53 protein-coding genes and 1 tRNA gene (2 of these 54 only partly in view) are annotated in these 56,827 nt (G+C 69.7%); 25 read left to right on the top strand and 29 right to left on the bottom strand.

All coding sequences use genetic code 11. The annotated features are described in order from the left end of the window. Positions 1 to 503, bottom strand: partial view of a DUF475 domain-containing protein gene (locus F8O03_RS14370; protein WP_151424475.1) — the 5' end (the start) only. The gene continues 595 nt to the left of window position 1, outside the view; 503 of the gene's 1,098 nt are visible here — the first part of the coding sequence; the start codon lies at positions 501 to 503; its stop codon lies beyond the left edge, outside the window. Between the two features lie 184 nt (positions 504 to 687). Between F8O03_RS14370 and F8O03_RS14365 the strand changes: the two genes are divergently transcribed. After that, positions 688 to 1,890 carry an alpha/beta fold hydrolase gene (locus F8O03_RS14365; protein ID WP_244296298.1) on the top strand — a complete coding sequence of 401 codons (1,203 nt, stop codon included), beginning with the start codon at positions 688 to 690 and terminating at the stop codon, positions 1,888 to 1,890. A 70-nt stretch (positions 1,891 to 1,960) separates the two neighbouring features. Here F8O03_RS14365 and F8O03_RS14360 read toward each other — a convergent pair whose 3' ends face one another. Together F8O03_RS14360 and F8O03_RS14355 are read right to left on the bottom strand one after the other, a co-directional pair. Next, a complete protein-coding gene (locus F8O03_RS14360) occupies positions 1,961 to 2,332 on the bottom strand; it encodes a RidA family protein (RefSeq protein WP_151424474.1) in 372 nt (123 codons plus the stop codon). A 105-nt stretch (positions 2,333 to 2,437) separates the two neighbouring features. Continuing rightward, positions 2,438 to 4,357, bottom strand: a complete 1,920-nt coding sequence (locus F8O03_RS14355) for a BCCT family transporter (protein ID WP_244296297.1) — start codon at positions 4,355 to 4,357, stop codon at positions 2,438 to 2,440. 270 nt (positions 4,358 to 4,627) lie between these two features. Here F8O03_RS14355 and F8O03_RS14350 point away from each other — a divergent pair, with 270 nt between their 5' ends. Continuing rightward, positions 4,628 to 5,083, top strand: coding sequence for a YbhB/YbcL family Raf kinase inhibitor-like protein (locus tag F8O03_RS14350; RefSeq protein WP_104311127.1), 456 nt, complete (start codon positions 4,628 to 4,630; stop codon positions 5,081 to 5,083). Between the two features lie 49 nt (positions 5,084 to 5,132). Here F8O03_RS14350 and F8O03_RS14345 read toward each other — a convergent pair whose 3' ends face one another. The 3 genes from F8O03_RS14345 to F8O03_RS14335 all read right to left on the bottom strand — a co-directional run bounded on the left by F8O03_RS14345 (position 5,133) and on the right by F8O03_RS14335 (position 7,829). Beyond that, positions 5,133 to 5,708 (bottom strand): hypothetical protein, encoded by a 576-nt coding sequence (locus F8O03_RS14345; RefSeq protein ID WP_104252401.1) that lies wholly within the window; start codon positions 5,706 to 5,708, stop codon positions 5,133 to 5,135. A 19-nt stretch (positions 5,709 to 5,727) separates the two neighbouring features. Continuing rightward, positions 5,728 to 6,876, bottom strand: a complete 1,149-nt coding sequence (locus F8O03_RS14340) for a zinc-dependent alcohol dehydrogenase (protein WP_151424472.1) — start codon at positions 6,874 to 6,876, stop codon at positions 5,728 to 5,730. A 140-nt stretch (positions 6,877 to 7,016) separates the two neighbouring features. Further along, entirely contained in the window at positions 7,017 to 7,829 is an 813-nt protein-coding gene (locus F8O03_RS14335) for an MBL fold metallo-hydrolase (RefSeq protein WP_151424471.1), read from the bottom strand. Positions 7,830 to 7,941: 112 nt separating this feature from the next. Between F8O03_RS14335 and F8O03_RS14330 the strand changes: the two genes are divergently transcribed. From F8O03_RS14330 to F8O03_RS14325, 3 genes are all read left to right on the top strand, one after another. Next, positions 7,942 to 8,709 carry an alpha/beta fold hydrolase gene (locus F8O03_RS14330; protein ID WP_151424470.1) on the top strand — a complete coding sequence of 256 codons (768 nt, stop codon included), beginning with the start codon at positions 7,942 to 7,944 and terminating at the stop codon, positions 8,707 to 8,709. A gap of 149 nt (positions 8,710 to 8,858) precedes the next feature. After that, positions 8,859 to 9,029 (top strand): hypothetical protein, encoded by a 171-nt coding sequence (locus tag F8O03_RS18125; RefSeq protein ID WP_167516589.1) that lies wholly within the window; start codon positions 8,859 to 8,861, stop codon positions 9,027 to 9,029. Between the two features lie 52 nt (positions 9,030 to 9,081). Then, complete coding sequence (locus F8O03_RS14325; RefSeq protein WP_151424469.1) at positions 9,082 to 9,930, top strand: phosphatase PAP2 family protein; 849 nt, start codon at positions 9,082 to 9,084, stop codon at positions 9,928 to 9,930. A 171-nt stretch (positions 9,931 to 10,101) separates the two neighbouring features. Here F8O03_RS14325 and F8O03_RS14320 read toward each other — a convergent pair whose 3' ends face one another. Next, positions 10,102 to 11,313, bottom strand: a complete 1,212-nt coding sequence (locus F8O03_RS14320; RefSeq protein ID WP_151424468.1) for an ATP-grasp domain-containing protein — start codon at positions 11,311 to 11,313, stop codon at positions 10,102 to 10,104. A gap of 183 nt (positions 11,314 to 11,496) precedes the next feature. Between F8O03_RS14320 and F8O03_RS14315 the strand changes: the two genes are divergently transcribed. Next, the gene (locus F8O03_RS14315) at positions 11,497 to 12,582 is read left to right on the top strand and encodes an NERD domain-containing protein (protein ID WP_151424467.1); all 1,086 of its coding nucleotides are present in this window, start codon (positions 11,497 to 11,499) and stop codon (positions 12,580 to 12,582) included. 77 nt (positions 12,583 to 12,659) lie between these two features. On the opposite strand, the gene F8O03_RS14310 is transcribed toward F8O03_RS14315, so the two are convergent. The 3 genes from F8O03_RS14310 to gltX form a co-directional block, all read right to left on the bottom strand. Further along, positions 12,660 to 12,734 (bottom strand) — tRNA-Gln (locus F8O03_RS14310). 98 nt (positions 12,735 to 12,832) lie between these two features. Then, a complete protein-coding gene (locus F8O03_RS14305) occupies positions 12,833 to 13,918 on the bottom strand; it encodes an NAD(P)/FAD-dependent oxidoreductase (RefSeq protein ID WP_151424466.1) in 1,086 nt (361 codons plus the stop codon). Between the two features lie 461 nt (positions 13,919 to 14,379). Then, positions 14,380 to 15,903, bottom strand: a complete 1,524-nt coding sequence (gene gltX, locus F8O03_RS14300; RefSeq protein WP_151424465.1) for a glutamate--tRNA ligase — start codon at positions 15,901 to 15,903, stop codon at positions 14,380 to 14,382. A gap of 141 nt (positions 15,904 to 16,044) precedes the next feature. Between gltX and F8O03_RS14295 the strand changes: the two genes are divergently transcribed. Further along, positions 16,045 to 17,427: an AAA family ATPase gene (locus F8O03_RS14295; RefSeq protein WP_208851875.1), complete on the top strand. Its 1,383-nt coding sequence runs from the start codon at positions 16,045 to 16,047 to the stop codon at positions 17,425 to 17,427. Beyond that, complete coding sequence (locus tag F8O03_RS14290) at positions 17,411 to 18,241, top strand: DUF4435 domain-containing protein (RefSeq protein WP_151424464.1); 831 nt, start codon at positions 17,411 to 17,413, stop codon at positions 18,239 to 18,241. Before F8O03_RS14295 ends, F8O03_RS14290 begins: the two co-directional genes overlap by 17 nt. Positions 18,242 to 18,411: 170 nt before the next feature. On the opposite strand, the gene F8O03_RS14285 is transcribed toward F8O03_RS14290, so the two are convergent. After that, complete coding sequence (locus F8O03_RS14285) at positions 18,412 to 19,530, bottom strand: GNAT family N-acetyltransferase (RefSeq protein ID WP_151424463.1); 1,119 nt, start codon at positions 19,528 to 19,530, stop codon at positions 18,412 to 18,414. 193 nt (positions 19,531 to 19,723) lie between these two features. Between F8O03_RS14285 and F8O03_RS14280 the strand changes: the two genes are divergently transcribed. From F8O03_RS14280 to F8O03_RS14260, 5 genes are all read left to right on the top strand, one after another. Continuing rightward, positions 19,724 to 20,668: a siderophore-interacting protein gene (locus tag F8O03_RS14280; protein ID WP_151424462.1), complete on the top strand. Its 945-nt coding sequence runs from the start codon at positions 19,724 to 19,726 to the stop codon at positions 20,666 to 20,668. Continuing rightward, entirely contained in the window at positions 20,665 to 21,678 is a 1,014-nt protein-coding gene (locus F8O03_RS14275; RefSeq protein WP_151424461.1) for a FecCD family ABC transporter permease, read from the top strand. The genes F8O03_RS14280 and F8O03_RS14275 overlap by 4 nt, the downstream gene beginning before the upstream one ends. Then, positions 21,675 to 22,745 carry a FecCD family ABC transporter permease gene (locus tag F8O03_RS14270; protein WP_244296296.1) on the top strand — a complete coding sequence of 357 codons (1,071 nt, stop codon included), beginning with the start codon at positions 21,675 to 21,677 and terminating at the stop codon, positions 22,743 to 22,745. The genes F8O03_RS14275 and F8O03_RS14270 overlap by 4 nt, the downstream gene beginning before the upstream one ends. An 80-nt stretch (positions 22,746 to 22,825) precedes the next feature. Next, positions 22,826 to 23,608, top strand: coding sequence for an ABC transporter ATP-binding protein (locus tag F8O03_RS14265; protein ID WP_244296318.1), 783 nt, complete (start codon positions 22,826 to 22,828; stop codon positions 23,606 to 23,608). Between the two features lie 54 nt (positions 23,609 to 23,662). Further along, a complete protein-coding gene (locus F8O03_RS14260; RefSeq protein ID WP_151424459.1) occupies positions 23,663 to 24,691 on the top strand; it encodes an ABC transporter substrate-binding protein in 1,029 nt (342 codons plus the stop codon). A gap of 121 nt (positions 24,692 to 24,812) precedes the next feature. Here the strand turns inward: F8O03_RS14260 and F8O03_RS14255 are convergent, their stop codons facing one another. The 13 genes from F8O03_RS14255 to F8O03_RS14195 form a co-directional block, all read right to left on the bottom strand. Then, entirely contained in the window at positions 24,813 to 25,355 is a 543-nt protein-coding gene (locus tag F8O03_RS14255; protein ID WP_151424458.1) for a heme-degrading domain-containing protein, read from the bottom strand. After that, positions 25,348 to 26,400 (bottom strand): L-glyceraldehyde 3-phosphate reductase, encoded by a 1,053-nt coding sequence (gene mgrA, locus F8O03_RS14250; RefSeq protein ID WP_151424457.1) that lies wholly within the window; start codon positions 26,398 to 26,400, stop codon positions 25,348 to 25,350. Before mgrA ends, F8O03_RS14255 begins: the two co-directional genes overlap by 8 nt. Positions 26,401 to 26,434: 34 nt before the next feature. After that, complete coding sequence (locus F8O03_RS14245; RefSeq protein ID WP_151424456.1) at positions 26,435 to 27,046, bottom strand: bifunctional 4-hydroxy-2-oxoglutarate aldolase/2-dehydro-3-deoxy-phosphogluconate aldolase; 612 nt, start codon at positions 27,044 to 27,046, stop codon at positions 26,435 to 26,437. Next, entirely contained in the window at positions 27,039 to 27,788 is a 750-nt protein-coding gene (locus tag F8O03_RS14240) for an IclR family transcriptional regulator (RefSeq protein ID WP_104252383.1), read from the bottom strand. The genes F8O03_RS14245 and F8O03_RS14240 overlap by 8 nt, the downstream gene beginning before the upstream one ends. A 13-nt stretch (positions 27,789 to 27,801) precedes the next feature. Further along, on the bottom strand, positions 27,802 to 28,758 hold the full coding sequence (locus tag F8O03_RS14235) for a sugar kinase (protein ID WP_244296295.1): 957 nt from the start codon (positions 28,756 to 28,758) through the stop codon (positions 27,802 to 27,804). Continuing rightward, on the bottom strand, positions 28,727 to 30,235 hold the full coding sequence (locus F8O03_RS14230) for a tripartite tricarboxylate transporter permease (protein WP_151424455.1): 1,509 nt from the start codon (positions 30,233 to 30,235) through the stop codon (positions 28,727 to 28,729). Before F8O03_RS14230 ends, F8O03_RS14235 begins: the two co-directional genes overlap by 32 nt. Beyond that, positions 30,232 to 30,744 carry a tripartite tricarboxylate transporter TctB family protein gene (locus F8O03_RS14225; RefSeq protein ID WP_151424454.1) on the bottom strand — a complete coding sequence of 171 codons (513 nt, stop codon included), beginning with the start codon at positions 30,742 to 30,744 and terminating at the stop codon, positions 30,232 to 30,234. Before F8O03_RS14225 ends, F8O03_RS14230 begins: the two co-directional genes overlap by 4 nt. Before the next feature lie 13 nt (positions 30,745 to 30,757). Continuing rightward, positions 30,758 to 31,735 carry a tripartite tricarboxylate transporter substrate binding protein gene (locus tag F8O03_RS14220; protein ID WP_151424453.1) on the bottom strand — a complete coding sequence of 326 codons (978 nt, stop codon included), beginning with the start codon at positions 31,733 to 31,735 and terminating at the stop codon, positions 30,758 to 30,760. Between the two features lie 344 nt (positions 31,736 to 32,079). After that, entirely contained in the window at positions 32,080 to 32,850 is a 771-nt protein-coding gene (locus F8O03_RS14215) for a fumarylacetoacetate hydrolase family protein (RefSeq protein ID WP_151424452.1), read from the bottom strand. Positions 32,851 to 32,941: 91 nt separating this feature from the next. After that, entirely contained in the window at positions 32,942 to 34,543 is a 1,602-nt protein-coding gene (locus F8O03_RS14210; protein ID WP_151424451.1) for an APC family permease, read from the bottom strand. Between the two features lie 182 nt (positions 34,544 to 34,725). Further along, complete coding sequence (locus tag F8O03_RS14205; RefSeq protein ID WP_151424450.1) at positions 34,726 to 36,306, bottom strand: APC family permease; 1,581 nt, start codon at positions 36,304 to 36,306, stop codon at positions 34,726 to 34,728. Next, positions 36,303 to 37,229 (bottom strand): universal stress protein, encoded by a 927-nt coding sequence (locus F8O03_RS14200; RefSeq protein ID WP_151424449.1) that lies wholly within the window; start codon positions 37,227 to 37,229, stop codon positions 36,303 to 36,305. The genes F8O03_RS14205 and F8O03_RS14200 overlap by 4 nt, the downstream gene beginning before the upstream one ends. 51 nt (positions 37,230 to 37,280) lie before the next feature. Continuing rightward, positions 37,281 to 38,651 (bottom strand): flavin monoamine oxidase family protein, encoded by a 1,371-nt coding sequence (locus tag F8O03_RS14195; RefSeq protein WP_151424448.1) that lies wholly within the window; start codon positions 38,649 to 38,651, stop codon positions 37,281 to 37,283. Between the two features lie 181 nt (positions 38,652 to 38,832). Between F8O03_RS14195 and F8O03_RS14190 the strand changes: the two genes are divergently transcribed. The 9 genes from F8O03_RS14190 to F8O03_RS14150 all read left to right on the top strand — a co-directional run bounded on the left by F8O03_RS14190 (position 38,833) and on the right by F8O03_RS14150 (position 49,643). Further along, complete coding sequence (locus F8O03_RS14190) at positions 38,833 to 39,495, top strand: TetR/AcrR family transcriptional regulator (RefSeq protein WP_244296294.1); 663 nt, start codon at positions 38,833 to 38,835, stop codon at positions 39,493 to 39,495. A gap of 121 nt (positions 39,496 to 39,616) precedes the next feature. Beyond that, positions 39,617 to 41,239, top strand: coding sequence for an NCS1 family nucleobase:cation symporter-1 (locus F8O03_RS14185; RefSeq protein ID WP_151424447.1), 1,623 nt, complete (start codon positions 39,617 to 39,619; stop codon positions 41,237 to 41,239). A 4-nt stretch (positions 41,240 to 41,243) separates the two neighbouring features. After that, a complete protein-coding gene (locus F8O03_RS18285; RefSeq protein WP_151424446.1) occupies positions 41,244 to 41,975 on the top strand; it encodes an aspartate/glutamate racemase family protein in 732 nt (243 codons plus the stop codon). Then, positions 41,972 to 43,318, top strand: coding sequence for an allantoinase AllB (allB, locus tag F8O03_RS14175; RefSeq protein WP_208851874.1), 1,347 nt, complete (start codon positions 41,972 to 41,974; stop codon positions 43,316 to 43,318). Before F8O03_RS18285 ends, allB begins: the two co-directional genes overlap by 4 nt. Then, positions 43,315 to 44,508 (top strand): acetamidase/formamidase family protein, encoded by a 1,194-nt coding sequence (locus F8O03_RS14170; RefSeq protein WP_151424444.1) that lies wholly within the window; start codon positions 43,315 to 43,317, stop codon positions 44,506 to 44,508. The genes allB and F8O03_RS14170 overlap by 4 nt, the downstream gene beginning before the upstream one ends. Next, on the top strand, positions 44,505 to 46,202 hold the full coding sequence (locus F8O03_RS14165) for an AtzH-like domain-containing protein (protein WP_151424443.1): 1,698 nt from the start codon (positions 44,505 to 44,507) through the stop codon (positions 46,200 to 46,202). The genes F8O03_RS14170 and F8O03_RS14165 overlap by 4 nt, the downstream gene beginning before the upstream one ends. A gap of 5 nt (positions 46,203 to 46,207) precedes the next feature. Then, complete coding sequence (locus tag F8O03_RS14160; RefSeq protein WP_151424442.1) at positions 46,208 to 47,455, top strand: pyridoxal-phosphate-dependent aminotransferase family protein; 1,248 nt, start codon at positions 46,208 to 46,210, stop codon at positions 47,453 to 47,455. Further along, on the top strand, positions 47,452 to 48,834 hold the full coding sequence (locus F8O03_RS14155) for a Zn-dependent hydrolase (RefSeq protein ID WP_244296293.1): 1,383 nt from the start codon (positions 47,452 to 47,454) through the stop codon (positions 48,832 to 48,834). The genes F8O03_RS14160 and F8O03_RS14155 overlap by 4 nt, the downstream gene beginning before the upstream one ends. Further along, positions 48,831 to 49,643 (top strand): sulfite exporter TauE/SafE family protein, encoded by an 813-nt coding sequence (locus F8O03_RS14150; RefSeq protein ID WP_151424441.1) that lies wholly within the window; start codon positions 48,831 to 48,833, stop codon positions 49,641 to 49,643. The genes F8O03_RS14155 and F8O03_RS14150 overlap by 4 nt, the downstream gene beginning before the upstream one ends. Positions 49,644 to 49,911: 268 nt before the next feature. Here F8O03_RS14150 and gabT read toward each other — a convergent pair whose 3' ends face one another. Beyond that, positions 49,912 to 51,261 carry a 4-aminobutyrate--2-oxoglutarate transaminase gene (gene gabT / locus F8O03_RS14145; protein ID WP_235812733.1) on the bottom strand — a complete coding sequence of 450 codons (1,350 nt, stop codon included), beginning with the start codon at positions 51,259 to 51,261 and terminating at the stop codon, positions 49,912 to 49,914. Positions 51,262 to 51,399: 138 nt separating this feature from the next. On the opposite strand from gabT, the gene F8O03_RS14140 reads away from it, so the two are divergent. Further along, positions 51,400 to 52,854, top strand: coding sequence for a PucR family transcriptional regulator (locus F8O03_RS14140; protein ID WP_167516588.1), 1,455 nt, complete (start codon positions 51,400 to 51,402; stop codon positions 52,852 to 52,854). A 48-nt stretch (positions 52,855 to 52,902) separates the two neighbouring features. Next, positions 52,903 to 53,415, top strand: coding sequence for a hypothetical protein (locus F8O03_RS14135; protein WP_151424438.1), 513 nt, complete (start codon positions 52,903 to 52,905; stop codon positions 53,413 to 53,415). Here F8O03_RS14135 and F8O03_RS14130 read toward each other — a convergent pair. The 3 genes from F8O03_RS14130 to F8O03_RS14120 all read right to left on the bottom strand — a co-directional run bounded on the left by F8O03_RS14130 (position 53,412) and on the right by F8O03_RS14120 (position 56,060). After that, positions 53,412 to 53,771: a hypothetical protein gene (locus F8O03_RS14130; RefSeq protein ID WP_151424437.1), complete on the bottom strand. Its 360-nt coding sequence runs from the start codon at positions 53,769 to 53,771 to the stop codon at positions 53,412 to 53,414. The two genes, F8O03_RS14135 and F8O03_RS14130, sit on opposite strands and share 4 nt — an antisense overlap. Positions 53,772 to 53,835: 64 nt before the next feature. Beyond that, positions 53,836 to 54,981 (bottom strand): branched-chain amino acid aminotransferase, encoded by a 1,146-nt coding sequence (locus F8O03_RS14125; protein WP_104252363.1) that lies wholly within the window; start codon positions 54,979 to 54,981, stop codon positions 53,836 to 53,838. After that, positions 54,978 to 56,060 (bottom strand): 3-isopropylmalate dehydrogenase, encoded by a 1,083-nt coding sequence (locus F8O03_RS14120; protein WP_151424436.1) that lies wholly within the window; start codon positions 56,058 to 56,060, stop codon positions 54,978 to 54,980. Before F8O03_RS14120 ends, F8O03_RS14125 begins: the two co-directional genes overlap by 4 nt. Positions 56,061 to 56,133: 73 nt before the next feature. Between F8O03_RS14120 and F8O03_RS14115 the strand changes: the two genes are divergently transcribed. Then, the gene (locus tag F8O03_RS14115; RefSeq protein WP_151424435.1) at positions 56,134 to 56,667 is read left to right on the top strand and encodes a hypothetical protein; all 534 of its coding nucleotides are present in this window, start codon (positions 56,134 to 56,136) and stop codon (positions 56,665 to 56,667) included. 112 nt (positions 56,668 to 56,779) lie between these two features. Here the strand turns inward: F8O03_RS14115 and F8O03_RS14110 are convergent, their stop codons facing one another. Then, positions 56,780 to 56,827, bottom strand: partial view of a hypothetical protein gene (locus F8O03_RS14110; protein ID WP_151424434.1) — the final stretch only. It continues 723 nt past the right edge of the window; the window shows 48 of its 771 coding nt (coding positions 724-771); its start codon lies off the right edge, out of view; its stop codon occupies positions 56,780 to 56,782.

Here is a 56,827-nt window from a genome sequence, read left to right as displayed (position 1 = left end):
GTCGCCCACGACCAGGCCCACGGATGCTGCACTCGCGCGAGCGCCGCCTCCGGAGCCCCCATCCACGGTCGCCTCGTGAGCCGATCCGTGTTGAAGAGGTACTCGGCGAACACGAGCCACACGAACACCGCCCCGAACGCGGCGATCGCGGGGCGCACCTCGAGGAGGTCGGCCGCGAACTCGCTCGGCTCGACCACCGCCTCCACCATCGCCCCGCCCGCGTCGCCCTCATCGGTCGCGACCGCCAGCGGAGGCAGCAGGAGTCGCACGGACACGACGCCGACCACCAGCCCGAGCGAGAGGAAGAGCTGGCGAGCCCGGGAGTCGATGCGCGACGCGACGCCCGCCATCGGCACCGACGAATCCGCCGCCATCGCGATCTCGAGCGTCACCAGGAGAACCAGCGCCAGCGCCACCTGCGGGCCGAGTGCGACCCCCGCGACGACCGCGGCGACGGCGGTGAGCAGGGCTGGAACGATCACGATCTGTCGGAGTGCACGCATCCGGGGTTCCTCTCGTCGTAGTTCGTCGAGCGGAGCCCCATCGCACCAGGACGCCCAGACGAGCAGACGAAGGTGAACGCGCGCTGGCTGCCTGCGTCACCGGACGCAACAGGACGCGAATCAGGGATGCGAGAGCTTCGAACCGCCCAGTCAGCACCGTCTCCCGCCCTGCTAGCTTGAGCGCGTGGCCCCGCAGATCCCCCCGCAGATCCCCCGGCAGCTCGCCGACCGGCACACGCGTCGCCTGCGCCGCCCGGCCACCGAGCGCACGCCGGAGTTCGACCTGAGCTACGCGCGCACCGGGCCCCGAGCATCCACCCCCGTCGTCGTGATCCCGGGCGGCCCCGGCCTCGGGTCGCTCCTCCCCTACCTCGGCTTCCGCCGGCGCGCCGCCCAGGGCGGGCTCGACGTGATCATGGTCGAGCACCGCGGCGTCGGCTTCTCGCGCGCCGACCTGCGCGGCCGCGACCTGCCGGCGTCGGCGATGCGCATCAGCGACGTCATCGACGACATCGCCGCCGTGCTCGACCACGAGGGCATCGACCAGGCGCACATCGTCGGAGCCTCCTACGGCACGTACCTCGCGTCGGCGTTCGGGGCCCGCTACCCGGAGCGCGTCGCCGGCATGCTGCTCGACTCAGCTCTCCAGTCGGCCGAGTCGCTCAACCTGGAGCGCCGCACGGTGCGCGAGCTGTTCTGGCACGGTGACACCGCCACCGCCGAGGCCGTGCACGCGCTCATCGACCGGGGCGTCGACTCGCGCATCCTGCTCGACGTGGCCCGGGCCGCGTACGAGCTCGGCGGCGACGAGCTCCTCCTCCCCGTGCTGCGGCAGCGCGCCAACCACGCGCACACGGCCGCCTGGAGCGCCCTCCAGCTGTACGCGACCCGCGACCGCTCGATCGCCAGGCTCCCCGGCATCTACGAGTTCGACCTCGCGGGCGTCATCGGCTTCCGAGAGCTCGGCTACGGCGGCACCCCGGACGGGCTGCCCCTCGACCCCGCCCTCACCTACTCGGAGATCGCCGACCTCTTCCCCGCCTTCGCGGGCGAACCCTTCGACCTCGCCGCCGAGACCCCGACGTTCACGTGGCCGCTCGTGCTGCTCGTCGGCACACGCGACCTGCGCACCCCACCGCCCATCGCCCGCGCCGTCGCGGCGACGGCACAGGATGCGGTGCTCGTCCACATCGAGAACGGCCACTCCGCCCTCGAATCGCACCCGCTCGCACTGCTCAACGCGATCCGCGCGCTCGTGCGCGGCCGAGCGCACGCCCTGCCCGGAGCCTCAGCGCACCTCAACCGGCTGCCACGCCGGGGGCTCGCCGCGCGCATCCCGGAACTGCTCGGGGCCGCGACCCTCATCGAGAGCACGGTCCGGCCGTAGCAGCCGTGCGCGCAGCAGACGCGGGGCCGAATCCGACCCCGCGTCCGATGGGCAGTGCTTGCCGCCGAAGCTACTCGCTGATGACCGCGTCGACCTCGACCTCGAGCAGCAGATCCTTGGCAACCAGGCCGGCGGTGCCGATGAACGCGCACGCCGGGCGAATCTCGCCGAAGACCTCGCCGTGCACGGCGCCCACGGCGTCGAAGTCGCGCTCGATGTCGACGAGGAACACTCGCGTGCGCACGACGTCACTGAGCGAGGCGCCCGCCTGCTCGAGCGCGGCCCCGATGCGTTCGAAGATCTCCCGCGCCTGCTCTTCAGCATCGACACCCGGGGCCGTCGTGCCGGCCACGAAGACGAGGTTGCCGACCTTCACGGCCCGCGAGTAGCCGACCGTCGCCTCGTAGGGCGAGCCGGAGGAGATGTTCGTGCGTTCGGTCATGGGGGCTCCTTCTTGTGGTCAGGTTCCGCATCCGTCTGGGAAGCGCGTCCTGGCAGGCGATGTCAGGGAGAGCATGCCATGCGGGCGGGCGCCGCGTGAACCGCCTCAGACTCCGACACGGCCCCCGCCGTCATCGCGGTCCAGCTCCGGCTCCCCGGACTCGAGCGCCGCCCGGACAGTCGGCGCCTCGATCCGCGCCGGGTCATCGGCATCCGGTCGGTCCGCGTCCGCTCCCTCCGCATCAGCCTTCACCACGTCGAGCATCCCCGTCGTGGCCTCCGTGTACCACTCGGTGAGCGCCGGGTCCGCAGTATCGAGCCACGCGCCGGCCCCATGCTCCGCCTCGACGACGCTCGCACCGAACACGAAGTCGTCCCCGTGCTCGGCGATACCAGCGCGCACGCCCTCGTCGATGGCCTCCCTCGCGTACCGGCGGCGCATCATGTACGGGTCCGTGCGCAGGTCCTTCGCCCACGCCCACATGATGCCCATCACGACGAACGCGAACGGCAGCGCCGTGACGACCATGATCGCCTGCAGCCCCGACAGCGCATCCCGTCCGCCCGCGAGCAGCAGCGACGCAGCGATCAGGCCGAGCATGAGGCCCCAGAAGATCGTGACCCAGCGCGATGGCTCGGCTTTGCCCTGCTGGCTCATCGACCCCATGACGATGGACGCGGAGTCCGCGGAGGTGACGAAGAAGATGATGATCGACACGAGCGCGACGACACTCGTGATGGCCCCCAGCGGGAGCTCCGCCAGCAGGGTGAAGAGCTGCGCCTCCGCCGAGCCGGCCGCACTCACGCCAGCGCCCTGCGTCTCCAGCCACATCGAGGTTCCCCCGACGATGCCGAACCAGACGAGGCACACTGCGGACGGTACGACGATGACGACCGTCACGAACTCGCGCAGCGTGCGACCGCGGGAGATCTTCGCGATGAACAGGCCCACGAACGGCGTCCACGACACCCACCACGCCCAGTAGTACGTGGTCCAGGCCTGCATGAACACCTCCGTCTCCTCGCCCATGGAGGCGTTGCGCATCAGCATGGTGCCGAGTTCGCTGAAGTACGTGACGCCGGCGGCTGGGATGAGGTTCGCCAGCAGCAGCGTCGGGCCGGCGACGAGCACGAACAGGCCGAGGAGGCCCGCCACGACCATGTTGATGTTCGAGAGGATGCGGATGCCCCGCTTCACACCAGACACGGCGGACAGGATGAAGAGGGCCGTGAGCACGGCGATGGCCCCGATGATGAAGCCGTTGCCGAGCGTGCCGAGCCCCGTCACCATCTCCACGCCCGACGCGATCTGCAGGGCGCCGATCCCCAGCGAGACGGCCGTGCCGAAGAGCGTCACGAGGATCGCGAAGATGTCGATCAGCGGGCCGAACCAGCCCTGCGTGCGCTGCGAGAACACCGAGTCGAACAGGGCAGAGATCAGCGGCGGACGGCCGCGGCGGTAGGCCGCGTAGGCGATGGCACCGCCGACGAGCGCGTAGTAGGCCCAGGCCATCGGCCCCCAGTGCAGCACGGTCTGCGCGATCGCCGTGTGCATCGCATCCACGCTGCCCGGGGCGACATCGAAGCCGTGCGGCGGCGCCAGGAAGTAGGTGAGCGGTTCCATCGGCCCGTAGAAGAGCAGACCGATACCGATGCCAGCGGAGAAGAGCATCGCGATCCACGAGACCATCGAGAACTCTGGCTTCTCATCGTCCGCGCCGAGGCGCACCCCGCCCGTGCGGCCGTACCCGACGACGAGCATGAAGATGGCGACGACGATCGTGAGGAGCGAGAACAGCCAGCCGAAGTTCTCCGTCACCCAGTCGAGCGACACGGAGCCGACGGCCGAGATGCTCGCCGGGTCGACGAGAGCCCAGGCGATGACCGCGACGACGCCGGCGCCGGCGACCCCGAACACCCACCAGTTCGTCCGGAACGACCGCCCCGTCTCCTCGACGCCGATGCCGGGGATGAGCGCCGGATGCAGCGGATCCGGATCGATCACCTCCCGGATGATGCGCGACATGGGCCTGCGTTGAGGCCCGAACGTCGCCGGCTCGTGCGCGGATCGGGAGGGTGGTGCGTCCTGTGAGTTCATGGCGTGCGGTGCATCCGTTTCTCTCGGGGGAAGGCAAACGGGGTGCAACGTTACCCGAAGGGCTTCCCGCCGCCGAGTCGAGCGCTCACCGCCGCGACCGTCTCCGGACGCCGCGACGGGCGCTGAGCAAGCTCGGAGGCCCGCGCGCAAGACTTGTCGAAGTCACGACGCTCACATCCCCAGCATCGAGGAGACCCAATGCCGCTCAACATCGCCGACCTCACGATCAGCAGCCCCGACTTCGAGGCCGGAAGCCGCCTCGCGGACACGTTCAGCGCCGACGGGGGCAACACCGCCCCTCGGCTCGAGATCACGGGCGTCCCGGCCGACGCCGTCGAGCTGGCCCTCATCGTGCACGACCCGGATGCGCCCATGCCGCTCGGCTTCACGCACTGGATCGTGTACGGCCTCCCAGCCCAGGACGGACCCGTCGACGCCACCGCCGACCACGCCAGGACCGCCGAGAACACGGCGGGCAAGAGCGAGTACATGGGGCCCCAGCCGCCGGAAGGCCACGGCGACCACCACTACTACTTCACGGTCTACGCCCTCGACCACCACGTCGAGGGAACGCCGTCCCGCGAGGAGTTCCTCGACGGGTACGCACGCGCGATCATCGAGCAGAACCGACTCGTCGGCGTGTACTCGAACTAGGCGCCTCGCCCGGGTCGCGGCCGCCCTCGCGAGGCGCCCGCGCGCCCGCCTATCTCCGCCGAGCGCGCACGATGCGGGCGGCGCCCACGGCGAGGAGCGCGCCGCCGGCGATCCACGGCCCGGCGACGAGCAGCGGGTCGACCCACGCGTGCCGCTGGTCGACGCGTCTCGTGCGCAGCCGATCCGCGCCTGCCCCCTCCTGCAGCTCCGCGAGCGCACCCGTCTCCCGCAGCGGCAGGTCGGGACGCCCTGACAAGACCGAACGCGCGGCAGCTCCTGCCACGTCGAGACGGTCCGCGAGCATCAGCATCAGCCAGTGCGCCGCCCGCGCCTCGCTGAACCGCCGGTAAGCGTACCGGCGGACGGCGCCTGAGACCCCGTGGAGGGGCTGCGCCGTCCCGAACACGGGCGTCAGGAACGCATGCTCGATCGAACGCTCCCGCGGCGCCTTCTCCTCCTGCCGCTCCGGGAACTCCCAATGCGCACCGGTCTCCTCGGGGGCGAACCGCTCCCGGGGAACCGCGGGACGGTCGGCCGGGTCGAGGTCGGCGCCCCACCCGGGGATGCGGCGCCGGAGCTCCTCGGCGGTCGGCGGCGGCGTTGGCGTGTCGGCGACGTAGGCCATGATGCGCTGCTCCTTCTGGTCAGTCCGTGGGTGGAACGATGACGGGCTTGATGCAGCCGTCGAGCTTCGCGGAGAACAGGTGGTACGCCTCGGGTATCTGATCGAGCGGGATGCGGTGCGTGATCATGTCCCTCGGCGACAGGTAGCCGGCGCGGATGTGCTCGAACAGTCGCGGCCACTGGCGCTTCACGGGTGCCTGGTTCGTCCGGATCGTGAGGCCCTTGTTGACCGCGTCGCCGAATTTGACGGCGCTGAAGATGGGCCCGTATGCCCCCATCACCGAGACCGTGCCGCCCTTGCGGACCGAGTCGATCGCCCAGTTGAGCGCGATCGGGGAGCCGCCCTGCAGCTTCAGCTTGGCGCCAGTCACGTGCTGCAGCAGGTTGCCGTCGGCCTCCGCCCCCACAGCGTCGATCGCCACGTCGGCGCCCCGGTGGTCGGTGAGGCGCTTCATCAGCACGACGACGTCGTCGTGCTCCGCGAAGTTGACGGTCTCGGCGAACGCGAGCTCCCTCGCCTTCGCGAGCCGGTACTCGAGGTGGTCGATGACGATCACCCGACCGGCCCCCATGAGCCATGCCGACCTGGCGGCCGCGAGCCCCACGGGCCCCGCGCCGAACACCGCAACCGTGTCACCATCCGCGATGTCGCCGAGCTGCGCCCCGAAGTAGCCGGTGCTGAAGGCATCCGTGAGCATGAGCGCGTCCTCGTCGTGCAGCCACTCCGGGATCACCGTCGGTCCGACGTCGGCGAAGGGCACCCGCACGCGCTCCGCCTGACCGCCGTCGTAGCCTCCCGCCGTGTGCGAGTAGCCGTAGATGCCACCGGCGGCCGTGGCGTTCGCGTTCACGTTGTGACAGTTCGAGATCAGTCCCCTGACACAGAACCAGCACGAGCCGCAGAAGATGTTGAACGGCACCATGACCCGGTCGCCCACCTGGAGCCGCTCCACGGAGGAGCCGACCTGCTCGACCCGGCCGATGAACTCGTGGCCGAAGGTGTGACCGACTCTCGTGTCGGGCAGGAGCCCGTGGTAAAGATGCAGGTCGCTGCCGCAGATCGCTGCGAGCTCGACTCGCACGATCGCGTCGTTCGGGTGCTCGATCACCGGGTCCGGCTTCTCGTCGACGCGGACCCGGTACGGCCCACGGTAGACCATGGCTCTCACGGCGCCTCCCTCGGTCGCTGGTGCATCTTCGCTGGTGCCTTGCGCCCGACGTTAGGCGGGCGGCCGCCCGATTTCAGGGCGTTGCCTTTGCCGGAATCGTTTGCTATGCGGGCCCCTCGAGAACCGCGGCACCACCGCCGCTACGAACGCCCCGCGGCTCTCGCGGCGGCGACGGCGTCGCTCAGCTCCCCCGTCCACGCAGCCCCGTGCCCGGGGAGCATCGTGCGCCGCCCGAGCTCGGCGATGGCGGCGAGTGAGCGCAGCGCTCGAGGCGAGTCGGCCGTGGCCGCTCCGGCAATGATGCGCGGCCCCTCGTGCCCCGTATAGGGGTCGAGGGTCACGAGCGCGTCGCCGGTGATCGTGGCACCTCGGTCCGGGAAGTCGAGCGCGCAGTGCCCCGCAGTGTGCCCCTGCGTGAGGACGACGTTCGGACGACCAGGGAGCTCGGACGGCCCGGCAGGAAGACCCTCCGGGAAGCGGTCGAGGCCGCGCACCCGCAGCGCCCCGGCTCGCGCCATCCGCAGCAGCTGCGCCGCCCCCTTCGGATACCGGAGCGGATACCCGAAACGCGGCCGCTCGTGCCGGTAGCGGTACGGGTGGAGCGCGAGGTACGCATCCGCCAGATGCACGTGCACGCTGCACCCCACCTCCTCCTGCAGCCGCCTCGCCATGCCGACGTGGTCGAAGTGGGCATGTGTCAGCACGATGGCCCGGAGGTCGGCAGGGGTACGCCGCAGCTGACGCAGCGCGTTCAAGAGATGCGGGTACGTGTTCGGCAGGCCGGCGTCGACGAGCAGCAGGCCCTGCTCGGACTCCACGAGGTACGTGTTCGTGTGCGCCTGCGTGAGGCGGTGGATGCCGGGGGCGACCGACTGCGTGAAGGTGACGTCTGGGGATGCGAGTCCAAGAACCACGATGTCCGTCCGATCTGTCAGCGTGACTGGGCCTTCCATCCGTACCACCGACGATGGCCAGGAAGGGGGCCTTGCCATTCGCCGTCCGACTGTGCTCACACTGTGGACTTCCACTCCCTTCCCCTGACCATCGCGGAGAGCGAGGTGCACGATGCCGCCGAGCAGCGACCCCGAGCGCACGGTGCGCACGGTCACCGTCCAAGGCCTGGACTTCCGCGTCCACGAGGCGGGACCTGTCCGTGCCCATCAGGTGTTCGTGCTCGTCCACGGCATCGGCATGTCCCACCGGTATCTGCGCCGCCTGCAGGTTTCGCTCGCGACCGATGCCCTCGTGCTGACGCTCGACCTCCCCGGGTTCGGGTCGTCGCCGCTGCCGAAGCGCCCGATCAGCATCCCGGAGATGGCGACTGCGCTGGGCCAGCTGCTCGGGATGCTCCTGCCCTCGAAAGCCGTGCTGGTCGGACACTCCATGGGCACGCAGTGGATCACGGAGCTGTCCATCCTCGAACCGGCGCTCGTCGCCGGCGCTGTGCTCATCGGTCCCGTCACCGACAGGCGCCGCCGGGCCCTCAGCGCGCATCTCCTGAGGCTCGCAGCTGACTGCACGCGCGAGCCAGCGGACGCGAACGCGCTCGTCTTCAGCGACTACCTGCGCTGCGGCCTGGGCTGGTACCTGCGGCAGGCGCGCGCCATGATCGCGTACCCGCTTGAGGATCGACTCCCGGACGTGACTGTGCCCGTGCTCGTCGTCCGAGGAGCCCGCGACCCGATCGCCCCGCACGACTGGTGCGTCCTCCTCGCCGCCCGCGCGGCATCCGGCAAGCTGCTGACGATCCCCCACCACAGCCACATGGTCCAGCACACCGCCGCTCCGGCCGTCGCGGGCGCGCTCCAAGCGTTCGCCGACGCCGCGCTGTAGCACAAGCAGCGCGGACGCCGACTGCCCACCCTGGGCCGGAAGTGCCGACGCCGGCAACCGAGGTGCACCACATTCCACGCGGATTCTCTACCCCTCATATTCGGCTCCGCCCTCGGAAAGACTGAAGCGCACGAGACGAGGAGGCGGCCATGTCCGACCATGCTGAATCATCAGGCCTCCCTGCGGACCCTGCAGCGGATGAAGACCAGTACTGGGACGTCTACTTCCGGTCGGCGATGCCTGATGAGATCCTCGCCCTGTGCGCGATCACGGCCATGCTCACCGTGATCGTCGGCATCGTGGTCCTCGTCCTGGCGTGAACCGCGGGAGGTCACAGGCAGCACCCCGGCGCCTGCCCCTACATTGGGGGCCGTGACCCACCCCCGCGATTCCTCCCAGGGTGTCGAGGGCGAGCTCGCCCAGGACACCGCGTTCGACGACCGCGTCGCGCGAAAAGCCGACTCCAGAACGGCGGTTGCCGTCCGCCAGGGCATCCAGCGCGTCGGAGACAAGGTCGGTCCGAACAGCGCGCTGATCCTGCTGCTCGTGATCGGCGCGGCGATCGTCCTCGGCCTCAGCATCCTCGCCGCCGAGATCTACGAGGCCGTCACCGACCGGGACGGCGTCGCGGGCCTCGACCAGCCGCTGCTCGACTACGCGATCACCCTCAGATCCCCGCAAGCCGACTCCATCATCACCGCGTACACCGACATCGCCGGGCAGATCGGCATGCCCGTCATCGCCGTCGGAACACTGCTGATCCTGTCCATCCGCCGCCGATCGTGGACACCGGCCATCCTCATCGTCGCCGCGGGCGGCGGCTCGCTGCTCATGACGGTCGTCGGCAAGAACTTCATCGGGCGCGTACGCCCCGAGCAGTCGGAGGCCGTGCCCCCGTATGAGACCTCGGCGTCGTTCCCCAGCGGGCACACCCTCAACGCGGTCGCCGTCATCGGCGTCATCGCCTACCTGCTCATCCTGCGCCGCCAGACCCGGCGCGCCCGAGTCCTCATCGCCCTCGGTGCCGCGCTCTTCGCGATCACCGTCGGCCTGTCCCGCGTGTACCTCGGGCATCACTGGTTCACGGATGTGCTCGCCGGCTGGGTCCTCGGAGCCGCCTGGCTCGCGCTCGTCATCTGCGCGCACCGCCTGTACCTGCTCATCCGCGAGCAGCGGCATGCCCGGCAGCTCGAGCAGACGGCCCAGGACCGCGCCGTCTGAGGCGATGCGTCCTGCCACGAGCCTCCCCTACCGCGCGATCGCCTGATCGGGGTCGCCGGCACCGCACGACTCAGCGAGCGATGCCCTCCGCCACACCGAACGTGGCGGAGGGCATCCTCGTTCAGAGGCCACCGCAGCTGCCGACAGTGATGCGGGCGGCGGCCAGGCAGCTCAGACGCGCTGCTCGTGCACGGCCTCGAGCGCCGCGCGGTCCTCCGGCAGCATCCCGTCGATGGGCTCACCGTTCCAGACGATGTCGGCACCGAGGGCGGCGAGCAGCTCCGTGCGCTCGCCGTGCGAGAGCTGGGCCCCGTGCACGATCGTCGCCGGGCTCCACAGCATCGCGAGCTCGTCGTGCCACCCCGCGCCGACGTCGCGGACGTGGAGCAGGTCGTGGAGCGACTTCGGAAGGTGCTTGATGGGCTCGGCGAACGCATCCGCGAGCACCGCCAGCTTCACCTGCCGCTCGACGCCGGGCGCGACCACGAACGGCTCGGGGTTCGTGCCAGCGAAGGCCTGCGAGACCTCCTCAGCCTCCAGCAGGATGACGCCGCTCGTGGGCCGCGGGTTGCATTCGATCGCGAACAGCCCGCCGTCGTTGTCGACGAAGTCGAACGAGAGCTGCCCCGTGTAGCTGGAATCGAGCGCGTCGACAAGCTTCTGCGTGTAGTCGAGCGTCTCCGTGCTGTCGATCGCGAGGAACGAGATGCCCGTGCTGTGGGCCCACTGCTCGGGCGCGCGGTACGTGCAGTGCGCCGTCACGCGGCCGTCGACGACGATGCTGTACGTGCAGATCATCGGCCCATCCACGAACGGCTGCACGAGCCACGGCTGGTCGGGGGTCGGAACAGCCTCGTCCACCGACATCTTGCCGGCGAGCGGTCCCGTGTTCGTGAGCAGCCCCACCCCGCCGCGCGAGAACGCGGCACGCGCGAAGTACCTCGGGTACTGGTCGATCGCCGCCTGCAGCTCCTCAGGACTGTTCGCCACGATCGTCTCCGGCACGGGGACGCCGGCCTCGATGGCGAGGCGCTTGAAGCTGGCCTTGTCGTGCAGGCGGGCGAGTTGCTCGAACCCGCCCGTGAAGACGCTCGTGCCGTCCGGCAGCTCGTGGCCGCGGGCCGCGAGGTAGAAGGCCTCCTCGAACGTCGGGATGATGACGTCGATCCTGTGCTCTTCCACGATGTTCACGAGGTCTCCGATGAACTCGTCCGTGTTGAATCGCGGCGAACTCGTCACGAAGTGGCCCGCGAGGTACTTGGAATGATTGCCGATCGCTCCGGCGTACGTGTCGCTCGCGAACACCGTGTGGCCTGTGCTGCCCAGCTTTCGGATGAGGTCGAGCGCGAACGTGTTCCGGGAACTGGTGACGAGCACTCGCACGGGGAGATCCTCTCGAAAGGGAAGCGGGGTCCCGCCAGCCTAGTGAGGCTGGCGTCTGCGCCGGAAGCCGGAGTGTGTTCGGCTCCCTGCAACTCCCCGTCGAACTCCCCTGATCACCCCCACGCGTGCTCCGCCCGCCCGGCGTTCCCGCCCGATGTCGGTGGCCGGTGCTGTACTTGGCGTATGGACACTCAGGGGTGGGTCGCGGTGAGCTTCGTGCTCGGTGCAGCAGTCGCAGTCATCGTCGCGCTCGTCTTCAGGGCTCGGGCGAACAAACGCTGGAAGGCCACGCTCGATGAGCGCGAGAACGCTGCAGAGGCTGAACGGAAGGCGCTTGCCGCCGAGGCGGAGCGAGCACACGCAGCGTTCGACGAGCGACAGCGGGAGCTCCTGCGGACGACGGATGCCCGTCTTGAACAGCTCGCGCAGGCCCACGACCAGGAACTCCAGCGACGCCAGATGGAGCTCCACCACCACCAGCAGCAGGCCAGGCGCTCCCTGGAGTATGAGCTCATCTCGAGGGCGGCGATCCTCCAGGGCTGCGCGACCCTTGGGCTGGACGGGGTACTCGCCACCAATACGTGCATCCTCGTCGAAGCAGGCTTGAGCACCAACCGATACGTGACGCAGATCGACCACGTGCTCATCACAACCGCCGGGGCGCTCATCGTCGAGCACAAACGCTGGCGCGGAACCATCTTCGACGGCATCCGACCGAGCGCCGCGAGCACCTCGTACAAGAACCTCATCGACGACTCCAGACTCGATCCACCCTTCGCCGTGCAGATCGCACCCCGAAGCGGCCCGTTCAGAGGCGGCGAAGAGGAAGCCGGCGGGCTCGTCGTGCGCACGCACCTCGGCTCCAAGTCACCGCGCAAGCAGGTCAGAGCGCAGGCCGTGCACCTCTCCAAGCACCTCGACGAGCACCTCGGCGGTGCTCCCTGGATCGAGACGTGCGTGTTCTATTCGAGTTCCGACGCGACCGTCTTCACCGAGACGCGAGCCGGCACCGCGCAGGAGGACAAGACAGCCGTCGTCGCGGGCGAGCGGGAGTTCCTCGACCTCCTCGTGCGCCGAGAGCGGACCACGCGGGAGCGCCTCGACCATGACCTCGTGGAGCGGATGGCGGCGCTCCTGCACGCGGGCGGGGCCAAGATCGATGGCTTCGGAGCGTTCTCGCGCGGACCGGCAGCGCTCCTCGCCAGTGAGGTCAACCCGGTCCTGGACACCCCGCCCGCCCCAGCGATGGTCGATGCGCCCACGGGGTGACCCGGACGACAGAGCGCAGGTACGCGAAAAGGCCCCGCTCAGCGGGGCCTTTTTCGTGTTGCCTGTGTTGCTCAAACTGGCTGGGGTACCTGGACTCGAACCAAGAACAAAGGTACCAGAAACCTCCGTGTTGCCAATTACACCATACCCCACTGGCACCGAAGCGCCTCAGAGAGCATAGCGCACTCCCGGAGGCTGAACAAATCAGCGTGTCAGCGACCGGAGGCGAGAGCCGCGCTCCAGAGCCGAGCTACAGGCCCAGGAGGTCACGATCGACGGCCATGCCCGTCTCCGCGCCGTTGCCCGCGGCGACGATCAGCATCTGCGGGCCAGGGCCCGTCAGCTCCCCGGTCGCGTAGATTCCCGGCACGCTGGTGCGGCCGTGCGCATCCGCGGCCACGAGCCCGAGGCCGTCGAAGTCGATGCCGAGCTCACTCGCGAAGTCGAGCTTCGCCACGTAGTTGGGGCGCACGAAGACCGCCTCCGCGGTCACGACATCCCCGTCGGCGAGGGCGACCCCCGTCACTCCTCCTGGGCCGCCCTCGACGTCGACCACCTCACGTGTTTCCACGACCACGCCGCGATCGACGAGGTCGAACTCCTGCAGCGCCCCGAGCTGTCCCTGTCCCGCGAACACGGTCAGCGCGCCGGTGAAGCGCGTCAGCTGCACCGCCCGCTCGTACAGATCCGTCACCCCGGGCGCGGCGATGACCGAGACTCGGCGGTCGCGCTGCGTCCATCCGTCGCACTCGACGCAGCTGTGGATGCTCGTGCCGTAGAACGCGCGCAGCATCGGCAGCGCCGGCAGCACCTCCGTGAGCCCGGTCGCCAGGATCACCGAACGCGCGAACACCGCACGCGCCGGCGTGCCGCGCACGCCCTTCGCCTCGACCGCGAACCGGTACGGCACGCGCACACCACCCCGGCGACGAGACGCGATCTCGCGCGGATCCGTGCTGACACTCGAACCGTCCTCGGCGGGGACGCCGCCCGCCACGAACGCGAATGCCCCCTCGAACGCGGCCCCCTGCGAGGCCTCCGCGCCCGCCGACTCCTCGTCGCTCAGCGCGCGCACCCGAGAAACCTGGGCGAATTGGATCTCCGCATCCTCGTACGCCTCGACGTCCTCACGCCCCAGCCTGCGCAGCTCGTTCGGAGCCGTGTGGTCACGCGTCAGGAAGCCGTGCGCCTCGAGCGTCGCCGAATGCCGGGGCCGATTGCCGTCGAGCACCAGCGTCGAGTACCGGTGCCGCGCGAGGATCAACGCCGCCTGCAACCCCGCTGGCCCACCCCCGATGACGACGACGTCGTAGTGCGTGCCCAAGGCCTCGGTCATGCAGTCCTCCCGGAGTCTCCCGCCCGCAAGCTCAGGCCAGCGGGCATCCTCTGAGGGTATCCTCACCCGTCCCGACGTGCGAGGGCCGGCGCGCTCCGCGGGCGTCCGCCCCGGACACAAGTCTCGGGATGGGTTAATCGCTTCGGGATGGGAAAGAAACCATCCCGAAGTGTCTTACCCATCCCGAAACAAAGGGGTGAGTGCTCGACGAGCGGGTCAGTGCTCGACGAGCGGCCGAGCAAACCGCGGAACATTCGCGCGCACCCGCATCGACCCGCGCACGCCGACTGCACCTACACCGACTGCGCCTACGCCGACTACGCGACGACACCACCTCCACCCCCGGACACAAATCTCGGGATGGGTTAATCGCTTCGGGATGGGAAAGAAACCATCCCGAAGTGATTAACCCATCCCGAAACGAGGGGGTGAGCGCGCGGGCCGCGCGCGGGCCGCGCGGGCTACGCGGCGAGGCGCGAGGCGAGCGAGCGGATGCGCGCGAGCGACTGCTCGCGGCCGAGCAGCTCGAGCGACTCGAAGAGGGGCGGGGAGATCTTGCGGCCGGAGACGGCGACGCGGATGGGGCCGAACGCGACGCGCGGCTTGAGGCCGAGGCCGTCGATGAGCGCGCCGCGGAGCGCCGCCTCGATCTGCTCCGTCGTCCACGCATCCGGTGCGTCGAGCGCGTCGAGGGCCGTGATGGATGCGTCGAGCACGCCGGAGACGTCGCCCTTCAGCGACCCGACCGCCGTGTCCTCGACTTCGAGATCTGCGGCGTCGACGAAGAGGAAGCCGAGCATCTCCGGGGCCTCGCCGAGGAGCTGCATGCGCTCCTGCACGAGCGGCGCGGCGCGGCCGAGCAGCTCGAGCTGCGCATCCGTCGTCTCGAGCGGGAGCACCCCGGCGAGCTGCAGCGGGGCGACGAGGCGTGACGCGAAGTCGTCGGCGCCGAGCAGGCGCATGTGCTCGCCGTTGATGGCCTCGGCTTTCGTGAGGTCGAAGCGTGCCGGGTTCGGGTTGACGTCTTCCACGTCGAACGCGACGATCATCTCGTCCATCGTGAACACGTCGCGGTCGGCGGCAATGGACCAGCCGAGCAGGGACAGGTAGTTGAGGAGCCCCTCGGGGAGGAAGCCGCGGTCGCGGTGGTGGAAGAGGTTGGACTCGGGGTCGCGCTTGGAGAGCTTCTTGTTGCCCTCGCCCATGACGTAGGGCAGGTGGCCGAAGCGCGGGATGAACTCGGCGACTCCCACGTCGATGAGCGCGTGGTAGAGCGCGATCTGGCGCGGCGTCGATGAGAGGAGGTCCTCGCCGCGGAGCACGTGGGTGATGCCCATGAGCGCGTCGTCGACGGGGTTCACGAGCGTGTAGAGCGGCTTGCCGTTCGGGCGCACGAGCACGAAGTCGGGGAACGAGCCCGCCTTGAATGTGATCTCGCCGCGCACGAGGTCGTCGAAGGAGAGGTCGGTGTCCGGCACCCGCAGGCGCAGCGCGGGCTCGCGCCCCTCGGCCTTGAGGCGGGCGATCTCGTCGGCGGACAGGTCGCGCTCGTAGTTGTCGTAGCCCATCTTCGGGTCGCGACCGGCGGCGATGTTGCGCGCCTCGATCTCCTCGCCCGTCGCGAAGGACTCGTACAGGTGGCCGGCGTCGCGGAGCTTCTGGATGACGTCGAGGTAGATGTCGGTGCGCTGCGACTGGCGGTACGGCTCGTGCGGCCCACCCACGTTCACGCCCTCGTCCCAGCCGAGCCCGAGCCAGCCGAGGCCGTCGATGATCTGCTGGTAGCTCTCCTCGGAGTCGCGCTCCGCATCCGTGTCCTCGATGCGGAACACGAAGGTGCCCCCGGTGTGCTTCGCGTAGGCCCAGTTGAAGAGGGCCGTGCGGATGAGCCCGACGTGCGGGGTCCCCGTCGGCGACGGGCAGAAGCGGACGCGGACATCGCTGCCCGTTGCGGTGGTTACGAGCGAAGAAGAGGATGCAGTCATGAGGCCCCCAGCTTACCGGGGCGTGGGCGCTCACCAGAGCGTCCACTGTGGCCTTCGACCCAGAAGCTAAAACGATTCGATTACGAAACTGCTCAGAGTGTGCTTTCCTATGTTCTACCGAAGCTCAAGGGGAGAAGCAACATGCGAATTCAACAGATACAGGTCCGTGGTCTCTTTGGTCATGTCGATCACATCGTCCATTTTCGCGAAAACGAGCCAACAATGCTCCTAGCCCCCAACGGAGCGGGCAAAACACACCTCCTCAAACTCACTGCAGCCGCACTGGCACTTGATGCACGAATCCTTCTGGGCACCTCGTTCAGTGAGTTCAAAGTTAGGTACGCGGATGGCCGAGAACTGGTCGTCGAGCGAGAAACGGACTCCTTCGATACCGCCCAAATCGTTGTGCGCGCGGAGCCACACGAGGAAGACGAAGAAACACTCGCCGTGAGCCAGGAGGAACTGGACGCATTTGAGCGTCGACTACCTCCGGAAGTCCGCCGCACGGGGCCGAACCGGTGGATCGACGAGAGAACCAACAGGCCACTGAGCGCCACAGACCTGGAGCGCCGGTACGGTGCGCGCGATCTCTCGTTACTGTCGAGGCTGGACGACCACCCGTCCATCCGTGCGCTCTGCGGGGCTCCCCAACCGATTTTCATCGACACCTGGCGCCTGGACGCACGCTCGGACAATGTAGGACTCCTGGGCGCTTGGGGTAAAACTACGAGCCGTTCTCCGTCGAGTGCTGCGTCGCGGATTCGCGGTTATACCGAAAAACTACGGGATGAGATTGCGGAGGCGAGGCGCGCTTCAGTCCGCGTTACTCAGAGCGCCGACCTTAGCTTTGCAGCACGGGCGCTAGCTGCCGCCAAGCTAAGCGTGAACGAGAGCGATCTGCACAATCGCTATAACCGCACGGTCGAACGGTACGAGGCCCTGGCCCACAACGGCCTTGCGGTGGGGGCTGCACCAATTCCATTCCCCAGCAGCACAACCCCGACGGTGCGTCGGATCCTGAGTGTCTTTTTAGACGACTGGGATCAACGATTGGAACCACTCCTGCCAGTGAATGCGAAACTGCAATTGCTGCGTGAGATTCTCGATGGAAAACTAGCCCCGTCCGGGAAGCGAACTGCAGTGTCACCCGAAGGGGGCCTGGACTTCCTCAGCGCATCAGGGAAAAGACTCCTAGTGTCGCGGCTCTCTTCTGGCGAGCAACACTTGGTCGCGCTATTCACTCTTCTTTTATTTGCGGCGCAGCGGGGCTCTCTCGTGCTTATCGACGAGCCCGAGATTTCCCTGCATGCCGCATGGAAACACTCGTTTCTAGCAGACATCTCCAGAATCGCAGCCGCTAACGATCTTCAAGTAGTATTCGCGACACACTCCGCCAGTATCGTCAACGGTCGGTGGGATCTGGCCGAAGAACTCGAACTACCCGCCATAGCGTCCTGGAACGCTGATCAGATTTCCGAGTCTGAGCCAGAGGAAGAGGAAGACGTTGATGTCGACCTTGCGTGAACTGGATCGGGTCGAGGACCGCATCCGCCAACACCGACAGGTTGAGAAGCGACCAGTTTTGCTTGTGGAGGGCCCTGACGACGTACTCGTGATGAGGCCTCACATCGCTCCAGAAATAGTATTCGCTGCCGGGACCAGGAGCAACGTCATTAGAGCCGTGAGCGCGTTACAGGAATGGGGCATGCCCGGGGTGCGCGCCATCATCGATGCCGACTACGATCCCAGACCCGCGAACGAGGCCATTTTCAGCTACGACGCACGAGACCTTGAAGGCATGTTGGTGCGAATGGGCGTACTCGATCTCATCATTGATCACCTTGGATCTGCGGAAAAGATCAAGAAACTTAACGGAGCCTCAACGCTCGTTGCGAAACTAATACAGCTTGGCGAAGAAGTAGGCGCCCTGAGAGCCTCAAACAGAGAGAACGGATGGGGCCTGCCTTTCCGAAACGTTGACCCCGCATCCAAAACCGACATCAGGACACTAGTCTTTGACCGGGACAGGTACATTCGCGCCCTCATCCAGGCCAGCGAGACCGAGGTCACCTTTGGAGAGATTAACGACGCACTTTCAACCCTTGCCAAGGATGAACTCGGCCCGAACGGCAAGGATGTACTGTCATTTGCGGCAGTGGCGCTTCGAAATGCAGCCGGCACCTTGCACAAGGAAGCTTGTAGCTCCGCTGTTCTCGGGGCGCAGCTGCGAAGCAGCTGCGCCCTGGAACTTGAGCGGTCAGAGTGGATGACCATGATACGAACCGCCGTCGACGAGGCAAGCAACGAGATCACGCATCCGCGTTCTATGGCCGAGTGACCGTACACCGCGAGACAAGAATCACCAATTCTCGAGCTGGCAGTCCTCAAGCCCGAGCGATCCGGTATTCGACCATCGCAGTCTCAGGGAGTGCCGGGCCTCTACTGGCCGGAACCGAGTAAATTTTAGTACTCCCAAGCACAAGTGAGACGTTCAGCGAATCCGGGTGCTCAGTCGAGCACCTTCCGCCAGGCCCCTTCGCTGATGAACGGACGGAAGCCGAGGGCCTCGTTGACGTTCAGCATCGGCTGGTTCTCTTCGGCGTTGTACGTGTAGACCCGCTCGACGTCGGGGTGCAGGCTCCTCCACGCGAGCAGGTTCTCCGCCTTCACGAGCAGGCCGAGCCGGTGGCCGCGGTGCTCGCTGAGCACGAGCGTGTCCTCCTGGTCGGCCCGCTTCGTGCCGTCGGCCATCCGCTGCAGCTCGGTGAAGGCCACGAGCTCGCCGCTCGGGAGGTGCTGGATCGCGCCGACCAGCACCTGGTCGCCGCGGGCGGTGGCGGTCGACTCGAGCTCCTCGCGAACGCGCTTCGCGTCCCACGACTGCTCGTCCTCGGCGAGGTCGCCCTGCGGGGCGTCCGTGCTCATCCGCGCCTTGAGGTGCGCGTAGCCGTCGATGTGCTCCTCGGGCGTCGGGTAGGCCCATGACACGTAGCGGTAGTCGTCGCCGGCGATCTCGGCCGCGCCGTCGCGAAGCTCGCGGAGGCCGGCGTCGCGCCCCTCACCGAGCTCGAGCACGCTCATCCGCTCGACCTGTCCCAGCTCGAAGCCGCGCCCGACGAGCATCTGGGCGGCCGGGTCGAGGGCGGGGATGTCGCCCACCCCGGTCGGTGACGGCATGCGCGGCCCGTCGGCCTCCCGGTGCACGACCCAGGTGCGGATCTCGGTGCGGCCCGCTTCGCGCACCAGGCGCTCACCCAGCTCGTAGGCGGCGGCCCCGAACCCGCGGCCCCTCGCCTCCGCGTGGATCTCGAGCATCATCTTCGCCATGTGGACGTCTTCCGTGAGCGGGAGGTCGAAGAGGACCCGGCCGACGAGGCGTCCGTGCTCCCGGATGAGACGACCGTCGCGGCGCTCGTACTCGCTCGCTTCGTACCCCGGAAGCAGCACCTCAGCTGGCAGGACGAAGTCGTCGTTGCGGTATGTCTCCCGGGCGACGGTGTTGCGCAACGCCGTCATCTCGTGGAATGCATCGGCCGACGCATCGCCGAGCGATGAGGGGATGGCCAGGGGTTCGGCGGTGAACCCGTCTGGCTGGGTGGAATCGGGGGCGGTGGTGTCGAGCGACATCGGATGCTTCCTGTTGGTGCGGTGAAGCTGCGGCATCGCAGCCGGTCAGGATATCGGGGCTGGGATGCGCACCTCAACGGTTCGGCGTGGCGACCCAGTGGATGGGCGACGCGAACGCTGGGCGGAACGACCACAACGACCAGAACCGTTCCAGAACTGGACGCCGGGGTAAGGCAAGGCTTATCTTGGCTCGGTGACTGCTTCCGCTGCTCTTCAGACCCGCCCCGCCTACCGGCCGTACTGCGCCGAGGTCCGCTCGGTGCAGCATCTGTCGCCGGCTTTCACTCGGGCGACCTTCACGTGCGAGGAGTTCGAGCACTTCGGCACCACCGGGCTCGACCAGCGGATCAAGCTCATCCTCCCCATGCCAGATGGCACGACGAGCGACTTCGGGCAGCGCGACCAGGAGGTCCTCGACGCCGGCCTCTGGTACGAGCGCTGGCGCGAGACGCCGACGGCAGAGCGCAGCCCCCTGCGCACCTACACGGTTCGCCGAGTCGACCCGGACGCGCGCGAGATCGACGTCGACTTCGTCGTGCACCACGGTGCTGGCCCCGCGGGAGCCTGGGCCGAGACCGCGAAGCCCGGCGACGACCTCGTCATCGTGGGCCCCGACCAGCGCAGCGAGCACTCGCACCTCGGCGCCGACTGGCACCCCGGTACCGCCAAGCGCCTGCTCCTCGCGGGCGACGAGACCGCGGTCCCCGCCATCGGCTCCATCCTCGAGTCGCTCGACGGGCGGTGCGAGGTGGATGCGCTCCTCGAGGTGCCGACGAGCGCCGACATCATCCGCATCGACGCGCCCGCGAACTTCCGCATCACGTGGCTGCCGCGCGACGGCGCCAAGCACGGGGCGCGCCTCACGGAGGCCCTGACCAGCTGGTGCGAGGCCTCCCCAGACGCGCTCGCCCAGGCCGCATCCCCCCGCCCGCAGCAGATCGCCGACATCGACGTCGACGTCGACCTCCTCTGGGACAGCCCAGAAGACGGCGAAGGCGAGTTCTACGCGTGGATGGCCGGGGAAGCGGCGACCATCAAGACGCTCCGCCGCCACCTCGTGACCGTGAACGGCGTCGACCGCAAGCGCGTCGCCTTCATGGGGTACTGGCGCCTCGGCCAGTCCGAGCACCAGGAATGATCGCGGGCGCACGCGCGCGCCGCATCCGCCTGGTCGCCGTCGGCGCCGTCGCGCTGCTGATTGCCGCCGTGATCCTGAGCCTCCTCGTCGGAGCCCGCCCCATCGCCCCCTCCGTGGTCCTGGATGCGCTGCTCTCCCCCGATCCAGAGCTCGCGGACCACACCGTCGTGCGAGACCAGCGCATCCCCCGCACGCTGATCGGCCTCCTCGCGGGCGCGGCGCTCGCCGTCGCGGGCACCCTCATGCAGGGCATCACACGCAACCCGCTCGCCGACCCGGGACTCCTCGGCATCAACGCGGGGGCCTCCGTCGCCGTGCTCGTGGCCATCACGTTCTTCAGCATCTCCGCGCCGACCGGCTTCGTGTGGTTCGCGTTCGCGGGAGCCGCCGTCGCCGCCGTGGTCGTGGCCTTCGTCGGCACTCGGGGGCCCGACGGCGACAACCCGGCGAAGCTCGCGCTCACCGGGGCCGCGGTCACCGCCGGCCTCACCGCGGTGACCACCCTCATCCTGACGACCTCCATCGTGGCGCTCGACGTCTTCCGCTACTGGCAGGTCGGAGGGCTCACCTCGCGCGGCCTCGACACCGTCGCCGTCGTCGCCATCCCGCTCCTGGTCGGCGGCATCATCGCCGTCGCGAGCGCGCGCGGCCTCGACCTCATCGCCCTCGGCGCCGACACCGCGGCAGGCCTCGGGCAGAACGTGGCCCGCACCCGCGCGCTCGGCATCCTCGCGACCGTGCTGCTCTGCGGGGGCGCCACCTCGATCGCCGGCCCCATCGTCTTCATCGGGCTCCTCGTGCCCCACGCGCTCCGCGCCATCGTCGGCGACGACTACCGGCGCCTCCTCCTCATCGGCGCGCCCCTCGGCGGCGCCGTCCTGCTCATCGCCGACATCGTCGGCCGCGTCATCGCCCTCCCCGGCGAGGTGCAGGCCGGCGTGGTCGTCGCCTTCGTCGGCGCCCCGGTCCTCATCGCGCTCGTGCTGCGCCGAAAGCAGGTGGCGCTGTGACCAGGCTCGATGCGCTCCCCATCACCGCCGCCGATGGAGCGGACACGGGAGCATCCCCCTTCGAAGCGGTGCGGGCGCGCGTCCGCCGCCGCCGTTCAGCCGTCCTCATCGGGCTCAGCGCTGCCCTGGCCGCGGTCGTCCTCATCGGCGTGACGACGGGCGACTACCCGTTGACGCTCGAGCAGCTCAGCCGCACCCTCTTCGGCGGCGGCGACCGCCTCGAGACGTACGTGCTGTTCCAGGTGCGACTCCCCCGGGTCCTCATGGGCGTCCTCGTGGGGGCCTGCCTCGGCGTCGCCGGCGCCCTGCTGCAGGGCGTGCTGCGGAACCCCCTCGCGAGTCCCGACCTCCTCGGCATCAGCGGTGGCAGCAGCGTCGCCGCCGTGTTCCTGCTCCTCGTCTTCGGCGTCACCGGGCCGCTCCTCGCAGCCGCCGCGTTCGCCGGAGGGCTCGCCGTCGCGCTCGTCCTCCTGCTCGCAGCCGGCCGGCGAGGCGAGGCCGGCTTCCGTCTCATCCTCGCCGGCATCGGCATCTCGTTCCTCTGCGTCGCCATCATGAACTACCTCATGGTCCGCAGCCAGGTCGAGCTCGCGCAGGCCGCACTGCTCTGGGTCACGGGCTCCCTCGCATCCACCGCCTGGTGGCACCTCCTCGTCGTCGGCGTCGTCGCCGCCGCCGCGCTCCCTGCCGTGACGCTGTCGGCCCGCTGGCTGCCGATCACGCAGCTCGGCGCATCCACGTCCGCCGGACTCGGCGTCAGCACCAGTCGGGTGCGGATGATCGCGGTCCTCACCGCGGTCCTCCTCACCGCCGTCACCTGCGCCTTCGCGGGCCCCATCTCCTTCATCGCCCTGTGCGCGCCCGCCATCGCCAGGTCGCTGCTCGGCCACGGCGCCATCGGCGTCGGCGCGAGCGCGGTCACCGGAGCGGTCCTCCTCACCGGCGCCGACCTCGTCGCGCAGTTCGCGATCCCCGAGACCTCACTGCCAGTCGGAGTCGTCACCGGCGCCGTCGGCGCCGTGTTCCTGCTCTGGCTCCTCGCCTCGACGAAAGGACGCCAGCTGTGACCGGCGACGACTCCGCGCTTGCCCCCACCGTCGACCCTTCCGCGACCACCGGTCCAGGCCCGCGCCTCTCGGCACGCGGCCTGTCCGCCGGCTACCCGGGCCGCACGGTCATCGAGGGGCTCGACCTCGACATCACCCCCGGCCGCATCACGATGATCATCGGCGCCAACGCCTGCGGCAAATCCACCCTCCTCGGCGTGCTCGCCCGCCTCACCGCACCCCTCGCGGGCAGCGTTCGCCTCGACGACATCGACGTGGCGACCATCCCGAGGCGCCGGTTCGCGCAGACCGTCGGGATGCTCCCCCAGCATCCGACCGCCCCCGACGGCCTCACGGTCGCGGAGCTCGTCTCCCGCGGACGCCACCCCCACCGCGGACTCTTCGACCGCTGGGGCCAGGCCGACACGAAGCACGTCGACGAGGCCATGCGCCGCACCGGCGTCGCCGAACTCGCCGACCGCCCCGTCGGCGACCTCTCCGGCGGGCAGCGCCAGCGAGTGTGGATCGCGATGTCGCTCGCCCAGAACCCCGAGGTGCTCCTCCTCGACGAACCCACGACGTTCCTCGACCTCAGCCATCAGCTCGAGGTCCTCGACCTGCTCGTGAGCCTCAACCGGCGCGAGGGCACCACCATCGTGGTCGTGCTCCACGAGCTGAACCTCGCCGCCCGCTACGCCGACGAGCTCATCGTCATGCGCGACGGGCGGATCGTCGCAGGCGGAGCCCCCACCGACGTCCTGACGAAGGAGGTCGTCGCCGACGCGTTCGCGCTGGACGCACTCGTCATGCCCGACCCCCTCACCAAGACACCCCTCATCGTCCCCGTCCCGGGCGGCGCCCACACCGGGAACGAGCCCGCCTAGTCCCGCCGCACCTCGACTTCCTCACTTCACACCCCCGCTCGAAAGGAACAACCCATGCACCGAATCCTCCGACCGATCGCCGCAGCAGCGGTCGCGGTCACTGCGCTCGCGCTCAGCGCCTGCGCCCCCGCCGCCACCGACGCGGGTGACGCGGCCGCCGCCCCCGGCGACGCATCCACCTTCCCCGTCACCTTCGAGCACATGTACGGCAGCACCACGATCGAAGAGGCACCGACCCGCGTCGCGACGTGGGGCTGGGGCGTCACCGACGCGGTCCTCGCCCTCGGCATCGTCCCCGTCGCCATGGCCTCGATGGACTACGGCGGAGGCGAGGACCGCATCGCGCCGTGGGTGTCCGACAAGATCGAGGAGCTCGGTGGCGAGACCCCCGTCATCCTCGACAACGCCACCTACGAGCTCTCCGTCGAAGCGCTCCTCGCCACCGACCCCGACGTGTTCATCGCGTCATACTCGGGGCTCACGCAGGAGGAGTACGACGCCGTCACGGCAGCCGGCGTGCCGGTCGTCGCGCCGGAAGAGGCCATCTGGTCGACGCCGTGGCGCGACGTCATCACCGACACCGGGAAGGCACTCGGCCTCGAGTCGGACGCCACCGCGGTCCTCGCCGACCTCGACCAGCAGGTCGCCGACCAGGCCGCCGAGCACCCCGAGTTCGAAGGCACCACCATCGCCTACGCCTCAGAGGACGTCGACACCTTCTACCTCCTGCTCGAGAACGACCCGCGCGTCGAGCTGCTCACCGACCTCGGGTTCACGAGCGCGCCGTCCGTCGCGGAGCTCGCCACCGGAGAATCGACCTTCTCCACCACGGTCTCCAGCGAGAACCTCGACCGGATCGACGCGGACGTCGTCTTCACGCAGACCGAGACCGAGGAGCAGCTGCAGACGTTCCTGACCTCGGACCGCACGAAGCTCATCCCCGCCGTCTCGAAGGGCGCCGTCGCGGCACTCGTCGGCGAGGAGAACGGCGCGGCCATCTCGCCGACCGCGCTCTCGATCCCCTTCTTCCTCCCGACGCTGGTCGAGCAGCTCGCCACCGCCACGGAGGTCGCGAACAGCTAGCCGCGGCGCTCACGCGCGCACAGTGAAGATCGCTGCCAGTCGATTCGCCCTTCGGGGCACCCCGGAAGGGCGAATCGGCTGGCAGCGATCGCGCTGTGCGAGCCCGATGCTGCGCGAGTCGCTACGCCTCGGCGAGGAACTCCCGCAGCTGCTCGACGACGAACGCGTGGTCCTCGACCTGCGGCAGGCCAGAGACGCCGACCGCGCCGACGACACCGACACCCTCGATGCGCACCGGGAACACCCCACCGTTCGCGGCGACCTCGGTGGGGTCGAGCCGCGCCTCCTGCTCGTACACCCGGCCGAGGGAGCGGAACAGCGCGCCGACGCCAAGCGATGACTGCTCGAAGTGCAGAACCGCCCGCGTCTTGCGCTCGAGCCACGCGTCGTTGTCCGGCACAGCCCCGTCGAGCGCGGCGTGGAAGACTCGCTGCTGGCCGACGACGATGCCGATGACCACCGGCAGCGAACGAGCTGCCGCCGCCTCGCGCATCCGGGAGCCGAGCCGCCACGCGTCATCACGCGAGAACCGGGTGAAGATCAGCTCCGCCTCCTCGGCGCGGATGCGCGTGAGGTCGGCCCGCGCGCTCGCTTGGGCCCCGCTCTCCTGCAGCTGCTCCGGCGCCCGCGCCTCTGGCCGGACCTCCGCGGGCGCGTCAGGCATCCGACGACGCCGTCCAGATGTTGATGCCGCCGTCGACGGCGTGCGTGTCGATCTCGGCCAGCTCAGCCTCGGTGAACGGCGCGGCGTCGAGGCACTGCACGAGGTCGTCGAGCTGCGAGGTGCGGGACGCGCCGATGAGGGCCGAGGTGACCCGCTCATCCCGCAGCACCCACGCGATCGCGAGCTGGGCCAGCGTCTGCCCGCGGCGCTCGGCGATCGCATTGAGCGCTCGCACCCGCTCGAGGTTCTCCTCGCTGAGCATGCCGTCGCGCAGCGTCTTGCCCTGCGTCGCCCGCGAGCCCTCGGGAACTCCGCCGAGGTACTTGTTCGTGAGCAGCCCCTGCGCGAGGCCGGAGAACGCGATGATGCCGGCGCCGGCCGCCGCGTTGGCCTCAAGCACGGACGGCTCGCCGTCCTCGATCCAACGGTTGAGCAGCGAGTACGACGGCTGGGAGATGAGCAGGGGCGTGCCGAGATCACGCAGCAGCCCAGCGATCTCGGCGGTGCGCTCCGCGGAGTACGAGGAGATGCCGACGTACCGAGCCTTCCCGCTGCGCACGATCGCATCGAGCGCCGACGCCGTCTCTTCGAGGGGTGTCTCCGGGTCGAACCGGTGGCTGTAGAAGATGTCGATGTAGTCGGTGCCGAGCAGGCGCAGGCTGTTCTCGAGGCTGCCGATGAGGTACTTGCGGCCGCCGCCAGAGCCGTTCGGCCCCGGGTAGACGGGGTAGCCGGCCTTCGTCGAGAGCACGAGCTCGTCGCGGAGCCCCGCGAAGTCCTCGCGCAGGATGCGGCCGACGTTGGCCTCGGTCGAGCCGAAGGGCGGGCCGTAGCCGTTCGCGATGTCGAAGTGCATGATGCCGAGGTCGAAGGCGTGGCGCAGCAGCTCCCGCTGCTTCGCGATCGGGGCGTCGTCGCCGAAGCCGTGCCAGGTGCCGAACGAGATGGCGGGCAGCTTCAGGCCGCTCCGGCCGACGCGGCGGTACTGCATGCGCTCGTAGCGGTCGTCTGCGGGGCTGTAGCGGGGGGTGAGTTGGGCAGTCATGGGTTCTCTTCCATTCGAGTGCGGCGGGCAGGTGTCAGCGGGTGGCGGCGGATGCGCCGAGCGCGGAGAGGAGGGGCAGCTGCGCTTCGTCCTCGAGGGCGCTCCCGACGGCCACCACGTCGGCGCCTGCGCCGAGGTATTCGGCGGCGTTGGCGGCGCTGATGCCTCCGGTCGCGACGATGCGCACCTCTGGGAACGGGCCGCGCATCGCCGAGAACCAGTCGACGCCGAGGACGCTGGCGGGGAACGCCTTGACCCAGGTGAGGCCGAGACTCTTGGCGAGCTGGATGTCGGTGCCGCTCGCCACGCCAGGCAGCGGCGCCAGACCAGCCTCGAGCGCGGCCTCGATGACGGCGGGGTCGAGGCCTGGTGCGACGGTGAAGGATGCGCCCGCCTGCTTGGCGTCGCGCACGTGGGCCAGCGAGATGACGGTGCCGGCGCCGACCGCGTGACCGCCAGGCTCGGCGGCGCGGACCACCGCGCGCAGCGCCTCGAGCGCCCGCTCGTTCTGGATGGGCACCTCGACGCTCGAGATGCCAAGCGACCAGGCGAGCCTCGCGAGCTCGACGCTGCGCTCTGGGGTGTATCCGCGCAGGATCGCCATGACGGGCGACGTTGCGAACATGGTGTCGAAGGTGTCAGTCATGTGGCCTCCAGCCGATGTCGTGGGAGATGGCGAGGACGACGTCGTTCAGTCGCTCCTGCCATTCCGCGAGCGCCTCGAGGTCGGCGCTCGCCTTCAGTGCGGTGATGGACACGGCCGCGACGACCGTGTCGCTCGCATCGCGGATGGGCATCGCGATGCAGTTGATGAAGTTCTCGTACTCCGCGTCGTCGACCGCCCAGCCCCGCTCGCGGGTGCGCTCGAGGTCGGCGTCGAGGGCGGCCCGGGACACGAGCGTGTTCTCCGTGTACGGCGTGTACTCGTAGCCCTCGAGCATCCGGTCGGTCTTGGCCGCATCCTGGTTGGCGAGCACCGCCTTGCTCACACCCGCCGTATGGAGGAGCACCGGCTGCCCGATCTGCGAGTACAGGCGGACCATGCCAGGCTGCTCGATCTTGTCCGCGTAGACGATGCGGTCTCCCTCGAGGACGGCGAGGTGCACGGTGTGCGTGCAGTCCCTGCCGAGTTCCTGCAGCACTGGGCGGGCGATGTTGCGGAGGTCGAACTGGTCGCTCGCCGCCCGCGCGAGGCCGCTCAGCCGGTAGCCGACTCCGTACCTGCTGTCGGCGTGCCGGCGGGTGAGGCCGGTCTCCGTCAGCGTCTGCAGCATCCGCAGCGCCGTCGACCGGTGCACGCCGAGCTTGGCCGCGATCTCCGACTGGGTGCGCGGCGCGAGGCTCACGTACTCGAGGATCTCTGCAGCGCGGTGGATGCTCTGGGACATGGTGGTGCTCCGATCAGGCCGGGACGAAGTCGTGCGTGCTCCCGAGGGTGCGGGCTGCGAGCCCGTGCCCCCGGTTCAAGCACACGTCGACGGGTTCGCCGCCAAGCATGGCACCGAGGTAGCCGGCGGTGAAGGCGTCGCCTGCCCCGACGGCCTCCACGACGTCGACCGGATGCGCGGGAACGAACTCGACCGTGGTCCCGCCGTCCGCGGCCGCGACCTCTGTGGCCCCCACGCTGCCGTCCTTCACGACGAGCCTGCCGCGCAGGCCGAGCGAGGCGTGCAGCGTCTCGGGATGCCCCTCGCCCCAGAGGGTCTCGGCTTCGTCGCGGCCGACGAAGACGAGGTCGGCGAGGGTCGCGAGCTCGGCGAGCCGCGGGGCGGCGGCCTCCACGCTCCAGAGCCCCGGCCGGTAGTTCACGTCGAAGGACACGACGATGTCGCGACGCCTCGCCTCGAGCATGACGGCCTCGAGCATCTCGGCGCAGCCCGCGGAGAGCCCCGCGGTGATGCCTGTCACGTGCAGTGCCGCGACGCCCCGCCAGTCGAGCTGTTCGAGCACCGTCGAGTCCATGCGGGACGCGGCCGAACCCGCCCGGTAGTAGTAGACCGTCGTCTCGCCCTCGCCGGGGTCCTTGAAGTACACCCCGGTCGGTGCTCCCGCGACGAGCTGCACCCCGGCCACGTCGACGCCGCTCGCGCGGACCTCGTCGAGGAGGCGCCACCCGAGCGGGTCGTCGCCGAGCCAGCTGACCCAGCTCGCCGGCACGCCCGAGTCGGCGAGGTACATGGCGACGGTGGATTCGGCGCCGCCCGCCTTGACGGCGAAGCTCACGGCCTCGCGCAGGGGCGCCACGTGCGTCGGGGTGACCATGGCCATGGTCTCGCCGAGGCACAGCACCCGGCCGGCGGCCGGCCCAGGCAGCGGTGCGGACGGGCTACTTGAGAATGGGCTCTTCGGTGCGCTCACGCGACGACCGTCCTTTCAGCAGGGCGCGGATGCGCGGGGCGAGGACGGCGATGATGCTCAGGATGATGAGGGTCAGCGCGATGGGGCTCGTGAAGACCGCGCCGTAGCCGTCGATGAGCAGCGCGCGTCGGAGGTTGCCCTCCGCGAGCGGCCCGAGGATCAGTCCGAGCACCAGCGGGCCAGGCGGGAAGCCGAAGCGCCGCATCGCGAGGCCGAGGATCCCGAAGGCGAACATCAGCACGACATCGAAGACGGAGTTGGAGACGGCGAACGTGCCGACCATGCAGAACGTGACGATGACCACCGAGAGGTAGCGCTTCGGCATGGCGAGCAGCTTCACGACCCCGCGCATCCGCACGAGGGCGAGGGCGAGCGCCAGCACGGTCGCGACCAGCATGATCGCGGAGAGGCTGAACACGAGGTCAGGCCGGTTCGCGAAGAGGCTCGGTCCTGGCTGGAGGCCCCAGACGATCATGGAGCCGAGCATGACGGCCATGACCGAGTCGCCGGGCACGCCGAGCGACAGGGTCGTCGTGACCGAGCCGCCCATGGTCGCGGTGCTCGAGCTGTCGGCCGCGGCGACGCCTTCGAGCGCCCCCTTGCCGAACTTCTCCGGCGTCTTCGACGCGCGGCGGGCCTGGTCCCAGGCGATGACGCCTGCGATGTCCCCGCCGGCGGCTGGGATGACCCCGACGACGGCGCCGATGCCGGTCCCGATGGCTGTGGGCTTGCGCAGCAGCTTCCGTTCCGACTTGGTCGGCCACCACTTGCCGAGCTGGGTGATGGGCTGCGGTTCTGGCCCCTGCTTGGCGGAGATGACCTGGTTGAACACCTCGGCGATGCCGAAGAGTCCGATGATGGCCGCGATGAACGGCACGCCGCTCGAGAGCTCCGGGATGCCGAAGGTGAACCGCTGGTCGCCGGAGATCGGGTCGTTGCCGATCGTGCCGAGCCACAGGCCGAAGGCTCCGGCGGCGAGCCCCTTCATGACGCGGTCGCCTGAGACGCCGATCATCATGGTGAGCCCGAAGACGACGAGCGCGAACATCTCGATCGGGCCGAAGCTCAGCGCGAAGCCCGAGATGGGCTGGGCGAGGAACAGCAGGATGAGGATGCCCGCGAACGAGCCGACGGCTGAGACGAGCGCCGAGCTCGTCAGCGCGATGCCCGCCTTGCCCTGCTTCGCCAGCGGGTATCCGTCGAAGGTCGTCGCGATGGACGCGGGCGTGCCGGGCGTGTTGATGAGGATGGACGGCACGCGGTCCCCGAACTGCGCCGCGATGTAGATCGAGAGCAGCACAGCGAGACCCTGCAGCGGCTCCAGCGTGAGCGTGAAGCCCGCCGCGAGGGCGACGGCCATCGTCGCGGTGACCCCGGGGATCGCGCCCACGAGCGTCCCGAGGAGCACACCGATGACGAGGCACAGCGCGATGGTGGGGTCCATGAGGGCGCCGAGGCCCTCGGTGATGCCGTTCACAGCGGCACCCCCAGGAGGACTCCGAAGACGCCGTAGAGCACGGCCGTCACGATGACGGGGAACAGCGCGAGGTCGCGCCAGCAGCGACCCCCGAGCACGAACGTGAGGCCGGCGGCGAGGAGCAGCGTGACGATCACGAAGTGCAGGAAGTACCAGGCGACGCCGTAGGCCGCGATGGCGGCCAGCATGAGGAGCATCCGAACGAGGCCGCGCCTCGTAGGGGCATCCTCACTCGCCGCGTCCGGTCTGCGGATGGCGACCCCGACGAGCAGCGCGCCGAGGACCACGATCCCCGCGCCGAGCAGGGTCGGCCACCAGCGTGGGCCGAACGGGTCGCCGCCCGTTGCAGGCACGACCGCGAAGGCCACGGCGATGGATGCACCGCCGACGGCGATCACGCCCGCCGCGATGAGCAGCTCCCTGCGCCGGCTGACCGGCCGCGAGTCGGTGGTCTCCTCGTTGATCCCGAGGGCCACGTCGAGAGGGTTCGCCTCGACTGATCTGTCCATGACGGTCACGTCTCTACTCGCCGAACAGCTCGGCGAAGCGCTCGTGCTCCGCCGTCACGAAGTCGGTCGCCTCGTCGCCGGGGATGAACACGGGGATGTTGCCGCCGGACTCGATGAGCTCGATGTACTCGGAGCTGCCCGCGGCAGTCTCGATCGCCGCCTGGAGCGACTCCTTGACTGCGGGGTCCAGGCCTGCCGGGGCTCCGATGGCCGCCCAGCTGCCGATGACGACGTCGTAGCCCGCTTCTCCGGCCGTGGGGACGTCTGGCAGTGCGGGGGCGCGCTCCTCGGTGAAGACAGCGAGCACGCGCAGGCGGCCGTCCTCGTTGGCAGGCGCCGTCTCGCCGATACCGGCGACGACCGCGTCCACCTGTCCGCCGACCGCGGCCGTGACCGCGGGGGCGCCGCCGTCGAAGGGCACGCCTTGGAACTCGACGCCCGCGACGTTGCCGAGCTCGGTCGCGCCAGCCTCCCAGATCGAGCCGGGGCCGGCGTTCGAGATCGTGACGCTGCCCGGGTTGGCCTTGGCCGCCGCGACGAGGTCTTCGAGGGTCTCGTACGGGCTGTCCGCGGGAACCGCGATCGTGCCCGGCTGCTCGTTGACGATGCCCAGGAAGTCGTAGTTGGCAGGGTCGATGTCGTAGCCCTGGTGGCCGAGCATGCTCACCTCGACGGGGAAGACCATGATCGAGTACCCGTCGGCGGCCAGGCCGGCGACGTGCGTCATGCCGACGGAGCCGGCCCCGCCCGGGCGGTTGTCGACGACGATCGACTGGCCGAGCTCCGCCTCGAGCTGAGTCGCGAGCGTTCGCGCCGTGAGGTCGGTCGCGCCGCCCGCCTGGGTGGGCGTGTAGAAGGTGATCGACTGCGCGGGGAAGTCCTCGCCGCCGGCCGTGCCGCCCGCGCGGTTCGCGCAGCCGGAGAGGGAGAGCACTGTCGCCGCGGCGGCGAGCAGCGCGAGGGGCGCCAGTTTCGACGGACGTCGCTTCATCGGGGTTCCATCCACTTCATTGGGAATGTGTTGCACATGTTGCAACGTGGTTGCACTTACTGCACACATCGTATGAAACGGTGGATTCGCGCGCAAGCCCCGCCCGGCAATCTCGCCGTCGCTCCGCGCGGCGCGGCCGAGCCCCGCATCCCGCGCGCACGACGCACGGCGCACGGCGCACGGCGCATGGCGCACAACGAGGATCGCCGCCAGCCAATGTGCCCTTTCGGGGCGCCCAGAAGGGCACATTGACTGGCGGCGATGGGCCGACGCAAGGTCGGCGGTGCTCCAGCTACGGGCGGAGAGCGCGGCTCAGCGCGGCGAACTCTGCGGAGAGCGCGGCCCTAGCGGGCGGTGACGGGGTTCGAGAGCGAGCCGATGCCCTCGATCGTGCAGGTGACGGTGTCGCCCTTCGCGAGGGGACCGACGCCCGCGGGAGTTCCGGTGAGGATGATGTCGCCGGGCAGCAGCGTGAACACGCTCGACGCGTACTCGACGAGCTTCGCCACCGAGGTGATCATCTGCGAGAGGTCGCCTTCCTGGCGCAGCTCCCCGTTGACCTCGGCCGTGATGCGCCCCCTCGACGGGTCGAAGTCGGTCTCGATGATCGGGCCGAGCGGGCAGAACGAGTCGAAGCCCTTCGCGCGGGCCCACTGGCCGTCGCTCTTCTGCAGGTCACGGGCCGTCACGTCGTTCGCGATCGTGTAGCCGAAGATAACCTGGCCTGCATCGGCAGCCGGCACGTTGCGGGCGACCTGCCCGATGACCACGGCGAGCTCAGCCTCGTGGTCGACCCGCTCGGACTGCGGGGGCAGCACGATGGGGTGGCGTGGGCCGATGACCGACGTGTTCGGCTTGAGAAACATCATCGGGACCTCGGCGGCCTCGTTGCCGAGCTCGTTGGCGTGCTCCGCGTAGTTGCGGCCGAAGCCGATGACCTTCGAGCGGGGCAGCACGGGCGACTGCAGCTGCACCTGGTCGATCGGGATGCGTTCGTCGAGCGTCTCGTAGCCGAGGTAGAGGGGGTCACCCGCCAGCTTGACGTAGACCTTCTCCTCCTCGTCGAGGATGCCGAAGGTGAGCTGACCCTGGTATTCGAAGCGCGCGATCTTCACCGGGCCAGCCTACAGCGGCCCCGGCCGCCCGCGGTCGGGCGACGCCCAGCCGCGTCGCGCCAGGTCGCGTCGCGCCAGGTCGCGTCGCGAGCTACTGCAGGGCCGGGGCCGGCTCCGCGTCGCCGTCGGCGCCCGTCTTGATGGTCTCGCCGCGGAAGAAGCCGGGGCTGCGGAAGTACTGCACGACCATGAGCACGACTCCCAGCAGGAGCACCCCGACGCCGAGCACGAACACGAGGCCGATGCCGTCCTGGGCGATGCCGTCCGCGTCGTAGCTGGTCGCGAAGATCGCCGAGCCGGATCCGAACGACGGCGAGAGCGACGCCCTTGCGGTCTCGAAGAAGAAGTAGAGCAGCGCGAGGCCGCCGAGCAGCGGGAACAGGAACCGGAAGAACACGTTGCGCGTGGATGCGAATAGGGAGCGACGGAAGTACCAGACGCAGGCGAGCCCGGTGACGCCGTAGTAGAAGCAGACCATGAGGCCGAGGGCAGCGATCGTGTCCCACAGGGCGTTCTCGGAGAGGAGGCGCAGCACGATGTAGAAGGCGATGGCGGCAACGGCCGAGGCGATCGTCGCGACCGACGGCGACTTGAAGCGCGGGCTGACGCTCGCGTACGACTTCGGCAGCGCCCCGTAGTGCCCCATCGCGAGCAGCGTGCGCGACGGCGACACCATGGTGGACTGCAGCGAGGCGGCCGAGCTGAACATGACGGCGACGGTCATGAGCAGCGCGAACGGGCCCATGATCGGCTCCGCGAGGGAGGCGAGGATGCTCTCCTGGTTGTCAGGGTTGCCTGCGCCGAGCCCCTCCTCGCCGATCCCCGCGTAGGCGAGCACGGCGAGCGTCATGAGCACGTAGATGGCGACCATGACGAAGATCGTGAGCATGGATGCGCGTCCAGGGGTCTTCTCCGGGTCCTTCGCCTCCTCGTTCATCGTGATGACCGTGTCCCACCCCCAGAAGAGGAAGATCGACAGCGAGACGCCCGCGGAGATCGCGGCGAGGGAGCCCACCTCGAACGGGTTGAACCAGGACAGCTCGATGGGCGTCGCGTCGAACGCAGTGCCGTTCCCGACGTGCACGAACGCCGCGATGATGAACCAGACGATCGCGATGAGCTGCACCACGACGAGCACGTACTGCACCTTCTTCGTCGACTCGACGCCCCGATACGAGATCCACGCCGCGAGCGCCGTGAAGATCACGGTCATCGGGATGTTGATCCACAGCACGCGCGTGAGGTCGGCGAGCTCCGGGTTCTGGAAGATCTGCGCCAGCATGATGAAGAAGAAGTCGACGGCGACCGCCGCCAGGTTGGAGAGCACCAGCACGGTGGCGGCGATGAGCCCCCATCCGCCCATCCACCCGATCCACGGGCCGAACGCGCGGGTCGCCCACGTGAACGAGGTGCCGGAGTCGGGCATCGCCGTGTTGAGCTCCCGGTAGCCGAAGACGACGAGCAGCATCGGGATGAAGCCGACCAGCATGATCGCCGGCGTGTACACGCCGACCTCCGCGATGGTGGGGCCGAGGCCGGAGGTGACCGCGTAGGCGGGCGCGATGCAGGAGACGCCGATGACCGCGGCTCCGAGCACGCCGACCTTGCCAGCGGAGAGGCCCTTCGCGCTCAGTCCCCCGCCGTGGAGCTCCTCGTTGAGCTTCGTGGCGGCTGAGGTTTCCGATGTTGTCATTTGGTGATGATGACCCATGGACGGCGACCCGTCAATGGGCCGAAATGGCCCCGAAATATACGCGAATCGACAGAACGGCCATGGGCGCGCGCACCTTCTCGGCGCGCACCCATGACCGCACTTCTCTGCGTCTCGCCGTTCAGTTCGCTGCCATGCAGTTCAGCGAATGAACGACCCCAGAATCAGTCCTTCAGCACCTCGATCGACTGCGTGTCGCGGTCGTTGCCGATCTGGATCGTCTCGCCGCGGAAGAAGCCGGGGTTGCGGAAGTACTGCACGACCATGATGACGACGCCGAGCAGCAGCACGCCGATGCCGAGCACGAACACGAGCCCGATGCCGTCCTGGGCGATGCCGTCCGCGTCGTAGCTGGTCGCGAAGATCGCCGAGCCGGATCCGAACGACGGCGAGAGCGACGCCACGGCTGTCTCGTAGAAGAAGTAGAGCAGCACGATGCCGCCGAGCAGCGGGAACAGGAACCGGAAGAAGAAGTTCCGTGCGGAGGCGAAGAGGCTGTGCCTGAAGTACCAGACGCAGGCGAGGCCCGTCACGCCGTAGTAGAAGCAGATCATGAGGCCCAGGGCCGCGATCGTGTCCCACAGCGCGTTCTCGGACAGCAGCCTCATGACGACGTAGAAGACGACGGCGGCGATGGCCGAGGCCAGGGTCGCGACCGACGGCGACTTGAAGCGAGGGCTGACGTCCGCGAAGCGCTTCGGCAGCGCCCCGTAGTGCCCCATCGCGAGGATCGTGCGCGACGGCGACACCATCGTCGACTGCAGCGATGCCGCCGACGAGGAGAGGATGGCGAGGGACATGAGCAGCGCGAACGGGCCCATGACCGGGCCGGCGAGCGCCGCGAAGATGCTCTCCTGGTTGTCCGGGTTCCCCGCCCCGAGTCCCTCGGTGCCGATGCCCGCGAAGACGAGCACCGCGAGGGTCGTGAGCAGGTAGATCACCATGATGATGATGATCGTGAGCATGGCGGCGCGGCCCGGGGTCTTCCTCGGGTCCTTCGCCTCCTCGTTCATCGTGATGACCGTGTCCCAGCCCCAGAAGAGGAAGATCGACAGCGAGACGCCGGCGGCGACCAACGACATGTCCCCCAGCTCGAACGGGTTGAACCAGGACAGCTCGACGGGAGTCGGGTCGAAGGCCGTGTTGTTGCTCAGGTGCATGAACGCGGCGATGATGAACCAGGCCAGCGCGATGACCTGGAACGCGACGAGCCCGACCTGGATCTTCTCGGTCGCCTCGACACCCCGGTACGAGATCCACGCGGCGAGCGCCGTGAAGAGGATCGTGACGGGGATGTTGATCCACAGCACCCTCGTGAGGTCGGCGAGCTCCGGGTTCTGGAAGACCTGCGCGAGGAGGATGAAGAGGAAGTCCACCGCGACGGCGGCGAGGTTCGAGAGCACCAGGACGGTTGCCGCGATCAGCCCCCATCCGCCCATCCACCCGATCCACGGCCCGAACGCGCGCGACGCCCACGTGAAGGTCGTGCCGGAGTCGGGCATCGCCGAGTTCAGCTCCCGGTAGCCGAAGACGACGAGCACCATCGGGATGAAGCCGATGAAGAGGATCGCGGGCGTCTGCACGCCCACCTGCGCGATGGTCGGGCCGAGGCCCGAGGTCAGCGTGTAGGCGGGGGCGATGCAGGAGATGCCGATGATGGTGGCGCCGATGACGCCGACCTTGCCGGCGGAGAGGCCCTTGGCGCTGAGCCCGCCCCGCTCCGTGCTGTCTACTGTCTTCGTCATCGCCCTGTTCCTGTCTCAGTGGGTTCGGCACCGTGGGCGCGCTTCGGGGTCTCGGCGGGGAGCACCGCGCGCGGCACGACGATGACCGGCACCGTCAGCACCCGCAGCAGTCGTTGCGCGCGGGCGCCGAGGAAGATCCGGCCTCCCTGCGCGAGTCGGCTGGAGCCGACGAACGCCACGTCGCCCGCACTCCAGTTCGCCTTCTCCAGCGCGGCCTCGAGATTCTCGCCCTCGACGGTCTCGACGGTCGCCTTCCCGGACTCGAGCAGCGCCTCCGCACGGCCCGCGAGCACGGCGCCGCCGAACTCGCGCACGAATTCCTCGACCTCCTGCACCTGGCTCGGCGGCACGCGGTCGAGCTGCACGAGCGAGAGCAGGCGCAGCTGCACGTCGCGCTGGAGCGCGCTCTCGACAGAGGTGCCGATGAGCGCGGCGGCGCCGGAGCGTGTCCCGAAGAGGGTCGTGATGCGGGTGACGGGGCCCTCTTCCGCGAAGCCGGCCGGCGCGAGCGCCACGGGCAGCGGAGAGGCGTGCAGGAGCGTGGATGCGACGGTCCCGACCGTGAACTGACGCAGGAGCGCCGTCGTGGCCGCCCCGATGACGATCGCGACCGCACCGAACTCGGCGGCGACATCCATGAGGCCCTGCGCTTCACCGGAGGCGCTGCGCACGACGCCCTGCGCCTGGATGCCCTCAGGCACCTGCGCGAGCGCTTCGCTCATCCACGTGTCGATCTGCTTGCCGATGATGCTGTCGGCGTCGTCGAGCGGCAGCGGGTGCGTGCCGCTGTACGGCGACGTCTCCGGGGTGATCATCGCGATGATGAGCTCCGTGTCCGTGCCCTTGGCGAGGAAAGAGGCGAGAGCCAGGGCGTCGTGCCCTCGGTCGCTCGCGATGTAGCCCACTACGAAACGCTGCGTCATGCTGCCTCTCCAGTTCTTCGGGTGTCGTCCGATTTCACGTGCCGTGGGCGCTCAGGACTCGAGGATGCGCTTCGCCGTAGCTTCGCCCATCCGCACTGCGCCGTCAACGTGCTGGTAGCCCTCGGCCGCGAGGTCGGAGCTGGACCAGAAGATCGGGCCGACCGGGTCGTGCTGGATGGCGCCCCAGCGGGCGAGCCCGCCGAGGTCGTAGCTGGTGGCGTACGCGCCTCGCGTCCACTCCTCCGCGCCGAAGTCGGAGAGGTAGAACACCTCGGGCTCGAGTGCCTTCGGGCCGAGGAATTCGGCGACGGCGCCGAGCACGGCCGCCTTGCGCTCCTCTTCGCCGAGCGCCCACATGGCTTCGGCCGCCTCGTCGGTGATGAATCCGACGAGCGTGCCGCGCTCATCCTCGTGGTTGGTGTTGTCGTAGACCTCCTGGACGAGGTGGCCGGCGCCGAAGGCGGTACCGCTGAGGCCGTCCTCTCGCCAGAACGGCGTCGCGTAGGTGGCGTGCACCTTGATGACGAGGCCCATGGAGATGTGCTGGTGCACGATCATCTGCTGGCGAGGCAGCGCTGGCACGAACGAGACGCGCGAGTAGAGGTTCGGCGGCACGGCCATGATGGCGTGCTGGGCCTTCACGGTGATGTGGTCGGCGATGGCGGTCACCGGAGCGGCCTTGCCCGCCCCGTTGTCGTCCCAGTGGAGGAAGCGCACGGGGTTGCCGAGGAAGACGACGTCGTCGCCGAGCTCTGCCGCCATCTGCTGGCTGACGGACTGCATGCCGCCGACGACGCGCTTGTCGAGGATGAAGCTCTCGTCGACGAGGTTCGAGAACGAGCCGGCGGATGCGGCCATGAGCACGGCCTGCAGGGCCGAGAACGCGAAGGCCGGCTTGGTGAGCATGCCGCCCGCGACGAAGAGCCCGATGTTGTTGCAGGCCTCCTCGTCGTCGGACTGCTGACGCAGCCAGTGGTGGAAGGAGATCGTGTCGAGCTCGCGCGCCTTGGCGTGCGCCCAGGGCTCGTGGGGGCCGATCTCGGCGGCGAGGCCGTCCAGGATCTCGATCATGCGGTCCATCTCGGCGGCCGTGTGCTCGCTGACGGGGAAGGTGTCACCCTCGTAGACGGTGCGCTCGCCCTTGGGGCTGATGTAGACGGACTTGCCTTCGCGGTAGCGCGAGAAGGTGTCCTTGCCGAGCTCTTCGAGGAGGGCGAGGAGCGCCGTCTGGTCAGGCGAGACCCACTGGCCGCCGATCTCGAAGAACTGGCCGTCGATGATGTTGCTCCACGTGCGCCCGCCGACGCGGTCGCGCGCTTCGAGGACGGCGACGGTCTTGCCCGCCTGGGTGAGGCGGCGTGCCGCTGTGAGCCCGGATGGGCCCGCTCCGATGATGACGACGTCGCGTTCGATGGTCTGCATTTCCGCTCTTTCCGTTGTGACAGCCCCAAGCGCCCTGGCTTCGCCGTCGAAGTGAGTCAGGATGGCGACCGGATTCGTGATCGGGCCATCCAAATGAACAGGATTAATTTACGTTAGTCGACACCGCGCCCTCGGACAAGGAGCATTTGCGAGGCGATATGGTCGGGAGACGGGAGGGCCAGTGAGCACCAGCGAACATGTGGAGTCCGACGGACAGCGGCGTGCCGGGCGACCCCGCACGCGCATCCTGACGCAGAAGCGCATCACCGACGCCGCCATGCGGGTCGCGAGCCACGACGGCTACGACGCCCTGACCATGGCGAAGCTCGCCAAGGCACTCGACGTGACCCCCGCCGCGCTCTACAACCACGCGCACTCGAAGCGGCAGATCCTCCGCTGGATCGAGGACCGCCTCATGGCCGCCGTCGACGCCTCCGCCTTCGAGACCGAGCCATGGGACCTGGCCCTGGCAGCGTGGGCGCGCAGCTACCGACTCGTCATGAAAGAGCACGACTCGCTCGTCGAGGCGATCGCGAAGATGCCCGTCGCCGGGGCGACCGAGACCCTCTCGATGTACGAGAGCGTCGCCGCAGGCCTCCGCCGCGCGGGGTGGCCCGACGCGAGCATCATGCCGGCGATCGTCGCCATCGAATCCTTCATCTACGGCTCCGCGTACGACCTCAACGCCCCGCTCGACATCTTCGACCTGGGCGAGCAGGCGGACGCAGCGCCGACGCTCGCGGCGGCCGTCGCCGCGCATCCACCACAGGAGCTGCGCGAGCAGGCATTCGAGCGCGGCCTCGCAGCGCTCATCCGCGGACTCGCGCCATCCCCCGAGGCCTGAACGGCGCCTCGGCCCGGAGGTCGCGTGAAGCGGCCACTGCACACCATGGCGCTCAGGTGGATTTACACGAGCGTTACATCGCAGAAACCTGCGGACGAGCGTGAAGTCATAACTTCAACGCATGACCGATCAACTGGCACAGCCTGGCGCACCGAACAGCGTGCGCGCCGCGGACACCGCGGCCCCCGCCGGCAGCACGCCCAACGACGTCCTCGGAGCCGCGGGCCACCCCGCAGGCGAGGGCAACATGAAGCCGAGCTACGACCCGCGGCTTGCCAACGAAGACCTCGCTCCCCTGCGCAAGCAGCGGTGGGGCTCCTACAACATCTTCGCCTTCTGGATGTCCGACGTGCACAGCGTCGGCGGCTACGTCACCGCCGGCAGCCTCTTCGCGCTCGGCATCGCGAGCTGGCAGGTGCTGATCGCGCTCATCGTCGGCATCCTCATCGTGCAGTTCTTCACGAACCTCGTCGCGAAGTCGAGCCAGAAGACGGGCGTGCCGTACCCCGTCGTGAACCGTGCCATCTTCGGCGTCAAGGGCGCGAACATCCCCGCGATCATCCGCGGCCTCATCGCGATCGCCTGGTACGGCGTGCAGACGTTCCTCGCCGCGGAGTCGCTCAACATCGTCTTCCTCAAGTTCATCCCCGCGAGCGAGGTGCTGCGCACCGACTACTCGTTCCTCGGGCTCTCGGCGCTCGGGTGGATCTCCTACGCCATCCTCTGGTTCGCGCAGGCCGCGCTGTTCTGGGGCGGGATGGAGTCCATCCGACGCTTCATCGACTGGGCGGGCCCCGCCGTCTACGTCGTCATGATCGTGCTCGCCATCTACCTCGTCGGCCAGGCCGGCTGGGAGAACATCGACTTCAACCTCTCCGCAGGCGAACCGCTCGACTTCTGGGCCTCCATCCCGGTGATGTTCACGGCCATCGCCATCGTCGTCTCGTACTTCTCCGGCCCCATGCTGAACTTCGGCGACTTCTCGCGGTACGCGAAGAGCTACAAGGCGGTCAAGAAGGGCAACTTCCTGGGCTTGCCCCTCAACTTCCTCTTCTTCTCGATCCTCACCGTGCTCACCGCGAGCGCCACGGTGCCCGTCTTCGGCGAGCTCATCACCGACCCGATCCACACGGTCGAGCGCATCGACACCCACTTCGCGATCCTGCTCGGCGGCCTCACGTTCGTGACGGCCACCGTCGGCATCAACATCGTCGCGAACTTCATCGCCCCCGCCTTCGACTTCTCCAACGTCGCGCCCAACAAGATCAGCTGGCGCATGGGCGGCATGATCGCGGCCGTCGGGTCCGTGCTCCTCACCCCCTGGAACTGGTACAACAACGACGCCGCCATCCAGAACACGCTCGGCGTGCTCGGCGCGCTCATCGGCCCGCTCTTCGGCATCCTCATCGCCGGGTACTTCGTGATCGGCAGGCAGCGCATAAAGGTCGACGAGATGTTCACGATGAGCGAGACGGGCGCCTACTGGTACAAGAAGGGCTTCAACCCGAACGCGGTCTGGGCAATGGTGGTGGCGGGGGTCCCGACCGTGGCGATCGCGGTGCTGACGCGCCCGCTCGCCGAGGCGGGCATCCTCGACCTCAGCTACCTCGCTGACTTCAGCTGGTTCATCGGGTGCGGGCTCGGCTTCTCGCTGTTCGTGCTCTTCGAGCGCCAGCGTCCGCTCATGCCGACGTTCGAGGGCGAGACGGCCGGCATCTCCGACGGCTCGATCGACGAGGACTGACCACATGCGCATCACACTCATCAACCCGAACACCTCCGTGGCGATGACCCGGAAGGTCGAAGCCGCTGCCAGGGAGGTCGCTGGCCCTGGCGTCGAGATCGTCGCCCTGTGCCCGCCCCCCGGTGACGGACCTGAGGCTGTCGAGAGCCACTTCGACGAGGTGCGAGCGGCATCCGTCGTCGTCGACCTCATCGAGCGGGACCTCGAGGCCGGCGGGAGCGACGGCTACGTCATCGCCTGCTTCGGAGATCCTGGGCTCGACGCCGCCCGCGAGCTCGTCGATGTGCCCGTCATCGGCATCGCCGAGGCGGCCATGCACGTCGCTGCGCTCACGGGCCGCACGTTCGGCATCGTGACCACCCTCTCCCGCACCCTGGGACGCGCCGACGACCTCGTGCTGCGGTACGGCTTCGAGCGGGCCTGCGTCGCGGCGTACGGCACGGGCATTCCCGTGCTGGCCCTCGAGGAGACGGGGTCCGCGGCCTTCGAGGACATCGCCGCGTGGTGCGAGCGAGTGGTCCGGGAGGACGGCGCGGACGCCGTGGTGCTCGGATGCGCCGGCATGGCCGACCTGTGCGCCCGGCTCTCCGCGCGAGTCGGGGTGCCGGTCGTCGACGGCGTCGCCGCCTCGGTCGGGCTCGTCGCCGCGATGTCGCGCATGGGCGTCGGCACGAGCAAGCGCGACGAGTACGCGAGGCCATCGCGGGCCCGAGCCCGAGCGGCGGCGATCGCGTGAGGATCGCCGCCGAGCGCGCCTTCATCGACGGCGCGTTCTCCCCCGCCACGGTCCGCTTCGAGGACGGGGTCATCACGGACATCGAGCGCTTCGACGCCTCCGCCCACGTCGTCCTGTCGACCGCCCAGGTGCTCCTCCCCGGCCTCGTCGACACGCACGTGCACCTCAACGAGCCCGGCCGCACGCACTGGGAGGGCTTCGCGACCGGCACGGCCGCGGCCGCGGCCGGCGGGGTCACGACCGTCGTCGACATGCCCCTCAACTCGCTGCCCGTGACGACCACCGTCGAGGCCCTCGAGGCGAAGCGGGCCGCGGCTGCGGGCCAGCTCGCGGTCGACCTCGCCTACTGGGGCGGCGCCGTGCCGCAGAATCTCAGCGCCCTGCAGCCGCTCCTCGCGGCGGGGACCGTGGGCGTGAAGTGCTTCCTCGCGCCGAGCGGCATCGACGAGTTCGACCCGCTGTCGTTCGGCGACCTCGAGCTGGCGCTCACCGAGCTCGCCGAGGTCGACGGCCTCCTGATCGCCCACGCCGAGCTCGACGACCATCTCGGCGAGGCCTCCGGCCCCGTCTTCACCGACTTCGTCGCCACCAGGCCCCCCGCCGCTGAGGTCGAGGCGATCCGCGCCGTGGTCGAGGCGGCGAGGCGCACGGGCGCCCGCGCGCATATCGTGCACGTCTCGGCAGCCGAGGCGCTCGACGTCATCCGCGCCGCGAAGGCCGAGGGGGTGCGCATCACGATCGAGACCTGTCCCCATTACCTGAGCCTCCGCGCCGAGGAGGTGCCGGACGGAGACGGGCGCTTCAAGTGCTGCCCGCCCATCCGCGACACCGCCAACCAGGACGCGCTCTGGGACGGCGTCCTCGACGGCACGATCGACGCCATCGTGAGCGACCACTCCCCCGCGACGCTCGAGCTCAAGACCGGCCCCGACCTCGGCACGGCGTGGGGTGGCATCGCGGGCCTGCAGACGGGGCTCACCGCCGTCTGGACCGAGGCGCGGCGGCGCGGCATCCCGCTCGATGCCATCCTCCCGCTCTTCACGACGGGGCCCGCCGCCCTCGTCCGCCTCGGCGATCGGGGCCGCATCGCACCGGGCGCGCCCGCGCACTTCGCTGTCTTCGAGCCGGAGCTCGAGCACACGCTCGAGGAGAGCGCGCTCGAGTACCGCACCAAGATCAGCCCGTGGCACGGGCAGCGGATGCACGGCGCCATCACCGCGACCTACCTGCACGGCGAGGAGATCTACACTCGCGCGCGTGGGCTCAGCTCGCGCCGCGGACGCGAGGTGCTCGCGGAACCGGCATCTGCCGGGTTGGATCTCGACGAGGAGCAGGCAGCATGACGACGTCGAGCATCACCGACCCCAGGGGGATCGCGAACCGGTTCGGCGTCGGCTCGAACACCCCCGCCTTCGCTCGGACACCGATCCTGCAACCGGGCACCGCCCTGCCGGACGGCGTGACCTACCTGCCCTCTGGGCGGGCGACGTCCCTCTGGGGCCGGCTCCCCGCGCGCGACGACGCCCCGGTGCTCACGATCGAGCCCGGCGCCACCGTCGTCGTCGACACCGTGAGCCACGAGGGCCTGCTCCCCGACCAGGGACAGGACCCGACCCGGTTCTTCGGAGCGCACGGCGTGCAAGCCGATGCCGTGCTGCTCGACGCCATCGAGATCGCGCGCGACTCCGCGCGCGACGCCGCACAGGACGGACCGCACGTCGTGACGGGCCCGATCGAGATCGAGGGTGCCCTGCCGGGCGATCTGCTGCGGATCACGGTCGTGAAGCTGGAGCCGCGCGTGCCATACGGCGTGGTCTCCAACCGCCACGGCAAGGGCGCACTGCCAGGTGTGCTGCCCAGAAGCGGCACGACCGTGAGCGTCTTCACCCCCGTCGAGGAGCGCGACGGCACCCTCGTCGGGACGATGCCGCTCACCGAGGGCGGTGAGCGACACGTGGCGTTCCCGCTCGCCCCGTTCCTCGGCACGATGGGCGTCGCCCCAGCAGAGGGAGGACGCCTGCACTCGGTGCCTCCCGGCCCGCACGGTGGCAACATCGACATCAAGCTGCTCACCGAGGGCAGCGTGCTCTACCTCCCCGTCCAGGTCGCGGGCGCCCTCGCCTACGTCGGCGACCCGCACTTCGCGCAGGGCGACGGCGAGGTCGCGCTCACCGCACTCGAGGCCTCGCTGCGCGCCACCCTCACCTTCGACCTCGTGCCGGCGGCGGATGCGCGCGAAGCGTTCGGCGAGCTGACCGGGCCGCTCGTGCGCACCCCCGACTACCTCGTGCCGACCGGCCTCGACCCCGACCTGAACGTCGCCATGCGCAACTGCGTGCGCGCCTCCCTCGACCTGCTGCATGCGCGGTGGGGAATGGACGAGCACCTCGCCTACGCCTACCTCTCAGCGGCCGCCGACTTCGACATCTCCCAGGTCGTCGATGTCGTCTGCGGCGTGCACGCCCGCATCCGCGAGGCAGACTTCGCCGACGTGCAGAGCGGCCCCGGCCGGCAGACAGGAGCATCCGCGTGAGCGCAGCAGAGCATCGCCAGGTCGGCGCGGCCCCGGATCAGGCCCAGAGCGCGGCGCCGGGCAACCCGCCCGCCGAGCTCCTCGCGGCCTTCGAGGCCTACGAGCGAGCCGTGCAGGACAACGACCTCGACGAGCTCGACGCCTGGTTCGCGCCCGGCGCCGAGACCATGCGCGGCGACGACGCCGGGCTGCTTGTCGGCCACGAGCAGATCAGCGACTTCCGCTCGCAGCGCGGCGGCGTCGCGAGACGGCGCATCGAGACCATCGAGTACCGCCCCCTGGCGGACGGGGTCGCGCTGCTCGTCTCCACATCGGTCTTTGCGTCAGGCGGCCGCGGCCTGCAGACGCAGCTCTGGCAGCTGCTGCCGGAGGGGTGGCGCATCACGGCCGCGCACGTGACCCCGCGGCCGCGCGCCTTCGACAGCTCCATCTGGCGAGCCGTCGGCGACCCGCTGTTCCAAGGCGCCTGGGAGGGGCCACTCGGTGGGCTCACGGTCGCCGTCAAGGATCTCTTCGCGATCCGCGGGTACCGGATCGGCGCCGGCAACCCGAGCTACCTCGACTCCGCGAAGGCCGAGACCAGGACGGCGCCGGCCGTGCGCGACCTGCTGCGCGGCGGCGCCTCCCTGCGAGGCATCGCCCGCACCGATGAGTTCGCGTACTCGATCGCGGGAGACAACGCCCACTTCGGCACCCCGCCGAACGCCGCCGTCCCCGGCGCGCTGCCCGGTGGCTCGTCGAGCGGGCCCGCATCCGCCGTCGCCGCCGGCCAGGCAGACATCGGCCTCGCCACCGACACCGCCGGGTCAGTGAGAATCCCGGCCTCCTACCAGGGACTGTGGGGCCTGCGCACAACCCACGACCTCGTGCCACGCCAGGGCCTGCTGCCGCTCGCGCAGTCGTTCGACACCGTCGGCTGGCTCACGCGGGACGGCGAGACGCTGCAGGGCGTCGCCGACTGGTGCCTGTCGTACGAGAGCTCCGACTCGACCGCGAGCGCTGCCGGACAGCGCGGCGACGACCTGCCCGCCCGCTTCCTCGTCCCGACGGAGGTCCTCGCCGCGGCCTCGACCGAGACCGCGGCCGCCTTCGAAGCCTTCCTGCTGGGGCTCGAGACGGGCGGCGTGCTTGATGCCCCCGTCGAGCGCGTCTCGATCGGCGAGCTCTCGGGATACCAGGAGCCGTTCCGCATCGTGCAGGGCGCGGAGGCCTGGCGCAACAACCGGCGCTGGCTCGAGGAGCATCCCGGCGCCACAGGCCCCGCGGTGGCGCAGCGCTTCGCGGCCGCGGCTCGCATCACCGAAGCGGAGGAGCAGGCGGCTCGCGACGCCCTCGCACCCCTCAGGGCGCGCCTCGAGCAGCTCGTCGGCGCCGCCGTGCTGCTCTTCCCGACGGCCCCCGGTGCCGCGCCGAGCCGCGCCGCGGACGCGACCTCGATCGACGCGACCCGCACCGCCACCCTCCGCATGACGACCCCGGCGGCGGTCGCCGGACTGCCCGCCCTCTCGGTCCCGCTCCTCCGAGTGCCTGCCGCGACCGGAGGGCGCGAGGCCCCCGTCGGCGTGTGCCTCGTCTCGCGCGCCGGATCGGACCTGGCGCTCGTCCGGCTCGGCAGGCGACTCGCATCCGCCGCCGCATCAGCCCCGACTTCCACCCACCCCGCCGCGACCGGCGAGCGAGCCACGAAAGAATGATCCAGATGACTGCCATTCCCCCGATCGAACCACCAGCCCGCCTCCTCATGGGCCCCGGCCCGATCTCCGCGTACCCGAGCGTGCTGCGCGCCATGTCGAGCACCCTCGTCGGGCAGTACGACCCGTTCATGACGCAGGCCATGAACGAGACGCAGGAGCTGTACCGGCAGGTGTGGTCGACCGCCAACGACGCGACGATGCTCATCGACGGCACCTCGCGCGCAGGCATCGAGGCGGCCCTCGTGTCGCTCATCCGCCCCGGAGACCGGGTGCTCGTGCCCGTCTTCGGGCGCTTCGGCCACCTCCTTGCCGAGATCGCCGAGCGTGCCCTCGCCGAAGTGCACACCATCGAGGTGCCGTGGGGGCAGGTCGTGCCCGTCTCGCAGATCGAGGAAGCCGTCGTGCGCGTCAAGCCGACCCTGCTCGCGCTCGTGCAGGGCGACACCTCCACGACCATGAACCAGCCGCTCGACGAGGTGGGCGCCATCTGCGCGAAGCACGGAGTGCTCTTCTACGCCGACGCCACGGCGTCGATCGCCGGCAACGAGTTCCTCGCCGACGAATGGGGCCTCGACGCCGCGACGGCCGGCCTCCAGAAGTGCCTCGGCGGCCCGAGCGGCTCGGCCCCCATCACCCTCTCCGAGCGTGCCGTCCAGGTCATCCGCTCCCGCACGCGCGTCGAAGCGGGCATTCGCGAGGCGGGCGACGAGTCGGCGAGCGACTTCATCCGCTCCAACTACTTCGACCTCGGCATGATCCTCGACTACTGGGGGTCGCGTCGCCTCAACCACCACACCGAGGCGACCTCGATGCTCTACGCGGCGCGCGAGTGCGCCGCGGTGCTGCTGCGCGAGGGCCTGGACAACGCCATCGAGCGCCACCGCGTCGCGGGCGCGGCCATGCTCGCCGGCGTGCAGGCGCTCGGGCTCGAGGTCTTCGGCGACGTCGCACACAAGATGAACAACGTCGTCGCGGTTGTCATCCCCGACACCGTGCCAGGCGACGCCGCCAGAGCGGACCTGCTCGACGACTTCGGCATCGAGATCGGCACGTCCTTCGGGCCGCTGCACGGCAAGGTGTGGCGCATCGGCACGATGGGCTACAACGCACGCAAGGACACCGTGCTCACGACCCTCGCGGCCCTCGAGGCCGTCCTCCGCAGGCACGGTGCTTCCGTGCCCGTCGGCGGCGGCGTCGAGGCCGCCGCCGATGTCTTCCGCGCGTCAGCCCTGCCCCTCGGATCCGCCTCGTGACGGCCGCCCGCCTGGCCGCCCTCGAACCCGCGGCCTTCGAGCTCGCGGCCCGCCGCGTCATGGCCCGCTGCGACGAGCTCGCGCGCATCACGTCGACGCCCGGCGCCATCACCCGCGTGCACCTCTCCCCCGAGCACGCACGAGTGAACCGGCTCGCCGCCGAGTGGATGCGCGAAGCCGGCCTGCAGACCAGGCAGGACCCCGCAGGCAACCAGCTCGGACTCCTCCCAGCCGCCGACCCCGACGCCCCCGTGCTCATGCTGGGCTCCCACCTCGACACCGTCGTCAACGCCGGCCGCTACGACGGGGTCGTCGGTGTGCTCATGGCCATCGAGGTGGTGCGACTGCTGCAGCGCCGCGGGGGAACCGCCGCTGATACGGGTGCGCCTGCTCAGTCCCCCTTCGAGTTCGGCCTCGAGGTCGCCGCGTTCTCCGACGAGGAGGGCGCCCGATTCGGAAAGGCCCTCCTCGGCTCCTCCGCCGTCGCCGGCACGTGGGACGACGCGTGGTGGGAGCTCGAGGACCCCGACGGGACGACCCTCCGGGAGGCCGCCCTCGAGTTCGGCCTCGATCCCGGTCGAGTCGCCAGCGCCGCCCGCCGTCCAGACCAGCTCGTGGGCTACCTCGAGGCGCACATCGAACAGGGCCCGGAACTGCACGCGCGGGGCGAATCGCTCGCCGTCGTCTCGTCGATCGCCTCCGCCCGCCGCTTCCAGCTCGTCGTCGAGGGCGAGGCCCGCCATGCAGGGGGCACGCCGTACGACATGCGGCGCGACGCGCTCCTCGGCGCGAGCGAGGCCGCCCTCGCCGTCGAGCGCATCTGCTCGGCGCAGCACCACATCATCGGCACCGTCGGCCAGTTCGAGGCGTTCCCCGGAGCCATGAACGTCGTGCCGGGTGAGGCGAGGTTCAGCCTCGACCTGCGCGGTGAGTTCGATGGTGAACGCGATCGGGTCTGGGACCAGATCTCGCGCGAGCTCGACGAGATCATGGGCCGCAGGCGCCTCCGATGGCACACCCGCGAAGTGCACAACGCCCCTGCCCTGTTCTGCGCACCGCTGCTGCAGGACGTCGTGAGCGAGGGAATCCGCGCAACCCTCGCCCCCGGGTCCAGGTCCGCAGCCGGTGCCGGTGCCGGCGTTCTGGCGTCGACGCGGGTCGACGACCCCACGACCCTCTTCAGCCCGGCTGGCCACGACGGCATGGCGATCGGTGCCATCACCGACGTCGGCATGCTCTTCATGCGCAACCCGGACGGCGTCAGCCACCACCCGGACGAGGCGGTATCCTTCGGCGACGTCGCACTCGGCATCCGCGCCCTCGCAGAAGCCGTCGCCCACCTCGCCGCGGAACACCGCAGCACCCAAGGAGCTTCATGACCACGCCAGCCCCCACCAGGTCCCGCCGCGACTGGATCGCGCTCATCGCGATCGGGCTCGCGGCCGGCTTCCTCTCCGGCTTCCTCGGCGTCGGCGGCGGCACCATCATCGTCCCGGCGCTCACGGGCTTCCTCGCCTTCAACCAGCGCCTCGCAGCCGGCACCTCGCTGGCCGCGATCATCCCGCCGGCCATCGTGGGCGTCATCGGCTACGTGGTGACGGGCTCCGTGAACTGGATCGCCGGGCTCATCCTCATCGCCGGCGCCATCGCCGGCGCCTGGATCGGCTCGTGGCTGCTCAACAAGCTCCCGCTCATCGTGCTGCGGTGGATGTTCATCGTCTTCCTGCTCGGCGTCGCCGTCTCGCTCTTCTTCGCCGTCCCGAGCCGTGACGCCGAGGTCGACATCACCGCACTCACCGCGCTCATGCTCGTCGCCCTCGGGCTCGTCACCGGCATCATCTCCGGACTCATCGGCGTCGGCGGCGGCGTCATCCTCGTGCCGGCCCTCATGCTGCTCTTCGGATCGAGCGACCTCGAAGCGAAGGGGACGAGCCTGCTCGTCATGATCCCGACCACCATCACGGGCACCATCGGCAACTCCCGCCGCGGCAACGTCGACCTCAAGGCGGCCGCCGCGATCGGCCTCACGGCCGCCCTCACGAGCCTCCTCGGCGTGTGGTGCGCCGTGCTCATCGACCCGTGGGTCGGCAGCATCCTCTTCGGCGGCTACCTGCTCTTCATCGCTGGACAGAACGCCTACAAGACCATCAAGGCGCAGCGCGCGGCCAAGCGGGCCCCCGCCGCCTGACCCGCCGCGTGCTGCGACGGCGGCAGCTCCTGCTGCGACAGCGACTGCGACAGCGCAGACATATGGGGAGTGCAGGTTCGTTTCGAAACGAAGCTGCACTCCCCATATGTCTGCGGCCGAAGCGGCCAATGCAGGCGCGCGCAGTCGCCAGGCGAGCGCGGAGACACCTCGACGCCCCGGCGGCGCGGAATGTGCCGGGGCGTCGAGATTCTGGTGCCGAGGCTCTCGCCCGGCGGTTTGGTGCGCGCCCGTGGCGGGCGCGAGCGGCTTACGCCTGCGCGCGGATGGCGGCTTCGAGCACGTCGAGGCCGTCGTTCAGCAGCTCGTCCGTAATGGTGAGCGGCGGGAGGAGGCGCACGACGTTGCCGTAGGTGCCGCACGAGAGGAGCACGACGCCCTGGCTGAGCGCGTCGGCGACGATCGCCTTCACGGCTGCCGGGTGCGGCTTCTTCGTGGTCGTCGCCGTGCCGGCCTCGACGAACTCGAACGCCAGCATGGCACCGCGTCCGCGGACCTCGCCGATGATCGTGTTCTCGCCGAGCTCGGCGCTGAGCGCCTCGAAGCGCGTCTTCACGATGGTCTCGATCTCGAGGGCGCGGGCGGCGAGCTGCTCGTCCTCCATGATGCTGATCGTGGCGAGCGCGGCGGCCGTGGCGACCGGGTTGCCCGTGTAGGTGCCGCCGAGTCCGCCGACGTGCACGCTGTCCATGATCTCGGCGCGGCCGACGACGGCCGAGAGCGGCATGCCGCCTGCGACGCCCTTGGCGATCGTGACGAGGTCGGGCACGATCTCCTCGTGCTCGGAGGCGAACCAGGCGCCCGTGCGGCACATGCCGGCCTGCACCTCGTCGGCGATGAAGACGACGCCGTTGGCCTTCGCCCACTCGACGAGTGCGGGGAGGAAGCCCTCGGCGGGGACGATGAAGCCGCCCTCGCCCTGGATGGGCTCGATAATAATGGCCGCGACGTTCTTGCCGCCGACCTGCTTCTCGATGACGTCGATCGTGCGAGCCGCCGCCTCTGCGCCGGTCAGGCCGTCACGGTACGGGTAGCTCATGGGCGCGCGGTAGACCTCTGGCGCGAAGGGCCCGAAGCCGTCCTTGTACGGGATGTTCTTCGCGGTGAGGGCCATCGTGAGGTTCGTGCGGCCGTGGAAGGAGTGGTCGAACGCGATGACGGCGTTGCGGCCGGTCGAGTGGCGGGCGATCTTGACCGCGTTCTCGACGGCTTCGGCACCCGAGTTCAGGAGGACGGCCTTCTTGGCGTGGTCGCCTGGCGTGATCTCGATGAGCTTCTCGGCGACGGCGACGTAGCCCTCGTACGGGGTGATGCCGAAGGCGGTGTGCGTGAAGTGCGACGCGGCTTCCTGCACGGCAGCGACGACGCGGGGGTGGGATGCGCCGACGTTGGTGACGGCGATGCCCGCGCCGAAGTCGACGAACTGGTTGCCGTCGACGTCGCGAATGATGGCGCCATCGACGTCAGCCGCGTACACGGGGACTGCGGGAACGAGCGATGCGGAGACGCTCGCCTCACGACGGGCCGTCAGGGCCTGGGACTTGGGGCCTGGAATGGCGCCTTCGAGCTTGCGCTCCTGGGCAATGCGGAACTCCGTCACGATGCTTCCCTTCCTCGGGGTTCGACCTCTTGGTATGGCTTGAAGGCTACGCGGTTCTCCCCTCCGCGACGAATGGGCACGCGCACGACCCGTCCTACCGCGGCTGTGCATCCGTCTAAGCGTGCCTACAATCGGGGCATGCTTGCCACCGTCGACACGCTTCTCGCGGACCGCTCCCTCGGCCTGACCCTGCTCACCGGAGCCCCAACGACGAGGCGGACGGGCATCGAGTGGGTCGCGACGACCGAGCTGCTCAACCCGCAGCCGTTCCTCACGGGCGGCCAGCTGGTGCTGACGACGGGGATGCGCCTGCGCGGCACGCGCGCGTACCGCTCGTTCGTGGACTCGCTCGTCGCCGCCGACACCGTGGCGCTTGGCGTCGGCACCGGCTTCACGCACGAGAGCGTGCCGGAAGCCCTCGTCGCCGCAGCCGAGCAGGCTGGCCTCCCCCTGTTCGAGGTGGCCTACGAGACGCCGTTCGCAGCCCTCACCAAGATCGTCACGCAGGCGAGCACCGACGCGCAGCACTCGCGCCTCGAGGGTGAGCATCGGCAGCAGCAGCAGCTCGTCACCGCGCTGCTCTCCGATGGCGGCGTCACCGGGCTCGCCGCGCGCCTCGGGAGGCTCACGAAATCGCACGTCGCCGTCACGCGCCTCGGTGAGCTCCTGGCTGGCAGCCTCGACGTGCAGGATGAGGCCGTGAGCGGCTGGGATGCGCTCCCCATCTCCACTGGCCAGTCTGCCGGTGCGACGCTCCACATCACGAGCCCGCGCATCAACGAGGGGCTCGTGAACTACGCGCGCTCCCTGCTGAGCCTGCAGCTCATGCAGGACGCGCGCCGCGTGCGGGCGGCCCGGGACGCATCTGGTCTCGTGCTGCACGACCTGGTGCAGGGGAAGTTCTCGGTCGAGGACGCCGAGCGGCGACTGACCGCGCTCGGCGTCGCGACGGGGCAGGCCGCGCGCGTCCTCGTCGCCGAGACCGATGAGCGGCGCACCGCGGAGCTCACCGCGCTCCCCCTGCCCGCAGAGCTGCAGTCGTCGGTCTCGGCGGTGTTCGACGGCCGCCTCGTCGTGATCGTGCCCGAGCGGACCCGCATGCCTGCGGCGGCCGAGGCGCTCATCGGCCTGGCGCGGTCGGCGGGCATCGCGGCCAGGGTCGGCATCGGCGACCTGTACCCGACGTCGCTCGCGCTGCGCTGGAGCTACTTCGAGGCCCGGGATGCCCTGCAGGGCGCTCCGCAGGACGTCGACGTCGCCACCTCGGCCCGCCTCTCCATCTCGTCGCTGCTGCTCGCGAGCCGCGACGTGCCCGTGCTCGAGCTGGCCGCGGAGGTGCTCGGTCCGCTCGAGACGCACGACACCGAGCACGGCTCCACGCTGCTCGCGACCCTCGACGCGTACTTCTCGCACTCCGGCCAGATCGCGCAGGTCGCGGAGGAGCTCGGCACGCACCGCAACACGGTGCGCTACCGGCTCGACCAGATCGCGAGCATCACGGGCCTCGACCCCCGCGTCATGGCCGAGGGCGTGCAGCTGTGGCTCGCGGGCGCGGCCAGGCGGCTCAGCCCGAGCGGTGGGATGCGCGACTGAGCTGCGCGGGCGGCCCCTGCGGGTCGTCCGCTCTGCCAGACTTGGCGCATGCGCACCTCCGTGACCCTCCCGAACGGCGTCGAGATCGAACGAGGCAACGCCGTCGACGTCACCGTCGACGTCCTGGACGTGGAGGACCTCGCCTTCGCGCACGTGTGCCGCTCCCTGCGCCCGCAGCTGCAGCTACCCGCTGGCCTCATCGTGGCGATGCCCGCCGGCGACGACGTGCTCGGCTACGTGTACCGCGAAGAGCAGCGCGAGGACGGCCGACGTGACGAGCTCGACGACACCGACTCGCTGTTCGTCGACATCCACGAGCTCACGTTCGAATTCGACGCGCCCCGAGACGTCGGCATGGACGAGGACGGCGTGCGAGCCCTGCTCGCCCGTGCCCGCCCCGAGAGCCCGCTGAAGATCGAGGGCGTCGAGCTGCTCGACCTGCGTGACGGCCCCATGTCGCTCATCACGTGCCGTCCGCCTCGCGCGTGGACGTTCCGCCAGCTGGTGCTGGAGGTGCAGCTGCTCCGCGGCTCCTACATGGCGCTGCACTACAAGAGCTAGCGGCGGCGCTGCGTCACCTCTCGCCAGCGGACCGCGCGCGACGGGGCCACGGCGAACGTCAGGAACCAGCCTCCGGCGTAGGCGAAGAGCGCGACCAGCCCCATCGCGGCGACTGGGCTCGCGAACACGCCGAGCGCGAGCATCCCGAGCACCGCCGAGATCACAGCAGCCCGCCGCAGCCATCCCGGGACGCGCACGAGGTACCTCGTGGTCGCCCACCCGGCGAGGGCGGCGACCACGAGCACCACAGGTCCCAGCCAGAACTCGGCGAGCGCGAGGAACACCGCGAACGCGGTCGCCAGGACGAGCTCGAGGACCGCCAGGAGCACGAAGCCGCGCCTCGACGGCGCAGCCATGGCCCGCTCCTGATACTCGGCACCCTTTCGGGCAGCCCACCCGTAGACCATGCGAACGCCGCAGCTACGCCAGGCGCTGCGTCCAGCCCATGAGGTCGGGCAGCTCGCCGTTCTGGATGCCGGTCAGCTCGGCCCGGATGCGCATGCTCACCGAGTCCGCCGTGACCGCCGGGTTCTCGATCGTGAAGTCGGGCGACTTGACCTTGCCGATGGGCGAGATGACTGCCGCGGTGCCGCACGCGAACGCCTCGACGATCGACCCGTCCGCGACGCCCTCGCGCCACTCGTCGATCGTGATGCGCCGGTGCTCGATCCTGCGACCAGCCCGCTCGCACAGCTCGAGCACGCTGTCGCGTGTGATGCCGGGGAGGATGGAGTCGCTCAGCGGGGTCAGGATCGTGCCGTCGGACTTGATGAGCACGATGTTCATGCCCCCGAGCTCCTCGAGGTACCTGTTCTCGGACGAGTCGAGGAACAGCACCTGCTCGCAGCCGTTCGCGTACGCCTCCTCCTGCGGGAGCAGCGACGACGCGTAGTTGCCGCCGCACTTCGCCGCGCCCGTGCCGCCGGCGCCGGCGCGCGAGTACTCCTGCGAGAGCCAGATGTCGACGGGGCGCGTCGGGTCGGAGAAGTACGAGCCTGCAGGGCAGGCGATGACCATGTAGCGCACCGTCTGCGCCGCCCGCACGCCGAGGAAGTTCTCGAACGCGATCATGAACGGGCGCAGGTAGAGCGTCTTGCCCTCGCCGGCCGCCGGAACCCACTGCTCGTCGATCTGCACGAGCTGGCGCACCGACTCGAGGAAGAGCTCCTCGGGCAGCTCCGGCAGCGCGAGGCGCTTCGCCGAGTTCTGCAGGCGCTGCGCGTTGCGCTCTGGCCGGAACCCGAACACCTCTCCCCCGCCGTGGCGGTACGCCTTGAGGCCCTCGAAGATCTCCTGGCCGTAGTGGAACACCGCCGAGGAGGGGTCGACCTGCAGCGGCCCGTACGGCACGACGCGGGCGTCGTGCCAGCCGTCGGCGACGGTCCAGTCGATGATCACCATGTGGTCGGTGAAGTGCTTGCCGAACCCGGGGTCGGCGAGCACCGCATCTCGCACCTCGGCGGATGCGGGGGCCGGGTTGCGCTCGATCGAGAACTCGAGGGACGCGCCCTCGGTGCGTCCGGCCTGGGTCGTCGTGCCTGGGTGGGTGCTGCTGGTGTCGCTCATGCGTTCGTTCCTTGCGCGGTCAGTCGGGAGATGATGGCGTCGCCGATCTCGGACGTGCTCCTGGATGCCCCGCCTCGCGAGGCGAGGTCGGCGCGGCAGGCTGCCTCGAGGGTTGCGGCTGCGTCGATGAGTCCGAAGTGCTCGAGCAGCAGCACGACGGAGAGGATCGCCGCCGTCGGGTCGGCTTTGCCGAGGCCCGCGATGTCTGGTGCCGAGCCGTGGACGGGCTCGAACATGCTGGGGAACTCGCCGTCGGGATTGATGTTGCCCGAGGCCGCCAGCCCGATGCCGCCGGTGATGGCTGCGGCAAGGTCGGTCACGATGTCACCGAACAGGTTATCGGTGACGATCACGTCGAACCGCGACGGGTTCGTGACGAAGAAAATCGTAGCAGCGTCGACGTGCAGGTACTCGACGGCGACGTCAGGGTAGTCGGCGGAGACGCGGTCGACGACGCGCTGCCAGAGCACGCCCGCGTTGACGAGCACGTTCTTCTTGTGCACGAGCGTGAGGTGCTTGCGCGGGCGGGACTTCGCCTTCTCGAACGCGTAGCGGACGGTGCGCTCGACGCCGTAGGCCGTGTTCACGGAGACCTCGGTTGCGATCTCCTGCGGGGTGCCGACGCGGACGACGCCGCCGTTGCCGACGTACGGCCCCTCCGTGCCCTCGCGCACGACGACGAAGTCGACCTCGCCGGGGTCGCTCAGCGGCGTCTTCACGCCGGGCGAGATCGCGCCAGGGCGCAGGTTGATGTAGTGGTCGAACGCGAAGCGCAGCTTGAGCAGCAGGCCGCGCTCGATGATGCCCCCGGCCAGCCGCTCGTCGGCCGGGTCGCCGCCCACGGCGCCGAGGAGGATGCCGTCGTGCTGCGCGAGCGCGTGCAGCTCCGCATCCGAGATGATCTCGCCGGTCTCCAGGTAGCGGGCCGCGCCGAACGGGTACTCGGTGAGCGTCAGCTCGACGCCCTCTGGCAGCGCAGCCTGCAGGGCACGCTGCGCCTGCGCGGTGACCTCCGGGCCGATCCCGTCGCCCGCGATGACGGCGATGTCGAGCTTCTCTGGCGCTGCACGTTCCGACACGAGGCGTCCTTTCCTGCCGACGGCGGTCGCGGCTCCCCCAGTTTAGGCCGCAGCGGGGCTAGCGTCTGTCGTCATGACCACCGCGATCCTGCGCCGCAAGGACGACCTGCCGCGTGCGCGCGCCGCCAGCCGCCTCACGGCCTACGTGTACGGCAACATCATCATCCTCGCGACGCTCCTGGGACTCGTGCACGCGGGCGAGAATCCCGGCGAGGGTGCGGTCGTGATCCTCGCGACGGGCTGCACGACGCTCCTCGCGCACCTCATCGCCGACGCGGTGGGCCACTCCACGAGGGCCGAGGTCGGCGACCGCCGCGAGCGCGCAGCGCACATCGAGTTCCTGCACGAGCTGCGGGATGCGGTGCCGATCGCGTCGGCTGCGTCCATCCCGGCCGCGATCCTCGGAGTGGCCGCACTCGGCGTCATCGACGGCGAGAGCGCGCAGCTCGTCGCGGAGATCGTCATCATCGTGCGGCTCGCCGCCATGGGCTTCACGGTGCAGCGCATCCGCGGCGAGCGCCCCTCCTTCCGCACCTTCGCCGCCGGCATCGGCCTCGCCCTCATCGGCGTGGCCATCTCCGTGCTCAAGGCGAACCTCGGGCACTGACGAGCCACGAACCCCGCCCCGCACACCAGCGGAGCGGTGTCCCACTTGCGTGATGGATACGCCAGGACAGCCCCGCAAAGACCCGCCGACCCGCATCCATCCCGCAAGAGCGTCATGCACGCACGTCCCGTCGGCAGATCGCGACGGCTGCGCAGCAGAC

The organism is Pseudoclavibacter terrae, from assembly GCF_008831075.1.
Lineage (GTDB): Bacteria > Actinomycetota > Actinomycetes > Actinomycetales > Microbacteriaceae > Pseudoclavibacter > Pseudoclavibacter terrae.
The sequence above is the reverse complement of the archived record's forward strand: the minus strand, read 5'-3'. Positions and strand labels throughout refer to the sequence as shown.

Coding starts and splice junctions, on each gene's coding strand:
- F8O03_RS14360 (WP_151424474.1), bottom strand. CDS start 2,332: ATGACCGAACGCACGAACATCTCCTCCGGCTCGCCCTACGAGGCGACG.
- F8O03_RS14355 (WP_244296297.1), bottom strand. CDS start 4,357: ATGTCGCGCATCATCCGGGAGGTGATCGATCCGGATCCGCTGCATCCG.
- F8O03_RS14350 (WP_104311127.1), top strand. CDS start 4,628: ATGCCGCTCAACATCGCCGACCTCACGATCAGCAGCCCCGACTTCGAG.
- F8O03_RS14345 (WP_104252401.1), bottom strand. CDS start 5,708: ATGGCCTACGTCGCCGACACGCCAACGCCGCCGCCGACCGCCGAGGAG.
- F8O03_RS14335 (WP_151424471.1), bottom strand. CDS start 7,829: ATGGAAGGCCCAGTCACGCTGACAGATCGGACGGACATCGTGGTTCTT.
- F8O03_RS14330 (WP_151424470.1), top strand. CDS start 7,942: ATGCCGCCGAGCAGCGACCCCGAGCGCACGGTGCGCACGGTCACCGTC.
- F8O03_RS18125 (WP_167516589.1), top strand. CDS start 8,859: ATGTCCGACCATGCTGAATCATCAGGCCTCCCTGCGGACCCTGCAGCG.
- F8O03_RS14315 (WP_151424467.1), top strand. CDS start 11,497: ATGGACACTCAGGGGTGGGTCGCGGTGAGCTTCGTGCTCGGTGCAGCA.
- F8O03_RS14305 (WP_151424466.1), bottom strand. CDS start 13,918: ATGACCGAGGCCTTGGGCACGCACTACGACGTCGTCGTCATCGGGGGT.
- gltX (WP_151424465.1), bottom strand. CDS start 15,903: ATGACTGCATCCTCTTCTTCGCTCGTAACCACCGCAACGGGCAGCGAT.
- F8O03_RS14295 (WP_208851875.1), top strand. CDS start 16,045: ATGCGAATTCAACAGATACAGGTCCGTGGTCTCTTTGGTCATGTCGAT.
- F8O03_RS14290 (WP_151424464.1), top strand. CDS start 17,411: ATGTCGACCTTGCGTGAACTGGATCGGGTCGAGGACCGCATCCGCCAA.
- F8O03_RS14285 (WP_151424463.1), bottom strand. CDS start 19,530: ATGTCGCTCGACACCACCGCCCCCGATTCCACCCAGCCAGACGGGTTC.
- F8O03_RS14275 (WP_151424461.1), top strand. CDS start 20,665: ATGATCGCGGGCGCACGCGCGCGCCGCATCCGCCTGGTCGCCGTCGGC.
- F8O03_RS14260 (WP_151424459.1), top strand. CDS start 23,663: ATGCACCGAATCCTCCGACCGATCGCCGCAGCAGCGGTCGCGGTCACT.
- F8O03_RS14255 (WP_151424458.1), bottom strand. CDS start 25,355: ATGCCTGACGCGCCCGCGGAGGTCCGGCCAGAGGCGCGGGCGCCGGAG.
- mgrA (WP_151424457.1), bottom strand. CDS start 26,400: ATGACTGCCCAACTCACCCCCCGCTACAGCCCCGCAGACGACCGCTAC.
- F8O03_RS14245 (WP_151424456.1), bottom strand. CDS start 27,046: ATGACTGACACCTTCGACACCATGTTCGCAACGTCGCCCGTCATGGCG.
- F8O03_RS14240 (WP_104252383.1), bottom strand. CDS start 27,788: ATGTCCCAGAGCATCCACCGCGCTGCAGAGATCCTCGAGTACGTGAGC.
- F8O03_RS14225 (WP_151424454.1), bottom strand. CDS start 30,744: ATGGACAGATCAGTCGAGGCGAACCCTCTCGACGTGGCCCTCGGGATC.
- F8O03_RS14220 (WP_151424453.1), bottom strand. CDS start 31,735: ATGAAGCGACGTCCGTCGAAACTGGCGCCCCTCGCGCTGCTCGCCGCC.
- F8O03_RS14210 (WP_151424451.1), bottom strand. CDS start 34,543: ATGACAACATCGGAAACCTCAGCCGCCACGAAGCTCAACGAGGAGCTC.
- F8O03_RS14205 (WP_151424450.1), bottom strand. CDS start 36,306: ATGACGAAGACAGTAGACAGCACGGAGCGGGGCGGGCTCAGCGCCAAG.
- F8O03_RS14200 (WP_151424449.1), bottom strand. CDS start 37,229: ATGACGCAGCGTTTCGTAGTGGGCTACATCGCGAGCGACCGAGGGCAC.
- F8O03_RS14195 (WP_151424448.1), bottom strand. CDS start 38,651: ATGCAGACCATCGAACGCGACGTCGTCATCATCGGAGCGGGCCCATCC.
- F8O03_RS14185 (WP_151424447.1), top strand. CDS start 39,617: ATGACCGATCAACTGGCACAGCCTGGCGCACCGAACAGCGTGCGCGCC.
- F8O03_RS18285 (WP_151424446.1), top strand. CDS start 41,244: ATGCGCATCACACTCATCAACCCGAACACCTCCGTGGCGATGACCCGG.
- F8O03_RS14170 (WP_151424444.1), top strand. CDS start 43,315: ATGACGACGTCGAGCATCACCGACCCCAGGGGGATCGCGAACCGGTTC.
- F8O03_RS14160 (WP_151424442.1), top strand. CDS start 46,208: ATGACTGCCATTCCCCCGATCGAACCACCAGCCCGCCTCCTCATGGGC.
- F8O03_RS14150 (WP_151424441.1), top strand. CDS start 48,831: ATGACCACGCCAGCCCCCACCAGGTCCCGCCGCGACTGGATCGCGCTC.
- F8O03_RS14140 (WP_167516588.1), top strand. CDS start 51,400: ATGCTTGCCACCGTCGACACGCTTCTCGCGGACCGCTCCCTCGGCCTG.
- F8O03_RS14135 (WP_151424438.1), top strand. CDS start 52,903: ATGCGCACCTCCGTGACCCTCCCGAACGGCGTCGAGATCGAACGAGGC.
- F8O03_RS14130 (WP_151424437.1), bottom strand. CDS start 53,771: ATGGCTGCGCCGTCGAGGCGCGGCTTCGTGCTCCTGGCGGTCCTCGAG.
- F8O03_RS14125 (WP_104252363.1), bottom strand. CDS start 54,981: ATGAGCGACACCAGCAGCACCCACCCAGGCACGACGACCCAGGCCGGA.
- F8O03_RS14115 (WP_151424435.1), top strand. CDS start 56,134: ATGACCACCGCGATCCTGCGCCGCAAGGACGACCTGCCGCGTGCGCGC.